The 57,671-nt window shown below is 57.0% G+C and carries 46 protein-coding genes and 1 tRNA gene (2 of these 47 only partly in view); 18 read left to right on the top strand and 29 right to left on the bottom strand.

The features are described 5' to 3' along the window. Both VI26_RS00465 and phhA read right to left on the bottom strand, forming a co-directional pair. On the bottom strand, window positions 1–805 hold the 5' portion of the coding sequence (locus VI26_RS00465; RefSeq protein WP_048407775.1) for an extracellular solute-binding protein. 188 nt of this gene lie to the left of the window's left edge; only the first 805 of its 993 coding nucleotides appear in the window; its start codon is at window positions 803–805; the stop codon falls past the left edge of the window. Between the two features lie 161 nt (window positions 806–966). Continuing rightward, a complete protein-coding gene (gene phhA, locus VI26_RS00460) occupies window positions 967–1,860 on the bottom strand; it encodes a phenylalanine 4-monooxygenase (RefSeq protein ID WP_082150803.1) in 894 nt (297 codons plus the stop codon). A gap of 130 nt (window positions 1,861–1,990) precedes the next feature. Between phhA and VI26_RS00455 the strand changes: the two genes are divergently transcribed. Beyond that, window positions 1,991–2,473 (top strand): Lrp/AsnC family transcriptional regulator, encoded by a 483-nt coding sequence (locus VI26_RS00455; protein ID WP_231461042.1) that lies wholly within the window; start codon window positions 1,991–1,993, stop codon window positions 2,471–2,473. 41 nt (window positions 2,474–2,514) lie between these two features. Here the strand turns inward: VI26_RS00455 and VI26_RS00450 are convergent, their stop codons facing one another. The 7 genes from VI26_RS00450 to VI26_RS00420 form a co-directional block, all read right to left on the bottom strand. Further along, a complete protein-coding gene (locus VI26_RS00450) occupies window positions 2,515–4,827 on the bottom strand; it encodes a Tex family protein (RefSeq protein ID WP_048407773.1) in 2,313 nt (770 codons plus the stop codon). A gap of 97 nt (window positions 4,828–4,924) precedes the next feature. Further along, window positions 4,925–5,287, bottom strand: coding sequence for an STAS/SEC14 domain-containing protein (locus tag VI26_RS00445; RefSeq protein WP_048407772.1), 363 nt, complete (start codon window positions 5,285–5,287; stop codon window positions 4,925–4,927). A 66-nt stretch (window positions 5,288–5,353) separates the two neighbouring features. Further along, the gene (locus VI26_RS00440; RefSeq protein ID WP_048407771.1) at window positions 5,354–5,872 is read right to left on the bottom strand and encodes a ClbS/DfsB family four-helix bundle protein; all 519 of its coding nucleotides are present in this window, start codon (window positions 5,870–5,872) and stop codon (window positions 5,354–5,356) included. A 49-nt stretch (window positions 5,873–5,921) separates the two neighbouring features. Further along, window positions 5,922–6,734 carry a DMT family transporter gene (locus tag VI26_RS00435; RefSeq protein WP_082150802.1) on the bottom strand — a complete coding sequence of 271 codons (813 nt, stop codon included), beginning with the start codon at window positions 6,732–6,734 and terminating at the stop codon, window positions 5,922–5,924. A gap of 81 nt (window positions 6,735–6,815) precedes the next feature. Beyond that, window positions 6,816–7,706 (bottom strand): DMT family transporter, encoded by an 891-nt coding sequence (locus VI26_RS00430; protein WP_048407769.1) that lies wholly within the window; start codon window positions 7,704–7,706, stop codon window positions 6,816–6,818. Continuing rightward, window positions 7,703–8,188, bottom strand: a complete 486-nt coding sequence (locus tag VI26_RS00425; protein WP_231460977.1) for a hypothetical protein — start codon at window positions 8,186–8,188, stop codon at window positions 7,703–7,705. Before VI26_RS00425 ends, VI26_RS00430 begins: the two co-directional genes overlap by 4 nt. Window positions 8,189–8,305: 117 nt before the next feature. Further along, window positions 8,306–9,415 carry an aromatic ring-hydroxylating dioxygenase subunit alpha gene (locus VI26_RS00420; protein WP_048407768.1) on the bottom strand — a complete coding sequence of 370 codons (1,110 nt, stop codon included), beginning with the start codon at window positions 9,413–9,415 and terminating at the stop codon, window positions 8,306–8,308. Between the two features lie 684 nt (window positions 9,416–10,099). On the opposite strand from VI26_RS00420, the gene pta reads away from it, so the two are divergent. After that, the gene (pta, locus tag VI26_RS00415; RefSeq protein WP_048407767.1) at window positions 10,100–12,193 is read left to right on the top strand and encodes a phosphate acetyltransferase; all 2,094 of its coding nucleotides are present in this window, start codon (window positions 10,100–10,102) and stop codon (window positions 12,191–12,193) included. Between the two features lie 201 nt (window positions 12,194–12,394). Then, entirely contained in the window at window positions 12,395–13,879 is a 1,485-nt protein-coding gene (locus VI26_RS00410) for a methyl-accepting chemotaxis protein (RefSeq protein WP_048407766.1), read from the top strand. Window positions 13,880–13,927: 48 nt separating this feature from the next. On the opposite strand, the gene VI26_RS00405 is transcribed toward VI26_RS00410, so the two are convergent. The 3 genes from VI26_RS00405 to VI26_RS00395 all read right to left on the bottom strand — a co-directional run bounded on the left by VI26_RS00405 (window position 13,928) and on the right by VI26_RS00395 (window position 17,481). After that, the gene (locus VI26_RS00405; RefSeq protein ID WP_048407765.1) at window positions 13,928–14,398 is read right to left on the bottom strand and encodes a hypothetical protein; all 471 of its coding nucleotides are present in this window, start codon (window positions 14,396–14,398) and stop codon (window positions 13,928–13,930) included. 2 nt (window positions 14,399–14,400) lie between these two features. Then, window positions 14,401–16,191: a S8 family serine peptidase gene (locus VI26_RS00400; RefSeq protein WP_048407764.1), complete on the bottom strand. Its 1,791-nt coding sequence runs from the start codon at window positions 16,189–16,191 to the stop codon at window positions 14,401–14,403. A 600-nt stretch (window positions 16,192–16,791) separates the two neighbouring features. Further along, the gene (locus VI26_RS00395) at window positions 16,792–17,481 is read right to left on the bottom strand and encodes a Bax inhibitor-1/YccA family protein (RefSeq protein ID WP_048407763.1); all 690 of its coding nucleotides are present in this window, start codon (window positions 17,479–17,481) and stop codon (window positions 16,792–16,794) included. Between the two features lie 166 nt (window positions 17,482–17,647). Between VI26_RS00395 and VI26_RS00390 the strand changes: the two genes are divergently transcribed. Beyond that, a tRNA-Leu gene (locus tag VI26_RS00390) sits at window positions 17,648–17,732 on the top strand. A gap of 93 nt (window positions 17,733–17,825) precedes the next feature. Continuing rightward, a complete protein-coding gene (locus VI26_RS22980) occupies window positions 17,826–19,418 on the top strand; it encodes a site-specific integrase (protein ID WP_197081328.1) in 1,593 nt (530 codons plus the stop codon). Between the two features lie 130 nt (window positions 19,419–19,548). On the opposite strand, the gene VI26_RS24175 is transcribed toward VI26_RS22980, so the two are convergent. The 5 genes from VI26_RS24175 to VI26_RS24165 form a co-directional block, all read right to left on the bottom strand. Then, window positions 19,549–20,121 (bottom strand): hypothetical protein, encoded by a 573-nt coding sequence (locus VI26_RS24175; RefSeq protein ID WP_156183686.1) that lies wholly within the window; start codon window positions 20,119–20,121, stop codon window positions 19,549–19,551. A 14-nt stretch (window positions 20,122–20,135) separates the two neighbouring features. Continuing rightward, the gene (locus tag VI26_RS24170; protein ID WP_156183685.1) at window positions 20,136–21,062 is read right to left on the bottom strand and encodes a T6SS immunity protein Tli4 family protein; all 927 of its coding nucleotides are present in this window, start codon (window positions 21,060–21,062) and stop codon (window positions 20,136–20,138) included. An 83-nt stretch (window positions 21,063–21,145) separates the two neighbouring features. Continuing rightward, entirely contained in the window at window positions 21,146–22,867 is a 1,722-nt protein-coding gene (locus VI26_RS23505) for a hypothetical protein (RefSeq protein WP_082150800.1), read from the bottom strand. A gap of 1 nt (window position 22,868) precedes the next feature. Continuing rightward, window positions 22,869–25,559: a type VI secretion system Vgr family protein gene (locus VI26_RS00375; RefSeq protein ID WP_082150799.1), complete on the bottom strand. Its 2,691-nt coding sequence runs from the start codon at window positions 25,557–25,559 to the stop codon at window positions 22,869–22,871. Between the two features lie 488 nt (window positions 25,560–26,047). Then, window positions 26,048–26,419 carry a hypothetical protein gene (locus VI26_RS24165; protein WP_146176584.1) on the bottom strand — a complete coding sequence of 124 codons (372 nt, stop codon included), beginning with the start codon at window positions 26,417–26,419 and terminating at the stop codon, window positions 26,048–26,050. Window positions 26,420–26,563: 144 nt separating this feature from the next. On the opposite strand from VI26_RS24165, the gene VI26_RS23500 reads away from it, so the two are divergent. Next, entirely contained in the window at window positions 26,564–27,097 is a 534-nt protein-coding gene (locus VI26_RS23500; RefSeq protein ID WP_082150798.1) for a WbuC family cupin fold metalloprotein, read from the top strand. Then, a complete protein-coding gene (locus tag VI26_RS00370) occupies window positions 27,057–27,809 on the top strand; it encodes a PAS domain-containing protein (RefSeq protein WP_048407761.1) in 753 nt (250 codons plus the stop codon). The genes VI26_RS23500 and VI26_RS00370 overlap by 41 nt, the downstream gene beginning before the upstream one ends. 863 nt (window positions 27,810–28,672) lie before the next feature. Here the strand turns inward: VI26_RS00370 and VI26_RS23495 are convergent. After that, complete coding sequence (locus VI26_RS23495) at window positions 28,673–29,608, bottom strand: Cfr10I/Bse634I family restriction endonuclease (RefSeq protein WP_231460983.1); 936 nt, start codon at window positions 29,606–29,608, stop codon at window positions 28,673–28,675. A gap of 71 nt (window positions 29,609–29,679) precedes the next feature. Continuing rightward, on the bottom strand, window positions 29,680–29,916 hold the full coding sequence (locus VI26_RS23490; protein WP_082150796.1) for a helix-turn-helix domain-containing protein: 237 nt from the start codon (window positions 29,914–29,916) through the stop codon (window positions 29,680–29,682). Window positions 29,917–30,025: 109 nt separating this feature from the next. Between VI26_RS23490 and VI26_RS23485 the strand changes: the two genes are divergently transcribed. From VI26_RS23485 to VI26_RS23480, 8 genes are all read left to right on the top strand, one after another. Then, window positions 30,026–31,300 (top strand): DNA cytosine methyltransferase, encoded by a 1,275-nt coding sequence (locus tag VI26_RS23485; protein ID WP_082150795.1) that lies wholly within the window; start codon window positions 30,026–30,028, stop codon window positions 31,298–31,300. 706 nt (window positions 31,301–32,006) lie between these two features. Further along, window positions 32,007–32,936, top strand: a complete 930-nt coding sequence (locus VI26_RS00350) for a replication initiation protein (protein ID WP_048407757.1) — start codon at window positions 32,007–32,009, stop codon at window positions 32,934–32,936. A 30-nt stretch (window positions 32,937–32,966) separates the two neighbouring features. Continuing rightward, window positions 32,967–33,344, top strand: a complete 378-nt coding sequence (locus VI26_RS24160) for a hypothetical protein (RefSeq protein WP_156183684.1) — start codon at window positions 32,967–32,969, stop codon at window positions 33,342–33,344. A 504-nt stretch (window positions 33,345–33,848) separates the two neighbouring features. Continuing rightward, entirely contained in the window at window positions 33,849–34,769 is a 921-nt protein-coding gene (locus tag VI26_RS00345; RefSeq protein ID WP_048407756.1) for an antA/AntB antirepressor family protein, read from the top strand. Between the two features lie 225 nt (window positions 34,770–34,994). Next, window positions 34,995–35,411, top strand: a complete 417-nt coding sequence (locus VI26_RS24155) for a hypothetical protein (protein WP_156183683.1) — start codon at window positions 34,995–34,997, stop codon at window positions 35,409–35,411. A 326-nt stretch (window positions 35,412–35,737) separates the two neighbouring features. Beyond that, window positions 35,738–36,295, top strand: a complete 558-nt coding sequence (locus VI26_RS00340; protein WP_048407755.1) for a recombinase family protein — start codon at window positions 35,738–35,740, stop codon at window positions 36,293–36,295. A gap of 263 nt (window positions 36,296–36,558) precedes the next feature. Continuing rightward, a complete protein-coding gene (locus tag VI26_RS25275) occupies window positions 36,559–36,849 on the top strand; it encodes a DUF6538 domain-containing protein (protein WP_369799170.1) in 291 nt (96 codons plus the stop codon). After that, complete coding sequence (locus VI26_RS23480) at window positions 36,846–38,159, top strand: site-specific integrase (RefSeq protein ID WP_197081326.1); 1,314 nt, start codon at window positions 36,846–36,848, stop codon at window positions 38,157–38,159. Before VI26_RS25275 ends, VI26_RS23480 begins: the two co-directional genes overlap by 4 nt. A 130-nt stretch (window positions 38,160–38,289) precedes the next feature. Here VI26_RS23480 and VI26_RS24150 read toward each other — a convergent pair whose 3' ends face one another. The 8 genes from VI26_RS24150 to VI26_RS00295 form a co-directional block, all read right to left on the bottom strand. Further along, window positions 38,290–38,862 carry a hypothetical protein gene (locus VI26_RS24150; protein WP_156183682.1) on the bottom strand — a complete coding sequence of 191 codons (573 nt, stop codon included), beginning with the start codon at window positions 38,860–38,862 and terminating at the stop codon, window positions 38,290–38,292. A gap of 137 nt (window positions 38,863–38,999) precedes the next feature. After that, complete coding sequence (locus VI26_RS24145; RefSeq protein WP_156183681.1) at window positions 39,000–39,977, bottom strand: T6SS immunity protein Tli4 family protein; 978 nt, start codon at window positions 39,975–39,977, stop codon at window positions 39,000–39,002. A 12-nt stretch (window positions 39,978–39,989) separates the two neighbouring features. Beyond that, window positions 39,990–41,714: a triacylglycerol lipase gene (locus tag VI26_RS23475; protein ID WP_082150792.1), complete on the bottom strand. Its 1,725-nt coding sequence runs from the start codon at window positions 41,712–41,714 to the stop codon at window positions 39,990–39,992. Then, window positions 41,714–44,389, bottom strand: a complete 2,676-nt coding sequence (locus VI26_RS00320; protein WP_082150791.1) for a type VI secretion system Vgr family protein — start codon at window positions 44,387–44,389, stop codon at window positions 41,714–41,716. Before VI26_RS00320 ends, VI26_RS23475 begins: the two co-directional genes overlap by 1 nt. A 355-nt stretch (window positions 44,390–44,744) precedes the next feature. After that, a complete protein-coding gene (locus VI26_RS00310) occupies window positions 44,745–46,061 on the bottom strand; it encodes a serine dehydratase subunit alpha family protein (protein WP_048407750.1) in 1,317 nt (438 codons plus the stop codon). 65 nt (window positions 46,062–46,126) lie between these two features. After that, the gene (locus VI26_RS00305; protein WP_197081325.1) at window positions 46,127–47,443 is read right to left on the bottom strand and encodes an amino acid permease; all 1,317 of its coding nucleotides are present in this window, start codon (window positions 47,441–47,443) and stop codon (window positions 46,127–46,129) included. 127 nt (window positions 47,444–47,570) lie between these two features. Next, window positions 47,571–48,203: a transcriptional regulator gene (locus tag VI26_RS00300; protein WP_048407749.1), complete on the bottom strand. Its 633-nt coding sequence runs from the start codon at window positions 48,201–48,203 to the stop codon at window positions 47,571–47,573. 190 nt (window positions 48,204–48,393) lie between these two features. Continuing rightward, window positions 48,394–48,924, bottom strand: a complete 531-nt coding sequence (locus VI26_RS00295; protein ID WP_053074149.1) for a GNAT family N-acetyltransferase — start codon at window positions 48,922–48,924, stop codon at window positions 48,394–48,396. A gap of 165 nt (window positions 48,925–49,089) precedes the next feature. Here VI26_RS00295 and VI26_RS00290 point away from each other — a divergent pair, with 165 nt between their 5' ends. Both VI26_RS00290 and serS read left to right on the top strand, forming a co-directional pair. After that, entirely contained in the window at window positions 49,090–50,406 is a 1,317-nt protein-coding gene (locus tag VI26_RS00290; protein WP_048407748.1) for a replication-associated recombination protein A, read from the top strand. Between the two features lie 26 nt (window positions 50,407–50,432). Continuing rightward, entirely contained in the window at window positions 50,433–51,719 is a 1,287-nt protein-coding gene (gene serS, locus VI26_RS00285) for a serine--tRNA ligase (RefSeq protein WP_048407747.1), read from the top strand. Window positions 51,720–51,778: 59 nt separating this feature from the next. On the opposite strand, the gene VI26_RS00280 is transcribed toward serS, so the two are convergent. Continuing rightward, the gene (locus tag VI26_RS00280) at window positions 51,779–54,274 is read right to left on the bottom strand and encodes an EAL domain-containing protein (RefSeq protein WP_048407746.1); all 2,496 of its coding nucleotides are present in this window, start codon (window positions 54,272–54,274) and stop codon (window positions 51,779–51,781) included. A gap of 381 nt (window positions 54,275–54,655) precedes the next feature. On the opposite strand from VI26_RS00280, the gene hypF reads away from it, so the two are divergent. Then, window positions 54,656–56,947, top strand: coding sequence for a carbamoyltransferase HypF (hypF, locus tag VI26_RS00275; protein ID WP_053074148.1), 2,292 nt, complete (start codon window positions 54,656–54,658; stop codon window positions 56,945–56,947). 59 nt (window positions 56,948–57,006) lie between these two features. On the opposite strand, the gene rimO is transcribed toward hypF, so the two are convergent. Further along, a protein-coding gene (rimO, locus tag VI26_RS00270; protein WP_048407902.1) for a 30S ribosomal protein S12 methylthiotransferase RimO crosses the window boundary here: on the bottom strand, window positions 57,007–57,671 show its 3' portion. Its footprint extends 661 nt past the window's final position; the window shows 665 of its 1,326 coding nt (coding positions 662–1,326); the start codon falls outside the window, past its right edge; its stop codon occupies window positions 57,007–57,009.

The following is a 57,671-nucleotide window of genomic DNA, read 5'->3' as shown; positions in this document are numbered from 1 at the left end:
GCCATTCCAGGAACTTCAGCGCGCCCTTCTCGTTCTTGGCGTGCTTGACCACGCCGGCGCCGGAGATGTTCACATGGGTGCCCTTGCCCGCCTGGTCGGCCCAGAAAATGCCCAGCGGCAGCTTGGGCGATTTTTCCATCAGGCGGCCGTAGTAATAGGTGTTGGCGATGCCCACCTCGCACTGGCCGGCGGCGATGGCTTCCAGCATCTTGGTGTCGTCCGGGAATTCGCGAGTGGCCAGATTATCCACCCAGCCCTTGACCACTTTCTCGGTCTTGGCCGGGCCCAGATCGGCCAGCATCATCGCCACCAGCGACTGGTTGTAGACCTTCTTGGACGTGCGCAGGCACAGCTTGCCCTTCCACTTGGGGTCGGCCAGGTCGGCGTAGCTGGACAGTTGGCCCGGCTTCACTTTCTGGGTGTTGTAGAAAATGGTGCGCGCGCGGATGGACAGGCCGTACCACTCATTGCCCGGGTCGCGCAGATAGGACGGGATGTTGGCGTCCAGCAGCGGCGACTTCACCGGCTTGAGCAGGCCCATCTTGGCGGCCTGCCACAGATTGCCCGCGTCCACGGTCAGCAGCAGATCGGCCGGGCTGTTGCCGCCCTCGGCGCGCAGGCGCTCCATCAGCGGACCTTCCTTGTCCGACACCAGCTTGATGTTGACGCCGGTTTCCTTCTTGTAAGCCTCGATGATGGGCTTGACCAACTGCTCGGCGCGAGCGCTGTAAACCACTACGTCTTCCGCCATGGCGTGGCCGGCGAAACCCGCCAGGATGGCGGCAAGCATCAGGTGCGTTTTCAAGGTGTGTCCCCTGTTGGGTTGAGCGATCAGAATCGGACTCTAACAAAAATGAGAATGCTTATCAATCTAGTAAACACTCACATTTTTGTTTTAATCGGAACAAATAAAAAGACCCGCCGTGGCGGGTCTATCGCAAGCTTGCCAGCCATCACGGCAAGGCTTCACACATCCTCGGAATCGCCCCAGCCGCTGCGGTCGCCAACGTTGAAAACCTTGTCCTCCGCGGCGATATCGCCGGCGCCCAGCGTCGCCGCCTCGGCCAGGCGCGCGTACAACGGCGCGAAATCCGGCGCGGTGGCGTCGAACAACTGCTGGAAGCTATCGATGACGAAATAGGTTTTCTGGAAGGTGTCGATGCGGTAGCGGGTGCGCATGATGCGCTCCAGATCGAAACCGACGCGGTTGGGACTGGCGCTATCCAGGCAGTACACCGATTCGCCCTTGCTGGACACGATGCCGGCGCCGTAAATGCGCATGCCCTTAGGGGTGTTGATCAGGCCGAACTCCACCGTGTACCAGTACAAGCGCGCCAGCAGCGGCAAGGCGCCCAGCGCCTTGGCCTTCATGCCGCCCTTGCCGTATGCCTCCAGGTAGTCGGCGAACACCGGATTGATCAACAGCGGCACATGGCCGAACAAATCATGGAACACGTCCGGCTCTTGCAGATAATCCAGCTGGTGCGGCTCGCGCAGCCACCAGGTGACCGGGAAGCGGCGGTTGGCCAGGTGTTCGAAGAATACATCGTCCGGAATCAGGCCCGGCACCGCCACGATCCGCCAGCCGGTGGCGGCCATCAATTGTTCATTCAGCTTGGCGAAATCCGGCACCCGATCCGCGTCCACGCCCAGGCGCTCCAGACCCTCCAGAAATTCATCGCAGGCGCGGCCCGGCAGCATCTCGCTCTGGCGGCGGTACAGCGTGGCCCAGGTGGCGTGATCGGCGGCGGTGTAGCGCTCCAGCGGTTGCGGCAGCGTGAAGTCCACGCGGTCGTGGCTGAGTCCGACATTCTTGCGCGTGGTGATGTCGGGCACGACGAAATCGGCTCGGTCGTTCATGATGGCGGGTCCGGAATTTAGGTGGATAACTCTAGTTTAGGCCCGGAGCGATGCGGGAAGACCGCAAAATTTGCCTGTGTGCGATTTTTTTTGCACACTTGCCGCATATAAACACCACAAAATGCTCATCATGCGCAAAATTGAATTAGACCGCTTCGACTACCAGATCCTGGACGCGCTGCAGCACGACGCCCGCAGCACCCATCAGAAGCTGGCGCAGCAAGTGGCGCTGTCGGCGTCGCAGATCGGCCGCCGCATCCAGCGCATGGAAGAGAACGGCGTGATCCAGGGCTACCAGGTGGCTTTGAAGCCGGAACAGGTGGGCTTGTCGGTGATGGCCTTCGCCCACGTCAGCCTGGAGCGCCACAGCGAAAGCGCCTTGCAGGAATTCGCCCAGGCCATCAATGAACTGCCTGAGGTGCTGGAATGCTACGCCGCCGCCGGCGAGGCGGACTACCTGCTGCGCATCGTGGTGCCGGACCTGCCCTCGCTGTCCACCTTCGTGATGAACCGGCTGATGCGGCTGTCGCTGGTGCGCAGCGTCAAATCCACCATCGCCTTGAACGCGATCAAGCAGACGATGAAGCTGCCGCTCTCGTCGGTGCCGGAATGAAGAACGGCGGGGAATGCCCGCCGTTCTTCACTTCAGCAGCCTCAGCGCTTGAGCTTGGCGAACGCCGCCGCCATCGCGGTATCGCCGGCCGGCTGCTGGCCGCGCTGACGGTCGCCGCCGCGTCTATCCTGAGCGCGCGGGCCGTCATTGCGCGGGCCGCGGCTATTGCCGGCGCCCGGCGCGTCGTCCAGCCGCATGGTCAGCGCGATGCGCTTGCGCGCCGCGTCCACTTCCAGCACCTTGACCTTGACCACGTCGCCGGCCTTGACCACTTTGCGCGGATCGTCGACGAATTTGTTCGACAAGGCCGAGATGTGGACCAGCCCGTCCTGATGCACGCCGATGTCGACGAAGGCGCCGAAGTTGGCGACATTGGTGACCACGCCCTCCAAGATCATGCCCGGCTGCAAGTCCTTGATGTCCTCGACGCCGTCCTGGAAGGTGGCGGTCTTGAATTCCGGACGCGGGTCGCGGCCCGGCTTGTCCAGTTCGCGCAGGATGTCCATCACCGTCGGCAGGCCGAAGCGTTCATCGGTGTAATCCACCGCCTTCACCGTTTTCAGGAAGCCGGAATCGCCGAGCAGCGATTTCATCTCGCGGCCGGTCTTGAGCACGATCTGCTCCACCACCGGATAGGCTTCCGGATGCACGGCGGAGCCGTCCAGCGGGTTGTCGCCGTCGCGGATGCGCAGGAAGCCGGCCGCCTGCTCGAAGGTCTTGTCGCCCAGCCGCGGCACTTTCAACAATTGCCGGCGGTTGCGGAAGGCGCCGTTCTGATCGCGGTAGGACACGATATTGGCCGCCAGCGTGGCGTTGAGGCCGGAGATGCGGGTCAGCAGCGGCGCCGAGGCGGTGTTGACGTCGACGCCGACGGCGTTGACGCAATCTTCCACCACCGCGTCCAGCGCGCGCGCCAGCTGGCTCTGGTTGACGTCGTGCTGGTACTGGCCGACGCCGATGGACTTGGGATCGATCTTCACCAGCTCGGCCAGCGGGTCCTGCAAGCGGCGGGCGATGGAGACCGCGCCGCGCAGCGACACATCCAGGTCCGGGAATTCCCGCGCCGCCAGTTCCGAGGCCGAGTACACCGAGGCGCCGGCCTCGGACACCACGATCTTGGTCATGCCCAGCTGCGGATAGGCGCGGATCAGTTCCTGCGCCAGCTTGTCGGTTTCACGGCTGGCGGTGCCGTTGCCGATGGCGATCAGATCCACGCGGTGGCGCGCGCACAAGGCGCCCAGCACCGCCAGCGAGCGGTCCCAATCGCGGCGCGGCTCATGCGGGTAGATGGTGGCGGTGTCCAAGAGCTTGCCGGTGCCGTCCACCACCGCCACCTTGCAGCCGGTGCGCAGGCCCGGATCCAGGCCCAGCGTGGCGCGCTGGCCGGCCGGGGCCGCCAGCAAGAGGTCGTGCAGATTGTCGGCGAACACCTTGATCGCCTCGGCGTCGGCGGCGTCCTTGAGCCGCGACACCAGTTCCAGTTCCAGCGACAGGAAGATCTTGGCGCGCCAGCACAGGCGCACGCCGTCCAGCAGCCATTTGTCGGCCGGGCGGCCGGCGTCGCGCACGCCGAAGCGCGCGGCGATCAACTGCTCGTAGGCGGAGCGCTCGGTGATCGGAGTCTCATCCGGCTGGTACTTCAGCGTCAGGCTGAGCACGCCCTCGTTGCGGCCGCGCAACAGCGCCAAGGCACGGTGCGATGGGGTGGAGCGAATCGCTTCGCGGTGCTCGAAATAATCGGAGAACTTGGCGCCCTCGTGCTCCTTGCCGGCCACCACCTGGCCGGCCAGCTCGCCCTCGCTCCACAGCTTTTCGCGCAATTGGCCCAGGAGTTCGGCATCCTCGGCGAAGCGCTCGATCAGGATGGCGCGCGCGCCGTCCAGCGCCGCCTTGGCATCGGCCACGCCGGCCTCGGCGTTGACATAGGCGGCCGCCGCGGCGTTGGGGTCCTGGCTCGGGTCGGTCAGCAAGCCGTCGGCCAGCGGCTCCAGCCCGGCTTCGCGCGCGATCTGCGCCTTGGTGCGGCGCTTGGGTTTATAGGGGAGGTACAGGTCTTCCAGCGTGGTCTTGTTGTCGGCGGCGTAGAGCGCGGCCTCCAGTTCGGGACTCAGCTTGCCTTGCTCGGAAATGCTGCCGAGGATGCTGACGCGGCGCTCGTCCAGTTCGCGCAGATACACCAGGCGCTCGGCCAGGGTGCGAAGCTGGGTGTCGTCCAGGCCGCCGGTGACTTCCTTGCGGTAGCGGGCGATGAAGGGAACGGTGGCGCCGCCGTCTATCAGTTCGATGGTGGCGGATACTTGCGCCTCGCGGACGGAGAGTTCCGCCGCCAGACGGTTGGAAATGCTTTTCAACATCGGTTTTTATTCTTTCGAGTTGAACAAAAACCGCTACTCTACCGCCATCGCCGACAAAATCAACCGGGACGCCGCATCGGACGTCCCGGAACCGGCATTAGGTACCGGCGGCCACCGGCCGCTCCAGCCAGGCCTGGGCTTCCTCGGCGGTGTCGAAATACTGGGTGTGGGTATTGGACAGCAGGCCGGCGATGTGGGCGGCCAGCTTGATCCACACATCGCTGACCACCAGCGCCACGCGGCCGACATGGTTTTCATGCGCGCGCATGAATTTGACCTCTTCCAGCGCCATGTCCAGCGTGAAGTCCTTCAGCTCGCTCAGGTCCAATAGCAGATCCGGCTTGTCGCACTCGGACTGGCGCTTGAGTAGCGCTTCTTCCAGCAACTTGAAATCCGCCAGCGTGAATTCGTTGTACAGCGCCACGTCCAGGCCATAGTGTTGTTCGCGTATCGAGATCATGTGCTTCTCCTTTATGCGGTGTCGCTTTCATTTTAAGGCCGGGCAGCACTGGCGCGGCAAGCTTTTTCAGGCGGTCGGCGGCAGCGTCTTGAGCCAGGCGGCGAAGCGCCCGCGGGCGTTGCGGCAGGGCGAGGCGGTGTTGAACTGAATCATCCGCCCGCGCGTCCACTTGTCGTACCAGGGGCGGCCGTACAGCGCCTCGTCGGAGTAGCTCTCCACCAGCGCCTCCACTTGGCGTTGACTGTCGTCCAGCAGCGCGCATAGCCGCGCCCAGTCTCCGATTCCTTGGTAATCGCGGTAGAACTTCTGCGCCAGCAGGCCCAGTTGGTTCCAGCGGTAGCCGGTGTCGGGAAAGTCTATCGGCAAGCCTTCCCGCTCCAGCCGGTGCCACTTCAGCACCAATGCCTGCCAGCCCAGCAGGTAGGCCAGCAGGTCCGCCGCGCTCATCTGGCTGTTCTTGGCGTGTCCGTCCAGTTCCTGAATGAAGGTACGCTCCGGCGGCACCCGCGCCAGCACCGCGCGCAAGCGCCGGTATTCGTCCCGCATCGCCGCCAGCAAGGCCGCCTTGTCCGCCGGTACCGCCATCGTCGCTCTCCCAGACTGGCCCGGTGCAGCGCCGGGTTTCGCTCCCAGCTTAACGCCGGCTGGCCAGCATGCCGCTGACGATGATCAAACCCATCGCCGCCAGGCTGGCGGCGCTGAGCGGGTCGCCCCACAGGCCGACGCCCAACAGGGTGGAAAACACCACGGTCAGATAGGACAGATTGGCGGCCAAGAGCTTGCGTCCCACTTTATAAGCGCGGGTCATCGCCAATTGGGCGATGGTGGCGGTGGCGCCCAGGCCCAGCAGCAGCCAGGCGTTCTGCAGCGTCACCGGATGCCAGCTTTCGAACAGCATCAGCAGCAGGCCGCCCAGCGTGGAGATCAGCGCGAAATAGAACACCACCTTCCACTCCGGCTCGCCCTGGCGGCCCAGTTCGCGCACGTGCAGATAAGACCAGCCGGCCAGCAGGCCGGAACCGACGCCGAGCAGGCCGGCCACCCAGGCCTCGCTGGACAGCGTGGGACGCAGCAACAGCACCACGCCGACAAAACCCAGCGCCAGGCCGGCCAACGCCTGCTTGGGCAGGCGCTCGCGCAGCAGCACCACCGACAGCAGCGCCAGGAACATCGGCGAGGTGTAGTTGAGCGTCACCGCGGTGGACAAGGGCAGATGGGCGATGGCGTAGAAATACAATAGCATCGAGACATAGCCGATCAGGCCGCGCTGCACGTGGTAGCGCAGCAAGGGCGTGGCGAAGCGATCGCGCCGCCACAGCGCCGCCGCCCCCAGGGTGACCACGCCCATCAGCGTGCGCCAGAACACCAGCTCGGTGGAGGAGAAATATTCGGCGCCCAGCTTGACGAACACCCCCATCAGGCCGAAAAACACCGCAGCCACCACCATCCAGCCCGAACCCAGGCGCCACTTTGCACTAGTCAAACCACATTATCCTTATTCATTCTTGTTGAACCCTCAAGCCCTGCTTCAACGCAGGGCCGCCATCAGGCCGGACCCCACAATCAGGGCCATCGCCGCCAGCGACCAGGCGCTCAGCGGATCGCCCCACAGCACCACGCCCAGCAGCACGGAAAACAGCACCGTCAGATAGCCAAAGCTGGCCACCAGGTATTTGCGCCCGTCCTTGTAAGCGCGAGTCATCGCCAACTGGCCCAGCATGCCGCAAACGCCGACGCCGAGCAGCGGCAAGACATTATCCGCCGTCACCGCGCTGAAGCCCGGCCCCAGGATGAGCCAAATGCCGCCGAACAGGCTGGAAATAGCGAAAAACCAGAACACCACTTTCCAGGATGGCTCCCCCATCTGGCCCAGCTCGCGCACCTGAAACACCGCGTAGCCGGCGCTGATGCCGGACGTCAGGCCGATCAGACCGGCCAGCCACTGTGCCGAGCTGAAAGTGGGCCGCAGCAGCACGACGATGCCGACAAAGCCCAGCAGCAAGGCCAGCCCGGTGCGCGGCGTCAGCCTGTCCTTCAGCTTGACCACGCACAGCAAGGCGAAGAACAGCGAGGAGGTGTAATTCAGCGTCACCGCGGTGGACAAGGGCAGCCGGGTCAGCGCGTAGAACAGCGCCACCATGGACGCATAGCCAACAAAGCTGCGCTTGATGTGGCCGCGCCAATGCGGCGTCAGCGGCGATTGCCGCCGCCAGGCCATCGCCGCGCCCAAGGTCAGCGCGCCGATGGCGGTGCGCCAGAACAGCAGCTCGGTGGAGCCAAAAGTGGCGGCGCCCAGCTTGACGAACATGCTCATCAGCGCGAAGCACAAGGCCGCCACCACCATCCAGCCGGCGCCCAAGCGGCCCTGGCGCAAACGCCGTCCCAGCGTCAGCGCGCCGTCGCGCCAGGCCGGCGTCATCGCTTCAGCCATTCCAGCGACAGGCAGATGGACTCCATCTGACGGCGGTAAGTCTTGAATTCGGACGCGTTGGCGGTGCAGCGCGCCTCGGCCACCCGCTTCTTGTCGCCCAACTGGAACACGTGCAGATTATGGCGGACGATCCACAAGCGGTTGGACACCAGGCGGCCGTCGCGGTATTCGGTGACCAGCCGGCCGTTGCGGCTGTTGCTGCGCACGAAGTTGGCGGCTTCGCGGTCGCCATCCTCGCGGCGGTATTTCTGCGCCAGCCGCGCCAGCGTGTCGCCGCGCCCGGACTTGCGCGCGATGATCTGCACATCGATGGCGGCCCGCTCGCGCTGGTCCGCCTTGGGCGGCACCACCCGCAGCACGCGCTGGCCATCCACCACGCTGGGCCGCACCTTCCAGCCCGGCGGGACGTTGAAACGCACCCGGCTGGCGGCATCGGCATAGACGGCGGCCTGCGCCAGAGGGACCTGCAAGACCAATAACAAGGGCAAACAGCGAAAAAGCGTTTTAAGCATGGAATCGGGCAAACCAGAATAAGAAAGGCGCGGACCCCGTCCGCGCCTTCGCATTATGACACCGCAAGCCGCAGCTTAACCAGCCAGCGCCGCGCCCATCTTGCCGCGGTAGAACTCGTGGAAGTGCTGCATGCCTTCCTCGGTGGGCGATTGGTAAGGCCCCACCTCGCTTTCGCCGCGCAACCACAGCGCGCGGCGTCCTTCGTGCATGCGGTAGCAGATCTCGTCGTCTTCCTTGGCGGTTTCGAAATAAGCCGCCTGCTCCGCCTCGATGAACTCCGGCTCGAACCACACCACGTCCTCCGGGTAGTAGAACTCGGTCAGCACCGTGCACTGCTCCGGGCCGCGCGGCATCACCACGCTGACCACCAGCACGTGCGGATACCACTCCACCATGATGTTGGGGTAGTAGGTCAGCCAGATGGCGCCGAACTCCGGCTGCTGGTCGGCGTAGCGGCGGCGGACTTCCTCGTGCCACTTGCCGTAGACACGGGAGCCGGAGGTGGCCAGCTTGTTCTTCACGCCCACGGTCTGCACATGGTATTGCGCGCCCCACTCCCATTTCAGGTCGCCGCAATCGACGAAATTGCCCAGGCCGGGGTGGAAGGGATCGACGTGGTAATCCTCGGAATACACTTCGATGAAGGTCTTCCAGTTGAAGTCGTACTCGCTCAGATGGCTGGAGTGGTAGGCGTAGCCGTCAAAGCGCATATGCTTGGCCACGCCCAGGTTTTCCAGATCGCGCGCCACATCGCGGCGCGCGTCGAACAAGAGGCCGTTCCAGCGCGTCAGCTCGGTCTGGTTCAGCTTCAGGCACGGCGTTTCCGGGAAATGCGGCGCGCCCAGCAAGGCGCCCTCGGCGTCATAGGTCCAGCCGTGCAGATTGCAAACGATATGGTTGCCGTTGCCGCGGCCTTTATAAATGATGGCCTGGCGGTGACGGCAGACATTGGAGATCAGCTTGATCCGGCCATCCACATTCTTGAGCATCTTGCCGTGGCCCATCCAGTCCAGGGTCTGATAATCGCCGGCGTTCGGCGTCATCAGCTCATGGCCATAGTAGATGGGCGCGTCTCCAAACAGCAGCCGCTGTTCCTGAGCGTAATAGGCAGGATCGAAATAGGTATAGACGGGTAGCTGAGCAGCAGAAGCTTGAAGCAACTGCGCGGAAGCCAGATCAGACATTATTCCCACACCTCCGTGGTAGAAGATATAAGACCAGCCGAATCTCGCTTGAAACGAGTTTGCGGGACTATCAAAAACAATCAACAAAAACAAGGCCGAACCTTGCGACAGAGGGGCGGATTATGCCCCCGCCCCCCCACCGGGGCAAGCCTTTCCTCTCTCGCGTCAGCGGGTTTTTGGCGCAAAAACATCAGCTTGCGCGATCCAAATAATATTTGGAATGATATTTTTGATAGAAATCAACGCTTTATCAATAACATTGCATTGCAACATTAGAGTCGGTTAATTCGCGGTGCTATAATCGCCGCCATGGTCGTCGCCCTTGCGCGCCAGGCTTGGCGCCAACGCCCCATCTGGACTGTAGCCGATGTGCGGCCAGTTGCAATGAGCGCCGCGCAAAACCAGCCGCAGCCATGTTTCGCGCCAGTCGCGCCCCTGCGCTGACGCGGCAGTCCGGCAATGCTATACCGATTGGAATGCCTAGGCGGCGCCGGCGGGAAAACCCTTCCCGCCGCCACGGCCGCCTGCGCGGCCGCCATGGCGGAAAAATGCGGATTTTTGCTCAAATGCCCAATTTAATGATCTCGCGCGTGTTGCGCCTACAGCCAGCCTTGCCGCCTTGTCGGTTCGCGGCAGTCTATCGCGCCCGCTCCCGCCGCGCGCCACAGGAAAGCCTCTGAAAACATGCAAACCTTCTTCCTCGCTCCCATCGGCTTCAATGCCGGCCTGACCTCGGTGGCGCTGGGCGCCATTCACAGCCTGGAACAGGCCGGCCTGCGCGTCGGCTTCGTCAAGCCCATCGCCCAGGGCGCCGACCCCAAGGAGCCGGAGCGCTCCACTCATTTCGCGCGCGCCATCTGCCGGCTCAACCCGCCGGAACCGATTCCGATGGAGCGGGTCGAGCACCTGCTGTCCAAGGGTCAGGTGGATCAATTGATGGAAGAAGTGGTCAGCCTGTACCAACAGGCGGCCAATCAGGTGGACGTGGTGCTGGTGGAAGGCCTGGTGCCGGACCAGAAGCAGGTGTTCTCCACCTTCCTCAACACCAAGATCGCGCGCAATCTGCAGGCGCAGACCATCCTGGTCAGCGCCGCCGACAATCTGGCCAGCCATGAAATCGCCGAGCAACTGGAAATGAGCATCCAGGCCTTTGGCGGCGGCCAGGGCGGCCAGATCGCCGGCTACATCCTCAACCGGGTGCCCAAGGACCAGGACGCCCAGGGCATCGCCACCGAGGTGCTGGAGAGCAGCAGCCTGATGAAAAAGGCGCGGCTGCCGATGCTGGGCGCCATTCCACACGAGCCGGAACTGCTGGCGCCACGCACGCTGGACGTGGCCAATCACTTGAAGGCGCGGCTGCTGCACGCCGGCCAATTGACCAGCCGCCGCGTGCGCACCATGGTGGTGACCGCCCGCACCGTGCCCAATATCGTGCACCTGCTCAAGCCCGGCGCGCTGATCATCACCCCGGGCGACCGCGAGGACATCGTGCTGGCCACCGCGATGGCGGCGATGAACGGGGTGCCGCTGGCCGGCCTGTTGCTGACCTGCGATTCGATGCCGGACCCGCGCATCATGCTGCTGTGCCAGCAGGCCTTCACCAGCGGCATGCCGGTGATGGCCAGCGAATCCAACACCTTCGATACCAGCAGCGCGCTCAATAATATGAGCTTGCAAGTGCCGTCCGACGACCGCGAGCGCATGGAACGCGTGATCGAATTCGTCGCCGAGCACCTGAACGTGGCGCCGCTGAAGCAATACATCGGCACGCCTCAGGAACTGCGCCTGCCGCCGCCTGCCTTCCGCTACCAGTTGATGGAAAAGGCGCGCAAGGCGAATAAACGCATCGTGCTGCCGGAAGGCAACGAGCCGCGCACCATCCAGGCCGCCGCCATCTGCCACGAGAAGGGCATCGCCCGCTGCGTGCTGATCGGCCAGCGCGCCGAAATCCTGCAAGTGGCGGAAGCCCAGGGCGTGACGCTGCCGGAGTCGGTGGAAATCATTGATCCCAACGAGGTGCGCGGCCGTTATGTGCCGCCCATGGTGGAGCTGCGCAAGAGCAAGGGTCTGAACGCGCCCATGGCCGAACAGCAATTGGAAGACAATGTGGTGATGGGCACCATGATGCTGGCGCTGGACGAAGTGGACGGCCTGGTGTCCGGCGCGGTGCACACCACCGCCAACACCATCCGCCCCGCCCTGCAGCTGATCAAGACCGCGCCGGGAGCCCGCATCGTGTCCAGCGTGTTCTTCATGCTGATGCCGGAACAGGTGCTGGTTTACGGCGACTGCGCGGTGAACCCGGACCCGGACGCCGAACAGTTGGCCGACATCGCCATTCAGTCGGCGGATTCCGCCGCCGCCTTCGGCATTCCGCCGCGAGTGGCGATGATCTCCTACTCCACCGGCTCCTCCGGCAGCGGCTCGGACGTGGAGAAAGTGCGCGAAGCCACCCGCATCGCCAAGGAAAAGCGGCCGGACCTGATGATTGACGGCCCGATGCAGTACGACGCCGCCAGCGTGGAATCCGTCGGCCGCCAGAAAGCACCGGACAGCGCGGTGGCCGGACGCGCCACCGTGTTCGTGTTCCCGGACCTCAACACCGGCAACACCACCTACAAGGCGGTGCAGCGCTCGGCCAATGTGGTATCGGTGGGCCCGATGCTGCAAGGCCTGCGCAAGCCGGTCAACGACCTGTCGCGCGGCGCGCTGGTGGACGACATCGTCTACACCATCGCCCTGACTGCGCTGCAGGCGGAGCAAGGCGAGTCCATCTAAGCCCAGCCTCCCTATCCAACCGCCTGCCGCCCGGCAGGCGGTTTCGCCATTCCGCGCAACAGCGCCCCTCCCCTGTGCCGCCCTGCCCGTTCATGCCATTGCGTTAATTCAAACAATTGTTTTACATTGGAGCGCCATAAGAGCCGCACAACAACAAGCTGCGTCCGCAGCCGCGTCTACAACGCATCAGAGGGGCACTCCATGTCGATTCAAACCATCACCGAATGGTTCATCCCGGACCGCGTCCGCCTATCTCCGGAACAGGCGATCCGCGGCCGCACCGTCGTCGGCGTCGGCCTGCTGGCCGGCCTGGTGGCGCCGCTATTCGCCGTCGAATACCTGCAACTGGGCCACCGCGCGATGGCCGCCGGCATCGCGCTCGGCGGCCTGGGCCTGCTGCTGGGGCCGCTGCTGCTCAAGCTCAGTGGCGCGGTGCGCTTCAGCGCGGAATTCATCACCAGCTGCATGTACGCGATGGTGTGCTGGATGGTCTACGTCAACGGCGGCATCCAATCCACCAGCATCGTCTGGTTCGCCGCCATTCCCTTCACCGCCGTCTTCGTCGCCACCCGCGTCTCCGGCATGGTCTGGCTGGCGCTGACCGTGGCCGCCATCGGCCTGTTCCTATGGCTGAGCGCCCAGGGCCTGCTGCCGGCCAACCCGATTCCCCACGCGGAAATCCCCAAGCTGCAGGCCAAGTCTCTGGCCGGCCTGTCCCTGGTGGTGCTGGCGCTGGCGCTGGCTTTCGACAAGGCCAAGGTCAAAAGCTTCGAGAAACTGGAAAGCGCGCGGCGCGAGGCCGAACAGGCTCAGCAAGCGATGCGGCAACTGATGGCCCAACTGACCCAGTCCATCCAGGCCGCGTCCAGCGCCAGCCGCGACATCGCCGGCAGCACCGGCAATATGGCCGACACCATGGCCAGCCAGCGCGAACGCTCCGAGGACATGGTGGTGATCGCCCAGCAGATGGCGGTGGTCACCAGCCAGAACGCCGAGCAATCGGTGACCGCCACCCAATTGGCCCATACCGCCGGCCAGGCGGCCTTGGGCGGCGGCGCGGCGATGGACCAGGCGGTGCGCCAGCTGAGCAAGGCCGGCGAGGTGATCGCGCTGGCTTCCGGCCGGCTGGAACAATTAGGCGAACGCAGCGCCGAGGTCAGCGGCATCGTGCAACTGATCCGCGACATCGCCGACCAGACCAATCTGCTGGCGCTCAACGCCGCCATCGAGGCGGCGCGCGCCGGCGAATTGGGCCGCGGCTTCGCGGTGGTGGCCGACGAGGTGCGCAAGCTGGCCGAGCGCACCCAGAACGCCACCTTGGACATAGAGCAGAAAATCCGCCTGATCGTCGACGGCACCAATCAAGCGCTGCTGGCGATGCGCGACGGCAATCAGCAGATGCAGGCCGGCCGCGACAACTCGCTGGACGCCCAGCGCAAGCTGTCCGGCATCATAGGCGAAACCGGCGAACTGGCCAGCCTGCTCAGCCAGATGTCGCAGGCGGAAGCCAATCAGAATCGCGGCTTCGCCCAGTTCGCCAGCGACATCACCGCGGTGGGAGAATCCACGCGCAGCCTGTCCGGCGAAACCCAGGCCATCGCCGACGCCATCGCGCGGCTGGACCATTTGCTGGAAGATCTGGGCCAAAGCGCGCGCCATTTGCACACGCAAAACGCCGCGGCATGAAAAACGCCGGCCCTGGGCCGGCGTCGTCCTTTGGACTGGCGAACGCCCTTACTGCGGCAACTCGCTATTGCTGAACACCTCCAACTGCACCTGCTTGACGCGCTTGTCCGCGGCCAGGCGCTGCTGCAAGGACAGCAGCTCGGCCTGGGCCGGCGCGTCGAACACCACCACGCTCTGGGTGCGGTAACGCACGCTCAGGCTGTGGTCGCGCGCCACCGCGGCCTCGTCGCGCGGCGAAGCCAGCTTGACCATCACCACGCCGCTGGCCTTGGACGGCGCCACTTCGCCCTCCGAGCGCAGCACATCGCCGCGCTTCAGCGTCACGCCGCCCTCGCTCGCCGCCGAGCGGGCGCTGACGCCCAGCGGCAGCTTGCCGGCCGGAGCCGCCTGCTTGTAATAAGTCTTGCCGTTGATCACCAGCGGCTGGCCGTCCGGCTTCTGCTTGAAGGACGGAACGTCGGCGGCCTGGGCCGCGGCGGCCAGCGCCAGCAGGCCGGCCAGAATCAGGGAATGTTTCATCGTTATGCTCCTTTGTGGCCGATGAAGCGGATGGACCAAGACCGCAGCGTGCCGGTGGCGTTGGGCAGGCTCAGCGTGCGCTGGCCTTGACCGTCGCGGTAGTCATAGAAGTACTCGGCGCCATTGGTGTCGATCACGCGCAGCCGCCATTGGCCGCGCGCCGATTCGCCGTAGAAGTGGTTGGACAGCAGACGCTGCTGATTCAAGCCATAGTTTTCATTCACCAGGCTGGTGCGCGGCGACAGCAGCACCGAGCGGGTGCCGGCCGGCGAAATCAGCTCCACCGCCAGGTCGTTGGCGCGGCCGTGCTGCGCGTCCACCAGCACCTGCACCGCTTCCACCGTCAGGTCATCGGCATGATTGTACGCGCTCTCCACCCCGGCTTCATTGGCGTCGGGAATCGCCTTCATCACCGACACCGTCTGCCAGCGCGTCTTCTCCAACGCCGTCAGCGGCGTGTGGTTGCGGCCCAGTTCCACCGCCTTGTCCACGTCGATCAGGCCAAAGCCGTAGAACGGGTGGAAAGCGAGGCCGGCGGCGTTGTTACGCCATCCCGGCAAGGCCTGGTAGCTGTGCGCTCCGCCCTTGGCGTCCTTGAACGCTAGCGTTACGCCCGGATGGTTGGCATCCACCTTGCGCGCCGATTTGATCAGCAAGTGGCGCACATCGCGCGCGCTCAGATTGGGATACGCCGCCATCAGCAACGCGAACGAGCCGGAAGCCGCCGGCGCCGCGGCGGAGGTGCCGTTCATGGTGCCGCGATAATCGCAGTTCGGGTCCAGCGTAGTGCCGCCGTGCAACTGATTGGTGGACGGACGCAGCGTGGAGTTGGAACCGCGGTCGCAACCCACCAGATCGGTGGTCACCATCGCCGGGCTGGCGGTGCCGTACTCGCCGCCGGGCGAGGTCAACAGCACGTTGGCGCCCACCGAGGAGTAGGACGAGCGCACGCCGTCGGCGTTCAGCGCCGACACCACCACGTTCCAGTAGTTGCTGTTGTCGGTGGTCAGATTGGAATCCTGCATCGGCAGGCCGTCGTTGCCGGACTTGGCCAGGATGTAAGTGGGCTTGCCATCGCTGCCGGTGCCGGACTGGAAGCTGCTGAAAGCATTGCCCGCCGACTTGACGAATACCGCGCCCTTGCCGCCGTTGCTGCGCAGGCTGACGTCCTCGTGCGCTTCGTCGCGCACCCGCAGCGTCATATCGGTGTCCGGGTTGCCCGGAATCGAGCGGATCGCCGAACTGCCATAGCTCTGGTTGAACACCCGGGAGCTGGTGGACGACTGGCCGGCGCCATCGCTCGACGATTTTCCGTGCGACAGCATCCAGCCGGCGGTGGTTTGCGCCTTCAGCCAGTTGAAACCGTTCAGGCTGGCCGACGGCGCCACGCCGCGGCCGCCCAGATTGTTGAAACCCACCGCGGCGGCGATGCCGGCCACGGCCGTGCCGTGGCTGTCGGTGGCCAGGCTGGGGGTCGGGTCGTCGCTGTTGTTGGCCAGGTTCTTGGAACCGGGCACCACATTGCCCGCCAGGTCCGGGTGGCGGATTTCCAGGCCGTCGTCGATGACGGTCACCGTCACGCCGCGGCCCAGGATATTGCGCGAGTGGCTGAGCGCCAGGTTCAGATCAATGCCGGCCACGCCGCCGCGTTGCGAAAACGCGTTTTGCCCTGTGTTTTGCAAGAACCATTGTTGGGAAACCAGCGGGTCTCCCGGCTGCAAGGGCGTGGCGGCCTGGCCGGCCAGGGACGCCAGGGCCAACGAAACCGCGCCCACCGTGATATGGATACGCATTGCATCTCCTAAGTGTCGAAACTACGGTCGATTGAGAAAAACCGCCGTGAGTCCGGGGCTGCCACCCCATCGCTCCCGGCCATCCGCAGCCACCTGCCAGCGGCCGCGAAATCGCGTGGCCCCGCCGCCCGCGCCTGCCATCGACACCTGGACTCGATGTCAAACCCTGCCAAACGCAAGCCGGCGGCGCCAATGCCGGCCCGCCAAGCGACGGACGAAGCGGAGATTCCATCCGCCTTCCTTTCGCAACATTGCGTACCGGCCAATGCAGTGAACCATCAAAAGCATAAATGCCAAAGTCCTAGCAATTTTGATCGTATATAAAATTTTCATAATGCAAAATGCAATAATTCCCATTTGCAAATATGACATAAGCCCGTAACAAAACAGATAAAACCCGGTCTAAATCAACCGCTTACTCACCAAGCCGCCGACAGGGACAGGCACTTGGCCCACGCCGGGCAAGTGCGGCGCGGCCGGCTTTCGGCCATGGGCAAGGTCAGGATTTGTCAGACAAAAGCGCTGAAAAGGGAAAGAAAAGGAACAAAAAAAACGCCCCGGACGGGGCGTTTTGATTGGAAGGCGATGCCGGCGCGGGTTTTAGTCGCGCTCGCCGGCGAAGGCCAGCAGCAATTGCAGCAAGCTGGTGAACAGATTGTAGATGCTGATGTAGATCGACAGCGCGGCGGAAATATAGCTGTCCTCGCCGCCATCCACCACCACCTTGACCTGCCACAGAATCATCAGCGAGCTGAACAGCGCGAAAGCCGCGGAGATCATCAGTTGGAAAGCCGGCATGCGCAGGAAGATGTTGGCCACCACCGCCACCATCAGCACAATCGCGCCCACGGTCAGGAAGTTGCCCAGGCCGCTCAGATCACGCTTGGTGGTGGTGGCGATGCCCGCCATCACGAAAAACACCAGCGCGGTGGCCGCGCCCGCGGTCATGATCAGCTGGCCGCCGTTGGAAAACTTGAACGCCAGTTGCAGCAAGGGCCCCAACAGCAAGCCCATCAGGAAGGTGAAGCCCAGCATCAGGAACACGCCGGCCGAGCTGTAGCGGTTTTTCTCGATGGCGAACACCAGGCCGTAAAACACGGCCAGGATCGCCAGCATGCCGATGATGGGGCTGCCGGCCAGGAAGCCGAAATTCATATTGGTGCCGACGATGGCCCCCATCACCGTGGGGATCATCGACAAGCCCAGCAAACCATAAGTATTGCGAAGAACCTTATGGCGTACCTCGGCCATACCGGTCGTCTGATAAGCCGTCTCAAGGTTCGGGTGCATAATTAAGCCTTTCTCCAAAGGGATTTTTATCAAATTGTACCGACAGTGACAGCCGCCGTGGCAATAAGTTTCCCGACGGCCCGGCTTGCGCCTCGCAAACGCTTCGGGTATTCTTGCACTCCCTTGCAAATGAGGGCTTTCGGTCTAATTTGCAAGCGGCATCAAAGCGAAAGTGGCGGAATTGGTAGACGCACTGGATTTAGGTTCCAGCGCCGCAAGGCGTGAGAGTTCGAGTCTCTCCTTTCGCACCATTAAATCTGTTAAGCCTCAATAACTTACTGATTTCAAAGGCCATTCCAGGCCAACTGCTACAGTTGTGTGCTACACTTGGCCCCATGCCAGACATGCCTAAGCATACCAATGTACTCCGCCGCACAGGCTCTTCAGTCTACTACTTCCGCATCACGATCCCTACTGATTTACGCCCCCATTTCAACGGCAAAAAAGACGTGTGGCGCTCACTGCAAACACGAGACCTCCGAGAGGCGAACCGCCTTGCCGCAAGAATACGCGTGGAGTGGGACGATCAGTTTGCCGAACTTCGCGCCAAGGACAAGGCCACTGTAGTCGTAGCCCTCTCAGACGATGACATAAGCCGCATCATTCATATGCACCAATCTCGTATGATGACGTTCGATAGCGAGTTACGATCACAGGGCCTGGACAACGCGAGATATGAACAACTAGGAGACGATCTCTCCCGGCTGGATCAAGATGCACGTGCGGCCATCGCTCGAGGAGACACTTGGTCAGTTGTAAATGCCCTTGAAGACAGCCTCCGCTTTGAAGGCATCGAGTTGGATACAAGCTCTGTCGACTACAAGAGGCTCGTCTCAGCCGCATCCAAGGCATACAAACGCACCGTAGATGCCTTGAAAGCCCGCCACGAGGGCGAAGTAGTCGACGATGTGCCTATGCCCTCTTTGGCCCCTTTACAGGCTAGGGCGGCCATAGCCAGCAAGGGAGCGCCGACTCTAGTAGATATTCTCAACAAATACCAAACCGAACGGAAGCTGAAAAGCAAATCATTTGACGATATGCTTCAAGTGGTTAACCGTTTTCATGATTGCATCGGCACCCTACCAGTCAAGCAGATACTTAAAGCACATGGCCTCAAGTACAAGGAAGCCCTCTTGCAGAAAGGCCTCTCCGCCAAAACGATCAATTCCAAGCACCTGGCGTTCTTGAAAACGCTACTGAATTGGGCTGCACAAAACGATTACATCGAACAAAACCCCATCGCCTCCGTCCGCGTCGTAGTCGGAAAAGTTCAAAAAGAGTCGCGGACCTCCTATGACCTGAAGGCACTCCAAGCTATCTTCAACAGCCCGATCTACGCCACCGAAAATGCACGGCCTGTAGCTGGCAAGGGAGAAACAGCTTTCTGGCTGCCGCTGTTGGGCCTATTTACGGGAGCAAGGCTAGAAGAGCTGGCTCAACTCAAAGTATCGGACATTGTTAAGGATAGCCTAGGGCGGCATATTCATATCACGGACAGAGACGATGAAGGTTCAGTGAAAACCAACGAGTCAAGGCGTCGAGTTCCTCTTCATTCGGAACTGGAACGAATGGGATTTGGCAATTACCTAGAGACACTGCCTCCCACTGGATACCTATTCCCAGAATTAACGCCCGACAAATATGGAAAGCGTTCATCTCTATGGTCACAGTGGTGGGGAAAGTGGTGTAGAAAGCAATTAGGAATTACAGACAAGCGCATGGTGTTTCACTCATTCCGGCATAGCTTCAAGGACATATGCAGAGAAGCTGAGGTAGATGAAGAAACACACGATGCCCTCACCGGCCACACTAACTCATCAACATCTAGGAGCTATGGGTCTGGAACCTACCCATTGAGTCCACTATTTGTTGCAATCGGCCAATTAAATTTCAAAAACATAGGACTATCACATATCTCTTGGCAAAGATCATACTGAGCACGATTGTGTTTTTCTGTTCAATAGCACAAAAGCCAAAGACAGGCGCTGAAGTTACACCTCGTTAGGTAACATCAGTGCCTATCTTTTAAAAGAATTTACTTGAACCTAGAGCAAAGCTGCTCCGTGCTCACCTTGTAAGTTGCATTGAAAAGTCACAGCGATCTTGCGTTTGATAAACCACTGTTTCACCGTGATAGTCTGCACGGGATTTATATACTTCTTTCCCGCATGCCAACAACTTGTATCCAGCCCCGCTAGATGGCTTGCCGCTTCTTGAAACCAAGGTAAAGTTGCCCCGATAGTTCCCGCTGCCCACAACTTCTACAAAGCGCACTGCATTCACATCAATATCAAAAGGGGGTGATACAAATTGACTTCTTCCTTGGCCATCCGTCCGTCCCTGCAATGAAATCGCAGGAGCTTCGCCGCTGGACTTCGGATCATGGACCTGAAGTAGATAAGGAGTATTTTTGAGCACCCTCCCCATCTCCGGGCTATGCAGCACAAAATAGCAGCCTTTATTTACACCTTGCTCGCCTTGCCCCACTTTCTCAATTGGCGATGAATGACACTGATAAGTCGCTTTCATCGCGGCGCGGATCGCCTCAGGTTCAAGCGGCCCATTAAGGGCGCAACCTGTCACAATTAATACAGCTGACAAAATCCCAAAGCGGGAAACAATCCTTGAAATGCTCATCATAAAAATTGGCTCAATTAATTATAAGACCGAAAACGAATAGATTTCACTACAGCCTCGTATAAAGCTAGAGCTTCTTTTTGAGTTATAGTTGATGGAATTGACTGGCCTGCCCCCACTTCACCTGTGCTAACTTCAAGATGCACACTTGGCTTTAAAGCATTGCCAATCTCTCCCAAAGTCTCCCAATAAAAACCGTACACCTTTCCCATTCCATCATCTGAAGGAAATATTTTTAGAGACTCTTCACCTTTATTTCCATTCACATCTCTCACGCCTGAACGCAGCGTATTTATTTTGGCTAGCACTTCTTTGGGGAATGACTTATAACGTTCATCGCTTCTATCTAGCAATGTTTTTTCCTGCCTGAAGTAAACATCACTTGATAGGCGGACGAAAACATCCGGATGCTTCTTTAAAGTAAAACTCAAACTTACACTCTCAATCTGCTGAGTCTTTCCATCTCCGGCAACAAACCCATTCTCAAAACAAAACCCAGCCTCTTTTGGTATGTCATTGCTGGAACGATATCGCAAGCTTGACATTAGTTTTTTATATTGCTCAACCGTCTGGGAGATGCTTTTCCCATCAAACCCTTCTCCCCCAGTGTAAAAATATGTTCCCGCACCGGGTCTGGTGGATGGAACCAACAGATAAGCATCAATTCCGTAAGCTGTTGTGCTGTATAAATCAGCCTTGGAGACTATGATCCTCTTATTGTTATCCCCTTCAAACTCTGATCCGGCATATTTAAAGCCTCGCTTATAATTTTCACTCTTTCTCTTCTCGAGTGATTTTGCAACAAGTTCTTTAAATTTCTGTGGGCCACGCCCAGAGTCAATAGAGCCAGAGATATATTTATTTGTTCCGCCAATCAATTCCAGCTCGAGCGGAACATCAACCACATAGCGACCGAAGCAGTAAGTTTTGCTTTTCTCAAACATCTCCCCTCCCTCTGCAATTACGTTTGAACTACCCCCTGCTACTATTAATAATGAGAGTGCAAGCATCTTCATTAGATAACCCTTTAAGGTTTTGCTGGCTCGGCAAGCTGTATTAGTCTGGCAATGCCATAAATAGTAGCTCTAATTGTAAATTTATCTCCATAGCTTTTTTGATGATCAAACCCTCTCATCTCAAAGACAGCTTGTGGAGTTGGTTGTAATTTCGCTAACACAGCACCAGAATCAAGTGGAACAGTACCATCGCCCGCTTGGTTTCGCTCATTTCTCAACTTCAATTTCACCTTCGGGCTACCCTCCTGCTGATACAGTGAAACTGTGGACTTGCCAGTCAGACTACGGCCACTATCCTTATTCAACAACAAGGGTAGCGCATCGTCATCAGGCAAACTCTCTGTCTCCCAGCTTACTTGTCCAAAAGCACGGTATTTTTTCTCATCTGCCCCATAATATCCATAAGTCTGGGGATGAGCATACAGACCAACTGTATCATGGAACAGTTCAGCCTTAGAAAGAGACGTTTCATAAACTTGTCGAGGAGGTGCAACCGTTTTGATTGTATTGGCTGGATCAATCAGATCTGGATCAAGCATTCCCCACCAACATTCGTCAGTAGTTTTACTATATATTTCTTCATAAGGATCAGCCTTTGGTAGATGAATTAACACCTCTTCTCTGGCTCCAGAACCTTTGACAACTCTTAGCCAGCCAGAAGGATAGTGCTTTGTAGGCAGCAACTCCAACGGCCCAGGAGAACAAGCTAACGTCGGAGTAACATCTGCCGCATTCCAGCCAATAATTGACGCAGTTGCCGCGCCAACGATATCGAAAAAACCACCGACTTCAGTGCCGGCCCGAAAGCGTCGATAAACTACCGGAGCACCCGCTACAGGCTGTACCCCATGTACAATCCCTAATACCTTATCCTCCGCTAGTTGAGCTGCGCGGCGTGTAACTAACCCTCCCATAGAATGGGATATCAGAATCACTTTACCATCACAATGAAAGTAATCACTTTTTTGGTAATAAGCAATGATCTCGTCAATTTTTACAATCAGAGACTGAGCAGACTCTTCATTACTTTGAAGCCAATTGTAGCCATGCGCCCAGACCGGATAGTAATAATCATCAAGTTTAAGAACATCTTCCTGAGAAAGCGATTTAGGTACTTTATTCCAGGCAGTAACTGTTTCTTCAGCCAAAAAAGAATAATCAGGCTCTCCCTTGACTCGTTTCGCTTTGGAGTGTCCTCCTGCAAGATGACTCAGTAAACCAATTTCAGGAAGCAGGAAATTGCCACGCTCTTTAGGAAGTCCTGGCTTACTATACTGATCATTCAGACTAATCTCCAATTGACTCAGAATGCCATGATAGCTTTCTGCATGAAGTGCCCCCCAACCTCTTTTTTTTGCCTCTTCAGATGTTAGCCAGAAAACATCCGAAGGCGCTTCGCAGGGGCCATCCCAATTGACCTCAGTCTCTTTCGGATCAAACAAACCTTGGCGAGTTCCTGGCGATTGCATAGCGCCTTTCCCTGCGGCACCAATGCCAGAAAATACGCCATTAGGAGGAGACCAAGCATTGCCCCGGCCCCCTCTTAATTTTAGATTTGTCCCCATAATTCCCGGAACAAAAATTATAGGAATCACCGTATGCGGCGGCTTTACACACAGAGCACATTGCTTAAAGGATTCAGGGCTTTGAGTTGAATTAAATTTAGGATTACCATTTTTATCGAACTCTAGCTTAATCCGACGAGTAGCCTTTTCATTCACCCACGCGGTCATACTATTTCCGATTCAAAAACATTGTTAATTGTTCAGTGGCTTTTCCTACAACAGTCTCTGTTGTCCCTGTAGCGTCTGTACTCCCGCCTCCAACAACAGCCCCCTGTCCATTTTTTAGCTCATGCGCAATCTGAGTTTGGGCTATACCAGAGCGGCCTGAAACCGCAAAAGTTTCATTGGTTTTAAAACTACTCTTAGGCATATTTGGCAGCTGTAGCGAACTATTCCCGGGACCTTCCATCGAATGACTAGATGCTTTCTGAGTGTGAGAACCAGAGGCTTGAGTGATGATACTACCACCACCATAAGCTGCTGAAGCACCTTGAGCCGATATTGTTATTTTGGGCGCAGAAAGGACAATCTCCTCTAAGGAGTACAGCATTAATTTTTTAGCCGCACCAATTTCAACTTCATCGTTTTGGGCTTGCAACTGAATTTTGCCAGCCGCCGCAATCAATTTCATGCCTAATTGCTGCACAAATATTGACAAGGACTGCCCAACACGAAAGCGGAGTTTTTGCCCGACACTGACATTACTATCTTTAGCTGTAACTAGATCATAGTTTGAGCCTGCCGCCATATTAATACTAGAATCCGATGAAACAGCAATACCTTGAGGAGCAGTCAACGCCAGCATTCCTTTACCTCCATTCTTACCTTCTTTAGAAGTGTTGCTTCCCGCTTCCCATTGTTTTAAATCTTCAACTAGCTGCTGTTGTAACCTTGTATCCGTAGTTTCTGCCTCATGAATCTCTGAGGTTTTAGCTAGCTCTTGTGCAATCGACAAGGCCATTTCTAACTGACTTATCAATTCATCTCGATCCAACTGCCCGCCCTGAGCCTTGGGCTGGCCATGCGCACTAACAAGAACTCCTCTAGCAGCTCGAATTGCTCCGGCTAAGTCGGATCGCAATTCGAAACCTTCACCCCGAGGTTCTGCTTTCCCGTCTTTGCGGGGATGCGTCAAAAAGCCCTGGTTCAACTGGGTCTTGCCTGGCTCACTGGAAAGCTTGGCGCGAACTTCGCCGGGGGTATCATCAAACAGCAGCTCACTGTAGCCGCCTCCTTGATGCTCTTTGGACTTGATGCCGGAGAGGGTCTTGTTCGCTGGCAAAGCCCCTGCGCCGCTAAAGTCCGGTGTGGCGTGGCTGCCGTTATAGAGCACGCCAACAACCACCGGGCGGTCAATGTCTCCTTCCAGAAAATCCACCAAGACTTCCTGACCGATGCGGGGAATGAACTGATGCCCCCAAGCCGCCCCAGCACTGGGCATCACCACTCGAATCCAACAAGAGGACTTGTCATCCATCGCCGCGCCGATGCCGGGATGTTCTTCAGCACGCTGCCAATGGAATTGCACCTTGATGCGTCCGAACTGATCCGTATGCACCTCTTCGCCGGCTGGCCCCACCACGGTAGCGGTCTGGCTGCCCAAACTCGTTGGCTTGGCATGCCGGGTATAGGCGTATGCCGGCGTCAGCGGAATGCCGCGCCGTTGAGCGGTAAAGGTGGTTTGGTAGGGCGCAGGTTCAGTTTGTTCTTTGCTTTGGGATAGATCAGGGATGGCGGTTTGAAGCAGCCGCTTCAGTCCTTGGGGAAGGTTGTTGTGAGCGATGAAGTTCTGTTTGGTCACCACGAATTCACGTTGCTCGCTGCTGTCGCCGTCATGGTTGGGATGGTTGTCCAGACGGAACCATTCGCCAGGCAGCAGCCCCCTGACCGCGCCACCGCCGCTGAACTGCTTGGCTTGTAAATCATGCGCCTGCTGCCGCAGCTGCGCGTAATGCCCAAATTGCTCCGCATCGCTCGCATAGTAAAGTGTCTGCGGCGCGTAATCCTGCAAGGTGGACTGTAAGGCCTTGCCGCTCTGCCCCTGATTGATTTGGCTTTCATCGCCCGTCATATTGCTGGTGACAGGCTGGTAATCGAAGCTCGCCAGAGCGACATTGCCGGATACGATTTGCCGGGAAGATTCCCACGCGGTTAAGCCATCCTCTTCTTCCGTCGCATCGCTACGGTGAAAGCGCAGACGCTCCATGCTGGCGGCGGGTAGCCCAAACGGATCATCAAACAGGATCAGCTGTACTTGCGGCAGCTTGTCTTTCTCAGAATGGGCAAACCGCCAGCCGTAACCCTCTTCATGCATCAAGCGCACGATAAAGTCATAGTCGCTCTCGCGGTACTGTAGGCAGTAGCTGCGCGGCGAAGCCGGACCCACTTGAATGTCCAAGGTTTGAACCCGTGCGAACTGGGCATTATTCGCCTGATGCTCCGCCAGAATCTGCTTAATGATGTCTGGCACGGTCAAGTCCTGGAACACGCGTGAAGTCCGCCGATAGCGCAGCAGCGAAAAAGGAGCTTCCACCGTCAAACCGTACTGAGCGAAACCGCCATCCGCCCCCAGCTGCTTCACCTCCGACACCACCCCGCAGCGTACAAGCTCTTCCCCGGAGGCGGCGGCAATGCCTATCTTTGCGGCCACGCCCAGCAGAGACTTCAATTCGATGGAGCCGTTGGGAGACAGGCAGGTCAATTGATAGCGATAGCTCTCTGAAACGCCTTCCTCGCCTTCCAGAGTCTGAGGCAACAGGGTTTCAGCCGCGATGCTGCCATCCCCGAGGGACAGTGTGAGCAGGCGATTGTCTTGCGTGAAGGCACTGGAAAAACTGGCAAGCAGCTGGCTGATATCCATAGAAATAGAATGTCCGCAAAGAAAAACCACTTACATAAAGTGGCCTTTTGGTGTTGGTCCGCAATGGAGAGCGGTAACATTCTATTTGGATGGGCGGTGACAGAACAAGCGACCTAGGTCAAGGTTTGGCAAGACCCCATCCTAAAGGACAGGGACACACTCTCCCAAGAGCATCGTTTCATAGTAAAAGCCCGAAAGAATAGGGCTGAATGCCTCTAAGCTACAGCCTTTAAAAAGCAACGGCAAAGCGCATTAATATAGCTCTCGGCTGTATCCAAATAATATATCCGCAATCCAGTTGCCCTATTTAATAAAGATGGCTTTCATCCGGTAAATTGCTACGATGCTACGAGTGAAGATTTTTTCTTCAAACGCGCAGTTTTATAGACACGGCTTGGCTGGATAATTTGTTAGGTGAAAGACTATAGTCATCATGGCAAGCTCAAACAGCAAACATTCCCACCTCTAATAATCTCCACCGAAATTCATTAGTTTATTTCCCAGCCCAAAGGCAACTCTGGGTAGCTGATCCAGTAGCTCAGACATTCCTTATCAAGGGTATCGCTCCATTGATAGATACCTGCCCCTGCGTAGTAAAAGACAGGCTTCCTGTCAATGTAAGCAATAATATCGGCTCGATGACGATAAAATGGAGAGGCTAACATATCACTAACAGAAACCTCATCTATACAAACCATATCAGATATCTTGCCATGCTGCCTCACGCAATGTTCAAACTGCGATAGCTCGTTATCTGGCAAAGATAAAACATGTTGCGCTACCACTTCGGCAAATGAATTCTTAAATGACAGCAACCCCATACAGGAAGGATGTTTATACGCATATTCTTCTGGATTCATAGAAAAGCACTCCAATCAAGCAAAGCTGATGGGATTTTATAAGATTTGAGAAGATTTCATGACGCAAAAACAACTGTTCACGGCGGCAAAAAAATATGCTAGGGTTAACACATTTTACAAATAGTTCAAGAAAGAACAATTCAAATGCAGCCAATTACATCTAAGCTTATTAGCAACGACTGCATAGAAGCTGTAATTGAAGAGAGCAAAAGCGCACCTAGAAAACGTACGCCAATCCTGATCCATAGCAGCTACGATGAGATCCCTCAACGCTTCGTGAACTGCATGGCATCAGACTCTTACATCAAGCCTCATAAGCATGAAAGTGATAATCAATGGGAACTGTTAACTTGGATATCTGGAGAAATGCTTGTTATCATTTTTGATGATTCTGGCAAAATACTGAACAAGGTTGAGATAAGTCAGTACTGCCACCGCGTGATTGAGATACCGCAAAATTTGTATCACAGCTATGTCCCTTTATCCGACTGTGCATACCTTGAAATACGGAACTGTAGCTTTACTTACGGACGGCCAGAGGTAGATCGTACATTTGCCGACTGGGCACCTGACGAAGGTGATCACGAGGTAAAAAACTTTACCACTTGGCTCAAAGAAGCGGATATTGGAAAATGGTATGAACAAGAGCGACAATTATTATCAGATAATCAACTATAGTCCCGTCCCAACTTTCTGGAAGAATGCAGAACGATTCTTCATGGGCTGCAACCAGAAATTTCTTGACATGGTTGAAGTCGAAGACATTGGAATCCTTATCAAAAAACGGGATATAGACCTGCCTTGGGCACACAATTGGGAACTCTTTGAAAAAGATGATAGGCTTGTTTTAGAAACGGGACAAACTGTTACTAGACTCGAGCAAATACCCTCTGGCAATGGTGACTCCATTTGGTCTGAAACTATTAAGCATCCAATTATGCGAGATGGCAAGATAGTGGGATTGGTCGGCTTTTGCAAAGACGTCACAATTGAAAGAAGGCTGCAAGAGATAGAACGTGAGCGCAGCATTGACAAACTACATTTACAACTTGCCAACTTAGTTGATAAGTTCATGAATGATGCACAGCACACTAAACTATCCATCTTAAACCAGCGCCTAGGCATAAATCATGGCGGAAACAAAACAAGCAGAACACAAATAAGTCTAAGCAATAGAGAGCAGGAGATAATTTACTATCTATCCATCTACAAATCCCCAAAAGAGATCGCAAAAATATTATCAACGATTCATGGCAAAGACATTTCAATTCGTGCGGTGCAAACAGCTATTAGCGATAGGCTTTATGTAAAGTTCGACGTAAACACGACAAGTCAGCTATTAGAGCGAGCAGCCGCATATAGTCTCATCCCTCTACGCATGCCTAGCTAGAAGCGATCTGAAATAAGTCGTTTTCAATACCAAAATCTCTTTAAAAATCATAGACTTACATGTTTTTGCAAGAACAAATTGGGGGCTTACTCAGATGGTGCTTAGAAACTTGTCAACTAAAACAATGAGAACAACTATTGAGAGTGGAGCTTGAGGGAAAGTGAGTTGACGCCATCTTCCAGACACGAAGCGGATAAACCACTCCTAGCTGATTTGAATCGCTCCAGCCTCTCCAGGCAATCTTAATTTGATGGAAATACTGCGCCTCAAACCATTCCGGCGATAGCCCATTTGCTGAACCATGCCGACGCTTCGGGTTTTAGAACATCTCGGTGTATTCGAAGATTTCTTGACGGTCTTCTAGTCGTGATAGGTTTTTCGCTTGATGCACCCATGCCTCAGCACCAGAAAGAACTCTCCGCTACGGACTTGTCGTGGCCGCTCCCCATTCTGGGCACAAACATGCCACATGCGGGCCAAGACATAGGCATACCCCACCCAAGCCCTTTGGCAAATCATGCGACGGCCTTTTTTTGAATATCACGCTCCTCGCTTATCCGGTCAACTCTGCTTTAAAATCGTGGATTTCGGTTTGCTGGGCGGAAAACTCCATCGACAGGGTATATTTGGGATCGTAGCACTTCAGCCATTGATACAGCCTGTGAGTAGAGATATCAGGAGACTGTAACTTCGATAATGGGATAACCCATTCAATGTCCTGTTTATCGGCTTCGACTTTAGAACTATTTAGGGAACCTCTATCTGCTTATGGCACATCTTTATCGAGCTTAGAATACGGCTGACTAGGTCTCTAAAAAAGTGAGAGGCAATTCACTAGGAAAGAGGAGTAATTTAACCCAAAATCACACAGGAAAAAGTGGAAGATCATTCAGTATCGATTGTGCGGAATCTCGCGGGCGTAGTGCCAAATACAGGGAATCAACAGCCTTAGTCGGAGTCCCTCCTCGAATCAAAGAGATCAGAGATGCCGCGCGGTAATGCCCTTCAACATCAGCCCCATCGAATGAGTTCAAATGCGCATAAAAGCGAAAAGCGGCACCTTTCAAGACAAACTCAATCAGATACTTAAGGATATTGGCTTCAAACAAGGGCTGATAGAGCCGATCACTTCGAGTTGTTCTCTTCACGGCAATGGCAAAGAGAAAACCCGCACCATCAATCATGTCTTCGAGGAGCCGGTGTGCCCCTTCTAGAAAAACTAGGTTCTGCTCATTCAGGCTATCAACCCCATCAAGAAAACACTTCATCGCATTTGGTAACGGATACGGCAACCTAACACCCACAATGTCCGGCGAAGATAATCCCAACTCCATGCCGCGCAAGTGCAGCGCATGATCGAATGCCTGAATGCTGCCGCGAACTTCCGGCTTAAAAAGCCGAGTTGCATCGTATCCACGAGGAAGCTTAACGATTGCGACCTTCCGTGTTGGCGTGGCAACAGCACCCTCTGGACATACATATGCCGAAGATGACCATTGGCCAGAGTCCATAAAACGATTCCATGCAGCTGCTGCATTCCAAAAAGCTCCTGCTTCAAGCAACTCAAAAACATCGCCCTCGACCTTTGCGATTGCAGAACTTTGCACATTGAAAGCAGCACCAAATAAGAGTCTCCCTGCCTCTTCAGCATTGCTTCGGAAAGTATTCAGATATGTCTCATACGTACGGGTGGGGTCAGGATCAGAATCGGTGCCAGGCATGAAGGCATCAAACGTACAGTTCATGGCAGCTTGCTGACGAAAGCGGAAAAGTGTATTACGCCCTTTCACCCGATTCATCCTACGATCTTCAAAGCACTTGCCATGTGGGCAAGTTAAGCAAACTGCACTATGGTCAAAGTCGAATGGCATCAAGAATCCTGTCTGGTTGCGATTTCTCGAGCCGTAGCAAAAAGCACGTCGAGATCAACACCTAGTCCGCGGGCGATCCTCTGCATGACATCCAAGGAAGGGTTTCGAACACCTCGCTCAACGCCGCTGATGTATGTCCGATCGATACCAGCACGCTCAGCAAGCTCTTCTTGGCTTAACCGGAGGAGCTCCCTATGCCGTCGTACGGCAGGGCCAAAGTAGTCTGCTAAATTCATGCCAATAAGCTAAATTCGAGTCGACTATGAGTCCACGGACTATCAGTCACATTTCGTACTTCCCACAGTTATATTTGACTAGCCTCCTTGGCTTTCGTAGAATTTGAAGATGTCTAAAAGTCACGTCATTCCGCCGGTCAAAATGCTTATGAATCATCAACCTACTGCACTCTCTCTTTTCTCCGGATGCGGAGGGTTCTGCGAGGGAATAGAGTCATCCGGCTTCGAAGTACGCACAGCAGTTGAACTCGACAAGTTTGCCTGCCAGACATACAAGCACAACTTTCCAAAGACTCCACTTTTTGACCAAGATGTGCACGACTTCCTTACCGAAAAAAGTGGGCATCGCGAAAAATACCGATTGAATAATATTGACTTAGTTTTTGGCGGCCCTCCTTGCCAAGGATTCAGTCAGATTGGTACACGCCGCCTTGATGATGAGCGTAACGAACTTTACAAACAGTACACTCGAATTGTGAAGACGTTAAAACCTCGAGTTTTCCTAATGGAAAACGTCCCCAATTTGGCGATGATGAACAAGGGGCATTTCAAGAATCTAATTCTCAAAGAATTTGCATCCATTGGTTACAGCAATACCATAATGCTTCGCTTACTTGCTTCTGACTTTGGTGTGCCACAAACTCGTCAACGTGTAATTTTCATTGGCACTCGAGATGAAGATAACTTTCCGTACGACCTCACCACCTTCGCTGAAGGCGTACTTGAACAATTGAAAGTAAACCGCCCCGTTACAGTACACGAAGCTCTTTTCGACCTCCCCAGCGAGGTTGTGCACAGTGGCGAAGTTATGTCGTACCCCAAAGTATCAAGGCCAAATGACTTTCTTAAAGACATGCGACTCGATTCTGATGGGAACCGCTACACCAAGACAATGAAGAAACAGCGAGGAATAGGGCGATCTAAAGCATTGCTTCATAATCACCATACCAAAGAAATTCAAGAGAAGCGTGCTCATTTGATCTCTCTACTTGAGCCTGGCATGAAAGCTAATAGCCTTCCGAAGGAAATCTGGGATAACAAGCGTCCTGAGAAATGGCGGCGACTTCACCCCGACCTTCCATCTCATACAATCTTGGCTCAAATGCATCGTGATTTAAGTGAATGGATTCATCCCCATTTGAATCGCTGGATCACAGTACGTGAAGCCGCTCGCCTTCAATCGTTCCACGATGGTTTCGTTTTCGTTGGCAGCGAGTGGCAGCAACTCAAACAGATTGGTAATGCAGTCCCCCCGCTACTTGGCTTTGCTCTCGGGAAACTTGCTCAGCGCGTTTTAAACACCCTTGATCAATCTGAATCCGCAATTGAAGAAATTGCACCGATTGGAAGTCAATCGACATTGCTTAAAGCGGAAGTTGATTAAGAATAAGCCTTCAACATATAAGCAAGCGCGGGGCCATCAAGAAAATAGATGGCCCCATCTTCTTGACCTCTATCCACCTCGGCACTTCCCCGCTCGCCCCTTCCCCTACAGCTCGCCCACCGGACTTTCCACTATTGGCGCACTACCAATTTGATAGCAACCCAACTTAATTTTGCCAAATATTTCCCATGAAATTCGACAGGAGATTAGAGAACTCAATGAACCATGGGATACAGACATGATTATAGCCCTGCCACCACGTTTCAATCGTCTATTTGGCATCATGCAAATTTATGAAAGATAGAAACTCAGCATCCCTATATCAGGTGATTACGGGCAAGGCCGTGTACCTGAAAGCAGCCGAAGCCAGCCGTGTTCTTCACCCGCAGACTGTTCTTTCCCTAGCGGCAGGCCGCTGCAGGGCTGCGGATGACCATCCGTCAACACAACCTTTGCGGCACTAGCAGGCAAGCCGCACCGTTCTCCAGCCTCCCCGGCCCTGTATGCCATGAGCCCCATCCGACATCTTCTAAACAGGGTAAAACAGCCACTTTTTGAAAATCTAATTCCTATATTTTATCCTTTATTTTCGGTGATAAAACTGGGAAATCGTGCTATTACACTCCCACATAGAAGGAGGCTCAACTTTTTCTTTCCAACTCCCCGCACTCCGACCCACCACCACGCCAGAGGTAAGGACAGCTCCATGATGACAAACGACAGCAACCGCCCCAACCCCCACGACCACATTGCACAGATCACGCCAACGATGGCAGAGCTATACCGTGTGGCCAAGAAGTTGGGCATCCCTGGACGCAGGCTACTTGAACGCATATGCGCCAGACTGCACCAGCTTGACTATATGAAGCATGGAACGCCTGTTCACATCACGGTGAGCGACTACGCCGCCACCTATGACATCAGCCTTGATACCGCCATGGCCGAGATACGTGAAGGCATCGCCGCGCTACACCGGCCCGGCAAACTCAGAAAGACCCAAAAGCAAGATGGGGATGGTACGCCAGCACGCTATTGTGAACTTTGGTTTAGCTGGGTGGATTCGATCCAACTGGATTCTGCCCTACTCAATCAAGGCACCATCTTCAAGAAAGAAGCAAAGGAAAATCTGAGCAAGCCAAAAGGAGATGCAACGGTTTCCGTATGGATATCCAAAAACGTGCACGCAAACAAATCCGCTCTTCTGAAAAAGATAAAAAATGACTTTAAGATAAAAGAACCGGCCCCGCTCTCTTTTAAAGAGGGCGTAAAGAGTGTAGGCATGTACGCAGAGACATTACGAAAAATATGCGATGTCCAAGGATCGGATTTTTGGAGTAGGAACGAGATCAGAACAAAAGATATTTCGATAGTGGAGTTACACAAGAAAATGCAAAGCTGCCATTCTTACCAAACCAACTTTAAAGATTTCAGACGGAATGTACTAACACCGGCCATCCAACTATTAAATGACAAGCGGGAGCATTACAGGGCAACCCTTTCAATGGAGCCAATCAAGACAGGGAAGAAAGTCACTTCGATTCGCTTTACCGTGACAGATGTTGAGATCAAGCCGAGAACATCGAAAATGGGCTCAGCAAAAAATGACTGGAACTATAAAGAGCCAAACCTTGAATAATACTTTAAAAAGGAGACCACCAGAAATCATATGGCAAGACCAACCATTCAATTCAACAATGAGGACGTGCAAACCTATCTGACAGTGTATTTAACCCTGAATCACTTCATGAATGACTCCGGCTTACCGCGTGTTATCACCACTGCCGTTGATGATATATTGGAAGGAGTATCCAGATTGGACTATGGCGGCAACACCAGACCACTGAGCAAGTCCAAGCTCTACACGCTGTTATCGGCCCTTTCCATCGTCTCCACCGCCACCGTTCAAGCGGCCACAGGACAATCTAGCAGGCACTCACGCAACCTCTCACAGGCGCTTAGAGTGGCTTCAACGGCCATTCTGAATACGCTGGTGAAACATGGTGAACCGTGCTCTCTCTGGAATGCGAAAGCACCATTTAGTTAAGCACTTACGAGTTATGGCAACCTATATAAAGGAACTTGAATTTTGCTTCGCAAGTCACCATTCTTGTCAAGAGACAGATACCATATTAGTGCCCGATTCAAGGTTATTTTTCAGAACCTTTAAGGCTCTGGGACACAGACTTAAATAGGGGTACCAGCTTGGTTTGATGATTCATTTTGAACCTATCTTCAAACCATCCCTTAAAGAACCTTTCAAGAAACTGAAACAGAAGGATGAAGTGGTATCAAGATGATTCCTTCAGGTTCTTTAAGAACATTAACCCTTGGTACCCCCTTGTACCTCGAAGTATCCCGTCAGCGTAGCCATACGCGATAGCACGCCATTTACGGGCTTCCCAGCCCTTTAAAACACCCACACCACCACTCACGCCCATTCAAGCTTGTCGCTTCGAGTGCGCTTCATGCTGCCTACTGGTTTAAGGCGCGTGAGGGCATGAAAGCGATGGGACACTTGAGGCGACAAACTTAAAAGGAAATAAACCAAATGACTCAATCCAATAAGCGTACCGGCTCCAGTCTCATTCACACCGTTACCGACTGCCCCAAGGCCCTGATGCTGACTTTGGAGTTCTCCGAAGAGCAAGCAAGCCGCATGATGAACGTACGACGCATCCTGCCATTCGTGGAGAACCGCAAAGAACCGTGTATTGATGCCCGGAAGCTGTGGGAGCGCCTTGGTAAACCTCACAAGCGTTTCCGCGACTGGGCCGCTCACTACATCAAACCACTCGCAGCGGAAGGCTCTCGGAGAAAAGCGGAAATTTCCGCGATTCTCACACTCGGCAAAACAAAGCCTCAGCAAGACTACCTGCTCTCTCGTGACGTAGCCGCCCACCTAGCCATGCAAGCCAATACCGATGAAGGGGAAGCCATCCGAGAATACTTCCTAGACATGGAGGACTTGGTACTCAAGCTGGCTCGTCATGGCTATCTGCGCGCGGCCACCATCGTCAAGACCGATAACGAGCTAAGCAAGGCAACCATAGTAAAGGTGCATGAAAGCGCAAAGGCCATCGGACAGAAACTGTCTTCTTACCAAGTGAAGCAGCTAGCCCTCATAGATGAACGCGCCATCAAATCGTTGGTGGCCAAGGCATTGACGGGCATTCGAGCCAGTCGATGGAGAACCTACGCAGGAAAAGGTGTCCGGGATGTTCTGCGCGTTGAACACCTTGACGTCTACGCGAAGGCCTACAATGTCGCTTTGGCGCTCTGTAAGGCGGGTATGCCGATTAAGGAGATTGAACGCGTCTTGGAGGCCAGCTTCGGCATGACCATCTGCATGGCGGAATATCTTGATGAACAACAAATTGAATGGGCCATTGAGGATTGGTGTCAATCTGCCTATCCCTATTCTGATACTCCCCGTCCCCGGCACTCGTTGGCTTTGGACCTTGACTATTGATGAACGAGATTAGCCAAGCCCATTGACGCTAGCCCCGCTTTGATACGCTGGAGATAAGACACATCATCAAAGCTGGGTTAGCGCGGCACCGCTGGCAGGTGTTGTCACTGTCGTTGATGCGCAGGGAAACCACCTCAAGGGCTAGACGTTGTAAATCATCATTGACACATGACGTCATGTGAACTAGACCTAAGATTAGGTGACGTCACCTGACGGGAGAAACTTATGAAACGCATCATCGATGGTAGAGCCTACAACACTGCTACAGCCATAGAAGTATTCTCCGAAGAGGAGTGCTACGGCTCAGGGGCATGGTGGGGACTATATCAAACTCGCTTTGGAGAGTTCTTCAAGGTCAAGTTCGACCATGGAGGTGAAGAAGTGCTTGAGTTTGGCCCCATAGCTGACACCGAGGCTCAAGAGTTGCTTGAAGAACATGCAAACCATCTCGTTGAGCAATATTTTGGTGAAATGCCTGAAGGTGGCATGGCAGAGCGCCGACTAACGATTCGTCTCCCTGGTAATCTCGTTGAACGAATGGAAGTATCTGCCACATGTTTGGGCCTTTCCTTAAATAGCTATGCGATGCGCTGCTTCGAGCAGTGTGTTTCGAAGGATGGGTTTCCTCCCATGCGAGCCTGAAATTACCGCAAAAATTTAAATGGGTATCTGAGACAAGAAGGACGCGGAGTGTCCCCCGTGGGGTGCAGAGAAGAGCCGACAAACCGAAAAAACCCCTGTAAGCGCTCTTGAAAACTCGTGGGTAGCCCCTTTGTACCCAAAGGCATACCAAATGCTATTCCCGGCCTTCCATGGGGCGGCAAGGCGTCTTTGAGGATGGCTCTTTGAGTACACCCTATGAGCCACAGGTCATGGCTAAGCCTGATTATGGATCAAAACTGTTGATTTAATTCTGAGCCATCGTTATCATGTGAGCCATAGTTTATGAGCCACACGGAAACATCATCATGACCCAGACCATCGCCTACCTTCGCGTCAGTACAGACGAGCAGGACACGGCAGCCCAGCGCAAAGCCATTGAAGACCGCTACAAGGTTGAGCGCTTCTATTCGGATGATGGTGTCTCTGGCGCGGTAAAGGCCATGCAGCGGCTCGAGTTCAAGGCATGCTTCGACTATGTACGGGAGGGTGATACGCTTGTGGTAGCTGCCATAGACCGCTTAGGGCGCGATACGATTGATATCCTGTCCACTGTCGAGGCTTTACAAGGTAAAGGCGTGTCTGTGGTATCCATGCGGGAAGGCTTCGACCTGTCAACGCCAATTGGCAAGGCCATGTTGACCATGCTGGCAGCAGTCGCGGAACTTGAACGGGGAAACATCAAGGCTAGGCAGATGGCAGGCATAGAGCGCGCCAAGGCTGAAGGCAAAGCACTAGGCCGGGTAAAGACAATTGATGATGCAGCAGTAAAAGCATGGCGGGCCGAGCATCAAGCCAGCATCAAAGCAACCGCCGAACACTTCGATATCTCCCCTGCCAGCGTGAAACGAGCGTGCGCGGCATAAGCTCACCCCTAAATCAGACTAACTATCTGTAAAACCATCACGAGTACATGGTAGACTTCACAGGTGTTCAACTGCTCGCCAGTGAGCTACAACCGCAGCAGAACCGCAATCGATAAGCCATTGATTTAACTTACAATTAATGTCGAACAGGACGAGTTCGAGTCTCTCCTTTCGCACCATTAAATCTGTTAAGCCTCAATAACTTACTGATTTCAAAGGCCATTTCAGGCCAACTGCTACAGTTGTGTGCTACACTTGGCCACATGCCAGACATGCTTAAGCATACCAATGTACTCCGCCGCACAGGCTCTTCAGTCTACTACTTCCGCATCACGATCCCTACTGATTTACGCCCCCATTTCAATGGCAAAAAAGACGTGTGGCGCTCACTGCAAACACGAGACCTCAGAGAGGCGAACCGCCTTGCCGCAAGAATACGCGTGGAGTGGGACGATCAGTTTGCCGAACTCCGCGCCAAGGACAAGGCCGCTGTAGTCGTCTCCCTCTCGGACGATGACATAAGCCCATCGTTCATATGCACCAATCTCGCATGATGACGTTCGATAGCGAGTTACGATCACAGGGCCTGGACAACGCGAAATATGAACAACTAGGAGACGATCTCTCCCGGCTGGATCAAGATGCACGTGCGGCCATCGCTCGAGGAGACACTTGGTCAGTTGGAAATGCCCTTGAAGACAGCCTCCGCTTTGAAGGCATCGAGCTGGATACAAGCTCTGTCGACTACAAGAGGCTCGTCTCAGCCGCATCCAAGGCATACAAACGCACCGTAGATGCCTTGAAAGCCCGCCACGAGGGCGAAGTAGTCGACGATGTGCCCATGCCCTCTTTGGCCCCTTTACAGGCTAGGGCGGCCATAGCCAGCAAGGGAGCGCCGACTCTAGTAGATATTCTCAACAAATACCAAACCGAGCGGAAGCTGAAAAGCAAATCATTTGACGACATGCTTCAAGTAGTTAACCGCTTTCATGATTGCATCGGCCCCCTACCAGTCAAGCAGATACTTAAAGCACATGGCCTCAAGTACAAGGAAGCCCTCTTGCAGAAAGGCCTCTCCGCCAAAACGATCAATTCCAAGCACCTGGCGTTCTTGAAAACGCTGCTGAATTGGGCTGCACAAAACGATTACATCGAACAAAACCCCATCGCCTCCGTCCGCGTCGTAGTCGGAAAAGTTCAAAAAGAGTCACGGACCTCCTATGACCTTAAGGCACTCCAAGCTATCTTCAACAGCCCGATCTACGCCACCGAAAATGCACGGCCTGTAGCTGGTAAGGGAGAAACAGCTTTCTGGCTGCCGCTGTTGGGCCTATTTACGGGAGCAAGGCTAGAAGAACTGGCTCAACTCAAAGTATCAGACATTGTGAAGGATAGCCAAGGGCGGCATATTCATATCACGGACAGAGATGATGAAGGTTCAGTGAAAACCAACGAGTCAAGGCGTCGAGTTCCTCTTCATTCGGAACTGGAACGAATGGGATTTGGCAATTACCTAGAGACACTGTCTCCCACTGGATACCTATTCCCAGAATTAACGCCCGACAAATATGGAAAGCGTTCATCCCTATGGTCACAGTGGTGGGGAAAGTGGTGTAGAAAGCAATTAGGAATTACAGACAAGCGCATGGTGTTTCACTCATTCCGGCATAGCTTCAAGGACATATGCAGAGAAGCTGAGGTAGATGAAGAAACACACGATGCCCTCACCGGCCACACTAACTCATCAACATCTAGGAGCTATGGGTCTGGAACCTACCCATTGAGTCCACTATTTGTTGCAATCGGCCAATTAAATTTCAAAAACATAGGACTATCACATATCTCTTGGCAAAGATCATACTGAGCACGATTGTGTTTCTCTGTTCAATAGCACAAAAACCAAAGACAGGCGCTGAAGTTACACCTCGTTAGGTAACATCAGCGCCTATCTTTTAAAGGAATTTACTTGAACCTAGAGCAAAGCTGCTCCGTGCTCACCTTGTAAGTTGCATTGAAAAATCACAGCGATCTTGCGTTTGATAAACCACTGTTTCACCGTGATAGTCTGCACGGGATTTATATACTTCTTTCCCGCATGCCAACAACTTGTATCCAGCCCCGCTAGATGGCTTGCCGCTTCTTGAAACCAAGGTAAAGTTGCCCCGATAGTTCCCGCTACCCACAACTTCTACAAAGCGCACTGCATTCACATCAATATCAAAAGGGGGTGATACAAATTGACTTCTTCCTTGGCCATCCGTCCGTCCCTGTAATGAAATCGCAGGAGCTTCGCCGCTGGACTTCGGATCATGGACCTGAAGTAGATAAGGAGTATCTTTTAGCACCCTCCCCGTCTCCGGGCTATGTAGCACAAAATAGCAGCCTTTATTTACACCTTGCTCGCCTTGCCCCACTTTCTCAATTGGCGATGAATGACACTGATAAGTCGCTTTCATCGCGACGCGGATCGCCTCAGGTTCAAGCGGCCTATTAACAGCGCAGCCTACCACTATTAACACAGCAGGAAAGACTCCAAAGCAGACAGCAATCTTCGAAAGATTAATCATAAACAAACAAACCCTATCGATTACAATATCGAAAACGAACTTATTTAACTACCGCCTAGCATAAGGCTATAGTATATTTTGAGTTATGCATATTGACACAGATTGATCGATGCCATCACCTATTATGCCTCATAAACTTATTGAGCTATCGGGCGAACTCGGATGGACTTAATCACGCTTTCATAGAGGCGTTGCATTTGTGTTGCATTTAAGGATGACTCCCCCGTAACACCGGCTACGCCTTCACCAGAGGTAAGCTGTATCGAGACTTTTGGATTGAGAGGATCATCAAATCCGCCCTGAGCTTCCCACATAAAACTGTGCGCAACACCCATGCCGTTGTCCGAGGGGAACTCATTTAGAGATTCCTCGCCTTGCATTCCGTTTACCGTTCTGGCTCCCTTCCTGATCACCTTTATCTTGCCAGGAAATCTCTCATCCAATTTCGCGGCCTTTTGTCTTTCCAGCAAGGATGGCTCTGGCTTTGACAGTGTGAAGCTGTCTATACTGAACCAAACATCCGGATTATTCTTCAAGGCAAAAGTGATTGAAGCCATTTCAAACTGTGGCGATTTTCCAGCATTGGCTACAAAGCCATTTTCAATGCAAAATCCTGCCTCTTTCGGGGCCTCACGATCCGAGCGATAGCGCACATTTTTCAGATAGCCATCAAACCTCTCCAATATTGAGTTAATTTTTCCGGGGCTGTAAGGTGCCTTTGAGGTGGTAAAAATCCACCCCTTATCTAACTTAAATGAGTCAATGCTGTACATCGGGCTACCAAATGCCACCTTATACCCTAGCAACAAATTGCCAGATGCAATTGAGCCGATCTCTTTTTCAAATTTAAATAGCCCAGAGGCAGACTTTCCATCCTTTAATTCACCAATTCTTTTTTCAATCACTCCCTTGTATTGACCCTCCCCTCCACGCACCGACTTGATAGATGCCCCTTGGTAATTATTACCCTGGCCTTTCAGTTCAGCTTCATAAGGAATATCAACCAAGTAACGACCAAAGCAGTAAGTTCTCATTTTGTCAAACATCTTATTCTCCGCAGCATAAAGAACAGGACTGGCCATCAATAGGGTAAGTAATAAAGCAAGTCGATTCATCGTGGCAGTCCTTTAGTACGCCTTGGGCGGCGGGGCTTGTTGAACGATTTTGGCAATACCATAGACTGTAGCTTGAATCGCATATTTGTTTTTGTAGCTCATTTGATGGTCGAACCCCGACATGCTAAATACTGCTTTGGGTGTCGGTTGCAGCTGGGCTAGCACTTTCCCAGAATCTAGAGGAACCGTGCCATCCCCTCCCTGGTCACGCTCATTGCTTAGTTTGAATTTAACTTTTGGCGAATATTCACCTTGATAAAGTGGAACGGTACTTTTCCCCGTCATGGTTCGCTGACTATCCTTTTGATAGATTAATGGCATGACATCGTCCCCTGGAATACGTCCTGAAGCCTGCCAATGGATATGGCCAAAAGTTCGGAACTTCTTTTCGTCAATGCCATAATAGCCGTATGTTTGTGGATGGGCGTAAAGACCGAGAACATTGTGAAAGTCTCTCGATTTATCTAAAGCATTTCGATGCGCCTCAAGCGGTGTGTTATCGGCTGTAGTTAACTTATTGGCGGGATCAATCAACTCAGGATCAAGCATACCCCACCAGCACTCATCCGTGGTCTTGCTGTAAATTTCCTCATAGGGATCAGCCTGCGGCAAGCTAAAAATCACATCGCTACCGCCTTTCTTAACAACTTTCAGCCAGCCCGGTGAGTAGTGCTTGGTCGGCAACAACTCCAACGGTCCAGGCGAACATGCCAGAGTCGGCGTAATGTCCCCAGCATTCCAACCAATGATGGCAGCCACGGCGGCGCCTTCAATATCTAAAAAGCCGCCTACCTCAGTCCCGGCGCGGAAACGGCGATAGACCACTGGCGCGCCTGCTACCGGCTGCACACCATGCACTACCCCCAATATCTTGTCAGGAGCCATCTGAGCTGCCCTACGTCCCACCAAGCCACCCATGGAATGGGTGACCAAAATAACTTTGCCATCGCAATCGAAATAGTTGGTATTTTTGTAATGCTCAATGATTTTATCAATCTTCTCGATCAGGGATTGCGCGGATTCTTCATTGCTTTGCAGCCAGTTGTAACCATGTGCCCATACCGGATAGTAATAATCATCCAACCGCAGTACTTCGTCTTGACTCAGTCCCTGTGGGGTCAAATTCCAAGCTTTTACCGCCTCCGCTGCGGCCTTGGCATAGTCCGGTTCCTTCTCAGAGCGAGGAGCAGTCTGCTTACCGCCATTGAGATAGGCCAGTAGACCAATTTCCGGCAACAGAAAATTACCACGCTCCTCAGGATGACCCGGGCTGCTGTACTGGTCATTGAGTATGACTTCCAAGCGCTGCAAAATGAAGTGGTAACTGTCGGCATGCAATGCGCCCCAGCCACGTCGCTTCGCCTCTTCGGTGCTGACCCAATGCAAATCATCCGGAACTTGGCAAGGGCCATCCGGGTTGACTTCGGTACTATTAGGGTCAAATAAAATTTGACGCTCCGCAGGCGATTGATTAGCTCCGTTAAGAGCCGCTCCTATACCGCCTAGCTTCCCATTAGGCGGAGCCCATGCTTTTATTTGCTTCTTATCCCGTAATCGTAAATTCGTTCCCATTATCCCCGGCACAAAAATCACCGGAATAACGGTATGCGGCGGTTTTACGCATAAAGCACACTGCTTGAAACTGTCCGGGCTTTTGACGGATTCAAAATATGGGTTGCCTTTCTTGTCGAATTGCAAGGATACGCGGCGGGTTGCGGTGCTTAATACATCGGCCATTATCCGTTCCGTTTCAGATGCATTTTCAGTTGATCAATGACCTTGCCGGTCAGCGTAGAGGTTGCGCCGCTGCCATCCGTGCTGCCTGAGCTTTCCAGCTTGTTCTGACCATTGCGGACTTCATGCTGTATCTGGGATTGCGCCTTGCCGGAGCGGCCTGCTATGCCAAACTGTTCATTCGTCTGAATGGCGCTTTGCGGCAGGTTGAGCATTTGCGGGCTGACACTGGCCGGTCCCGTCATTGCGTGGCTGGCGGCGTGCTGGGTATGCGTGGCCGATGTCTTCGTGGTGATCCCGCCCCCATACTCCGCGCCGGCATTCTGCGCGGTGATATTGACCTGAGGCCCTTCAATGCTGACAGCCTTCAAGCCCACCAGACGTAAGCGCTTGGCGGCGATAATTTCAATGTCGTCATCCTGCGCTTGGATGCGAATCGTGCCAGAGGCGGAGATGAGCTTCATGCCCAACTGCATCACGAAGATGGACAGGGACTGTCCCACGCGCATGCGCAGATGCTGGCCTATGCTCTGGTTGCTGTCCTTGGCGGCAATCAAGTCGTGTGTGCTGCCCGTCGCCATCGAGATGTTCGATTCGCTGGCCAGGGCAATGCCTTCCGGTGCGCCGAGGGCCAGAATGGCTTTGTGCCCACTCTTGGCTTCCTTGGCGGTATTGCTGCCACCTTCCCATTGTTTAACGTCTTGCGCCAGTTGCTCTTGCGGTTTGGTGTCGGTCTCATCCGCATGATGCACTTCCGCCTGCTTGGCGAGAGACTTCGCAATGGACAGCGCCATCTCCAACTGGCCGATCAACTCTTGTCGGTCCAGTTGATTGCCGCCAGCGCCTTCACGGCCATAGGCGCTGACCAGAACCCCTTGAGCGGCCCGGATCGCGCCTGACAAATCCGTTCGCAACTCGAAGCCGTTGCCGCGTGGCTCCGCTTTTCCGTCTTTGCGGGGATGCGTCAAAAAGCCCTGGTTCAACTGGGTCTTGCCCGGCTCACTGGAAAGCTTGGCGCGGACTTCTCCAGGCGTATCATCAAACAGCAGTTCGCTGTAGCCGCCGCCTTGATGCTCTTTCGACTTGATGCCGGAGAGGGCCTTGTTCGCAGGCAAAGCGCCTGCACCGCTAAAGTCCGGTGTGGCATGGCTGCCGTTATAGAGCACGCCAACAACGACAGGGCGGTCAATGTCTCCCTCCAGAAAATCCACCAAGACTTCCTGACCGATGCGGGGAATGAACTGATGCCCCCAAGCCGCCCCGGCGCTAGGCATCACCACTCGAATCCAACATGAAGACTTATCATCCATCGCCGCGCCGATGCCGGGATGCTCTTCAGGGCGCTGCCAATGGAATTGCACCTTGATGCGTCCAAACTGATCCGTATGCACCTCTTCGCCGGCCGGTCCCACCACGGTAGCGGTCTGGCTGCCCAAACTCGTTGGCTTGGCGTGCCGGGTATAGGCGTATGCCGGCGTTAGCGGAATGCCGCGCCGTTGAGCAGTAAAGGTGGTTTGGTAGGGCGCAGGTTCAGTCTGTTCTTTGCCCGTGGCGGTTTGAAGCAGCCGCTTCAGTCCTTGGGGAAGGTTGTTGTGAGCGATGAAGTTCTGTTTGGTCACCACGAATTCACGTTGCTCGCTGCTGTCCCCGTCATGGTTGGGATGATTGTCCAGACGGAACCATTCGCCAGGCAGCAGCCCTCTGACCGCGCCACCGCCACTGAACTGTTTGGCCTGTAAATCATGCGCCTGCTGCCGCAGCTGCGCGTAATGCCCAAATTGCTCCGCATCGCTCGCATAGTAAAGCGTCTGCGGTGCGTAATCCTGCAAGGTGGACTGTAAGGCCTTGCCGCTCTGCCCCTGATTGATTTGGCTTTCATCGCCCGTCATATTGCTGGTGACAGGCTGGTAGTCGAAGCTCGCCAGAGCGACATTGCCGGATACGATTTGCCGGGAAGACTCCCACGCGGTTAAGCCATCTTCTTCTTCCGTCGCATCGCTACGGTGAAAGCGCAGGCGCTCCATGCTGGCGGCGGGTAATCCAAACGGATCATCAAACAGGATCAGCTGTACTTGCGGGAGCTTGTCTTTCTCAGAATGGGCAAACCGCCAGCCGTAACCCTCTTCATGCATCAAGCGCACGATAAAGTCATAGTCGCTCTCGCGGTACTGTAGGCAGTAGCTGCGCGGCGAAGCCGGACCCACTTGGATGTCCAAAGTCTGAACCCGTGCGAACTGAGCATTATTCGCCTGATGCTCCGCCAGAATCTGCTTAATGATGTCCGGCACGGTCAAGTCCTGGAACACGCGTGAAGTCCGCCGATAGCGCAGCAGCGAAAAAGGAGCTTCCACCGTCAAACAGTACTGAGCAAAACCGCCATCCGCCCCCAGCTGCTTCACCTCCGACACCACCCCGCAGCGCACCAGCTCTTCCCCGGAGGCTGCGGCAATGCCTATCTTCGCGGCCACGCCTAGCAGAGACTTCAGTTCGATGGAGCCATTGGGAGACAGGCAGGTCAATTGATAGCGATAGCTCTCGGAAACGCCTTCCTCGCCTTCCAGAGTCTGAGGTAACAGGGTTTCAGCCGCGATGCTGCCATCCCCGAGGGACAGCGTGAGCAGACGATTGTTTTGCGTGAAGGCGCTGGAAAAACTGGCAAGCAGCTGACTGATATCCATAGAAATAGAATGTCCGCAAAGAAAAACCACTTACGCAAAGTGGCCTTGTGGTGTTGGTTCGCAATGGAGAGCGATAACATTCTATTTGGGTGAGCAGTGACGGAACAAGCGACCTAGGTCAAGGTTTGGCAAGGACCCATCCTAAAGAACAGGAGTAGCGCATTCTCAGCCTTGAAGAGGATGCTCCATGACATAACGCATATCGTCGTCAGCAAAAGAACAAGAGGGCAGTGGCCTCGCCTTTCCAAAACACGGTAAACGCAAGCCATGGCGGCACCATGGAAAACGCCCCCGAAGCGGTTCCGCTTCGAGGGCGTCAAGCCGGACTCCGGCTTCGCGGGCATCAGCCGTCGGATCAGCTCGTGGCGGCCGCCTGCTTGTCCATCATGATTTTCAGAATCTGCACATCGGTCTGCACCATGCCCTGGCTGGCCAGCTTGCCAAGATTGGCGATGGATGCGTCCAACTCGCATTCGACGATGCCGTCGCTGCCGGCCACGCACACCCCGTCCAAGGCCATCAGCACCGCCTTGTAGGCCGAGCCGGCCGAGGTGGACACCTTCATCGCGCAGCTATTGGACGCGCCATCGCAGATCATGCCGGCCAGATCGCCTATCATGCTCGAGATGGCCATGCCGGCCACCGCATAGCCGCCGCCCAATAGATGGGCCATGCCCGCCGCCGCGCCCATGGATGCGGTGGTGACCGCGCACAACGCGGACAGCTTGGGCAAGCGGGCGTGGATGTAGATCGCCATCAGGTGCGACAGCATCAGCGCCCGCGTCAGCGTTTCCCGGTCCGCGCCGACATGCTCGGCGACCACCACCACCGGCATGGTGGCGGCAATGCCCTGGTTGCCGGAACCGGAATTGCTCATCGCCGGCAGGGTGGCGCCGCCCATGCGGGCGTCGGACGCCGCCGTGGTGCGAGTGAGAATCCGGGTCAGCAGGTTGTCCGACAGCAAGCCCGCCCGCACCTGCTTCTGCAGCGTCGCGCCGATGTGCAGACCGTACTGGCCATCCATGCCTACCCGCGACAAGGCCTCGTTCAAGGTGGCCGCCTCGTGGATGAAGTCCATCATATCCAGCGGCGCCTGGGTGGCGAAGTCATAAATGTCCCGCGCTTTTGCGTCGGAAAAATCGTAGCCGATGCCGGCCTGGCCCGTGCTTTCCGGCTGAGCGCGGAACAGTGCCTCGCCATTGTGCTCGATCAGCACCACATGGGTGTGCGAGTCGGCGATGCAGACGCGGGCCTCCTCGCCGCCGGCGAACACCCGGGCTTCCGAGTACAGGATATTGGGCACCTCGGCGATGCTCAGCTGTACCCGGTGTTCGGCAAGCATGCGCTTGGCGGCGTCCACCACCTCCGCGCGCAAACCCTTGAGCACTTCCAGCTTGCCGTCCGGATCGCCGCCCAGCGCGCCCACCGCGGCGGCGATCTGCAGGCCGACGGTGCCGGTGCCTGGCACGGTCACGCCCATGCCGTTCTTCATCAAATTGGGTGATACCCGCGCCTCGATGCGCTCAGGTGCGCGGCCCAGCGTCTTGGCGGCGATGGCACAGGCCAGCGCCAGTGAAATCGGCTCGGTGCAGCCCAGCGCCGGCGCGACTTCAGCGCGTGCCGCCGTGACGAAACGCGGCCATAAATCGGTGTTGAGAGTCGATGCAGTCATGGTTGTTACACTTTCAAATCAAGTCAATGCCTTGCCGCTGCCCGCCAGGCGCGCAGCGGCTGAAATCAGGAGAAGGCCAGGAAAGGCGACACGCACAGCAGCAGGCCGGTGGCGATGATGATCTTGAGCGCGCCGCCCTTGTATTTGTGCAGGAAAGGCACCTGGTAAACCAGGTAGGCCGGAATCAAGCAACCCACCAGGCCGAAGACCGGGCTGCAGATCGAGGTGAAGCTCAGCACCGGCGCGTTCAACACGATGGCGCCCCAGGACAGCAGCACGGTGAACACCATGATGCCCTTGGCCACCCATTCGGGACGGATGCGCTCCTCCGGCATCACCCGGCGCAGCAGATTCATCGCCAGGCCCTGGCAGGCCTCGCGAAAGCCCAGATAGACGCCGAAATAGGCGGTCATCACCGCAAAAATGTTCAGGATCAGGCTGAACAGCTTGACCATGTCGCCCGGCATGCTGCTGGCCACCATGGCCAGGGCCGAGATGTTTTCATGCGAGGCCTTGACCGCCTGCTCATGCCCCATCGCCAAGGTAAAGGACACCGCATAGAAAAACACCGTGACGAAGAGGATGCCGAAGGCGATGTTCATCGCGCGCATCGCCTTGTACTGCGCCACCTTGCGCGACTTTTCCCGCGCGCGATAGGAAATCACCATCGGGCTCAGGCTCTGGATGAACAGAATGGAGGTCAGCGTGAACGGCAACATGATGATGGCGTCCTTGATCAGGCTGCCCACGGACGGGAAGGCGCCGACATTTACCAGCTTCCATTCGGACACCATGGCCAGGCCCAGCACCGCCACCACGCCCAGCTTGGTCAGCACCATGCCGGTGGAAATCTTGAACAACAGCTGCTCGCCGCGAGACGCCAGCGCCACCAGCAGGCAAATCAGCCCCAGGCCGTAAAAGGGATTGGCGGACAGCAAGGTATCGGTGACGCCGAAGCTGTGCAGGAAGGAGGCGCTGTCATTGGTGATGGCCGTCGAATACACGAATACCCAGATCACCAGCATGATGAAGTAGAGCGCGCCCAGCAAGATGCCCCAGTTCTTGCCCAAATAGCCGCTGATCACGCTGGGGTAGTCCTTGCACTCCGGCGACTCCGCCAAGGTATTGATGAACAGACGCTGGAACAGATACATCGCCGGGTAACCGATAATGGACGACAGCAGAAACACCCACAGCCCCATCAGCCCCACCTGCACCGGCAGGAAAACAATGCCGGCGCCTATCGCCATGCCTATGCTCATCACCACCCAACCGCGGTCGGTGCTATCGAAACGTATCGCCTCCCGCCATTCCGTCTCGCTCATTCCCGCGCGCTGGGCAGCGCTTGCCCTGGGCTTGACGCCCACCTGGCTGATGTCCATACTGAATGTTCCTTTAGTAGTTTCATGTACTGTTTCAAGCAATCCGGCGCCAACCGGGTGCTTGGTTTTCCCGGACGCGCTGCGCCAACAGCGCGGTACGGGAGCTACGGATGCACATCAAAAGCCGTCATTCACGGCACTGTTTCAGATAGCGGTAAAGCGTGGGCTCGGAAATCTCCAGCGCCTGCGCGGCCTTGCCGACGAATCCCCGGATAGAAAACAAGCCGCGTCGATTCAACTCCCTGATCACCTCCAGTTTCTCATCGCCGGACAAACGCGCCGGGTCCATCGGGTACTGTTCCAATACGTTTTGCATGATGCCCACGCCAACATCGTCTATTCCCAGCGACAGCGTTTCCTGGTGCGGATCGAGGGACAGCTCGGCCGGCAGCAGCGCCTGCACCGCCTCCAGCGCGCGCTGGTAGCGGCTATCGTCGGAATTGACGCAGAACATCGCCTGCACGCGGCCGGCATCGTCCTTGATCACCAGCGTGGACGAGCGCAGCGACACGCCGCCCCTGGTCTTGCTGTGGTAGTTCAAGCGGTAGTTCTCGCCGCCCTTGCCGGAACACTCCCGCGCCATGCTCAAGGCGAGATCCGTGGCCGGCGCGCCCACGCTGCGGCCGGACAAATGCCCGTTGCGGATGATTTTTAGCGAGGCGCTGGGATCGGAAAGATCATGCACCGCCACTTCGCTGTCCAGCCCCAACAGGGCCGACACAAAGTCGGCGAGCACTTCGGCGTCGAGATATAGTTTCATGGCGATGACAAAAAATTTATCACGGCGAGATTCTATCCATCACATTTCCGGCATGTCATGCGCAACCGCGCGCGCATTTGACGCGCGTCAAACTCGGCAAAACCGCTAGATCCCGCCCAGGCGGCGCCCAATGAAAAAACCCGCCGAAACGGCGGGTTCAAGATTGGGCCAGGCCTTGCTGGCTATTGTTTTACAAGGGCTCCTCGGCCAATAAGCGCCTGGCGAACACATCCACCGGCGTGTCCGGGATAAAATCCAGGCGCACCCGGCTTTCCACCGCGAAACCCAGCTTGCTCAATACCCGCGCCGATCCGGCATTGTCCGGATGCACCAGGCCCACCAGCCGGTCCAGGCCATGGACGTCGCGCGCCAAGCGCAGACAGGCGCGGCCGGACTCGGTGGCCAGGCCCAGGCCCCAATACTCCGGCAGAAAGCGATAGCCCAGCTCCACCGCGTCCACCGCCGCCATGTATTTCAGGCCGCTGAAGCCTATCACCTCGCCGCTGTCCTTCCACACGCAAGCCACTCGGCCGAAACCATGCCGCTCATAGTCCACCAACGGGCCGTCGCGCATCGCCTGCAAGGCTTGCTCGCGCGAGCCGAACGGCGTATTGCCCACATAGCGGATGGCCTCGGCCACGGTGCCGAGCCGGTAGAAGGCGTCCAGGTCATCCTCCTTGAAAGGCCGCAAAATCATGCGGCCGGTATCCACTGCTTGCATCGCTATCTCCCAGCTATTCGCAACATCATGACAATGGAAACAATCTGCCAGCAATAATCCATTTACGCCATATTTTTTGCATCGCAACAAAAACGCCAGTCAGCCGCGTCCGGCGGATCAACTGATATACTGTCGCTTTGATTTTCCCCGCCGCAGAACCCCGCCATGAACGATCTGTTTGCCAATGAACCGAAAAAACCGCTGGCTGAAGCGCTGCGTCCCGGCCGCCTCGACGAGGTGATCGGCCAGCGGCACCTGATCGGCCCCGGCAAGCCGCTGCGGCTGGCGGTGGAAGCGCGCACCCCGCACTCGATGATTCTGTGGGGCCCGCCCGGCGTAGGCAAAACCACGCTGGCGCGCATACTCGCCGCCAGTTTCGATGCCGAGTTCATCCCGCTGTCGGCGGTGTTCTCCGGCGTCAAGGACATCCGCGAAGCGGTGGAGCGCGCGCATGCCGCGCTGCAACGCTCCGGCCGCCACACCATTCTGTTCGTCGACGAGGTGCACCGCTTCAACAAGAGCCAGCAGGACGCCTTCCTGCCCTTCGTCGAATCCGGTCTGCTCACCTTCATCGGCGCCACCACGGAAAACCCCTCCTTCGAGGTCAACTCCGCGCTGTTGTCGCGCGCCCAGGTCTATGTGCTCAACAGCCTGGACGAGGAAGAACTGCGCCAGCTGTTCGAACGCGCCGCCGCCAACGGCGCGCTGGACGGGCTGAGCTTCGACGATGCCGCCATCGACACCCTGACCGGCTACGCCGATGGCGACGCCCGCCGTTTCCTCAACCTGTTGGAGCAGACCCGCACCGCCGCCTACGCGCGCAAGGCCGGCCAGATCGACCGCGACTTCCTGTCCGAGGTGCTGACCGTCAACGCGCGCCGCTTCGACAAGGGCGGCGACGATTTCTACGATCAGATCTCCGCGCTGCACAAATCGGTGCGCGGTTCCAATCCCGACGCGGCGCTGTATTGGCTGACGCGGATGCTGGACGGCGGCGCCGACGCGCGCTATCTGGCGCGCCGGCTGGTGCGCATGGCCTGGGAAGACATCGGCCTGGCCGATCCGCGCGCGATGCAGATCGCCAACGAGGCCGCCGCCACCTATGAGCGGCTGGGCAGCCCGGAGGGCGAACTTGCGCTGGCTCAAGCCGCGCTGTATTTGGCCGTGGCCGCCAAGAGCAATGCCGGTTACAAGGCGTATAATGAGGCCCGCGCCTTCATCAAGCAGGACAAATCCCGGCCGGTGCCGGTACACTTGCGCAATGCGCCCACTCGGCTGATGAAGGAATTGGGCTACGGCCACGAATACCGCTACGCCCATGACGAACCCCATGCCTACGCCGCCGGCGAGACCTATCTGCCGGAAGGAATCGAAGACATGCGCTGGTATCAGCCGACGCCGCGCGGACTGGAAAGCAAAATAAGGGACAAGCTGGATTTCCTGCGTCAACTCGACGACGACGCCCGGCAAGACTCCGAATAAGTGAAAGAAACAGGACCAACCTAACCATGCTCGACATCAATCTGCTTCGCAACGACATCGAAGCCGTCGCCGCCCGTCTGGCCGGCCGCGGCTATACCCTGGACACCGCCGCCTTCAATCAGCTGGAGTCCGACCGCAAATCCCTGCAAACCCGCATGCAGGAACTGCAAGCCAAGCGCAACGCCTCCTCCAAGCAGATCGGCGTGGCCAAGGGCAAGGGTGAAGACGTGTCAGCCATCCTGGCCGAAGTAGCGACGCTGGGCGATGAGCTGAAAGCCGCCGAGCAAGGTTTCGACGCGGTGCAAAAACAGCTGGACGCCTGGCTGATGTCCATCCCCAACCTGCCGCACGAATCGGTGCCGGTGGGCAAGGACGAAAACGACAATGTGGAAGTGCGCCGCGTCGGCGTGCCGCGCCAGTTCGACTTCGAAGTGAAGGATCACGTCGATGTCGGCGCGCCGCTGGGCCTGGATTTCGACACCGGCGCCAAGCTGTCCGGCGCGCGCTTCACCGTGCTCAAGGGCGATATCGCCCGCCTGCACCGCGCCATCGCCCAGTTCATGCTGAACACCCATACCGGCGATCACGGCTATGTCGAGCATTACACCCCCTACATCGTCAACGACAGCGCGCTGCTGGGCACCGGCCAACTGCCCAAGTTCGCCGAGGACATGTTCAAGGTGACCAAGGGCGGTGAAGAAGGCAATGTGGACCAGTACCTGATCTCCACCTCGGAAATCACCCTGACCAACACCGTCAGCAACAGCATCCTCAAGGCCGAGGAACTGCCGCTGAAACTGACCGCGCATTCGCCCTGCTTCCGCTCCGAAGCCGGCAGCTATGGTCGCGACACCCGCGGCATGATTCGCCAGCACCAGTTCGACAAGGTGGAAATGGTGCGCATCGAGAAGCCGGAAGACTCCTACGCCGCGCTGGAAGAAATGGTCGGCCACGCCGAGAACATCCTCAAGGCGCTGGAACTGCCCTACCGCGTGATCACGCTGTGCAGCGGCGACATGGGCTTCGGCGCCGCCAAGACTTACGATCTGGAAGTCTGGCTGCCGGCGCAGAACACCTATCGCGAAATCTCCAGCTGCTCCAACTGCGAGGCCTTCCAGTCGCGCCGCATGATGGCGCGCTACAAGGACGAGAGCGGCAAGAACCAGCTGGTGCACACATTGAACGGCTCCGGCCTGGCGGTGGGTCGCACCCTGGTGGCGGTGCTGGAAAACTACCAGAACGCCGACGGCAGCGTGACCATCCCGACCGTGCTGCGCCCCTACTTCGGCGGCCGCGACAAGATCGGCGGCTAAGGCCCCGGTTCAAGCTCCGCCGCTGGAAAGACAACGGCGCCCCTTATGGGCGCCGTTTTTCATGCCCGCGCCGCCAGCAGCGCTTCGAACTCGGCTCGCGGCAGCGGCTTGCTGAACAGATAACCCTGGCCCAGCCGGCAGCCCTGCCGCAGCAAGAACGCCCGCTGCGATTCCAACTCCACCCCCTCGGCCACCAGTTCCAGCCCCAGGCTGCGGCCTATGGAAATGATGGCGCTGGTGATGGCGGCGTCGTCCCCGTCCTGGTGCAGGTCCATGATGAAGGAGCGGTCTATCTTCAAGCCCTTGACCGGCAGCCGCTTCAGATAGGACAGCGAGGAATAGCCGGTGCCGAAATCGTCGATGGACAGATAAACGCCCAGCTCGCGCAAGCGCTGCAGCGCCTCCACCATGCCGCAGTCCTCGTCCATCGCGACGCTTTCGGTGATCTCCAGCTCCAGTTCGCCGCTATCCAGCCCATGCTGCAACAAGGTGCGCGCCACCGTGGCGGCGAAACCGCCGTACTTGAGCTGGCGGCCCGACACATTGACCGCGATGCGGCCGGGCTCCAGTCCCATGGCGCGCCATTGCGCCCAATCGCGGCAGGCGGTATCCAACACCCACTCGCCTATCGGCACCATCAACGAACTATCCTCGGCGATGGGAATGAATTTTCCCGGCACCATCAGCCCCAACTCCGGATGACGCCAGCGCAGCAAGGCCTCGGCGCCGACGATGCGCCGCGTGGCCAGCTCCACCTTGGGCTGATACCACACCTCCAGTTCCTCCTGGGCCAAGGCGCGGTGCAGGCTGTACTCCAGCTTCAGCCGCTCCATCGCCCGCGCGTTCATGTCAGCGGTGTAGAACTGGAAATTGTTCTTGCCGCGCTCCTTGGCCTGATACATCGCCGAATCCGAGTTGACCAGCAGCGCGTCCGCGCTGACGCCGTCTTCCGGGTACATGCTGATGCCTATGCTGGCCGAGATGAACAACTCGTGGCCGGTCAGGCCGGACTGCTCGGTCACGCCGTCCAATAATTGCTGCGCCAGCGCCGCCACCTGGGTGACGCGCTCCACCACCGGCAGCAGCAGGATGAATTCGTCGCCGGACAACCGCGCCACGGTGGAATGCTGCGGCGCGTATCTCAGCAGCACCGAGGCGATGCGCACCAGCAATTCGTCACCGGCATGATGCCCCAAGGTATCGTTGACCAGCTTGAAACGGTCCAGATCGACGAATAGCAGCGCGAATTGCGAACGCGCCGGCTGCGCGCGCTCTATCGCCTCCTGCAAGCGCTCCAGGAACAGCGTCCGGTTGGGCAAACCGGTCAAGGCGTCGTGATTGGCCAGGAAATGCAGCCTCTCCTCGGACTGCTTGCGCTGGGTGATGTCGGAAAACACCGCCACATAGTGCAGGCAAGCGCCGTCGGCATCGCGGATCGCGGTGATGCTCAAATGCTCGGTGTACAGCAAGCCGCCCTTGCGGCGGTTGACCACCTCGCCCTGCCACAGCCCGTTCTCCTTCAGGCTCTGCCACAGCTGGCGGTAAAAATCAGGCGACTGCTTGCCGGACTTGAGCAAGGCCGGCGTCTTGCCCAAGGCCTCCTCGCTGCCATAGCCGGTGATGCGGCTGAACGCCGGATTCACCATCTGGATCACACCGTTGCCATCGGTGATCAGAATGCCTTCCAGTGTCGATTCGAACACCTTGTCCGCCAGCAGCAGGCTGTGGCGCGAACGCAGCAGCGCGTCGTCGCGCTCGCGCAGCGCAGAATGCAGCTCATGCAGGAACTCCTGCTCCACCATCTGGATGATGTCGCAAAAACCCAGCAGCTGCAGCAGGCTGCCGTCGGCGTCGTAAACAGCCAGGTGGCGGATCTTGTGCTGCAGGATCAACTGCCGTGCTTGCAGCAGGCTGCTGCCGTCGCGCACGCCCAACAGCGGCCAGGAGCAGGCTTCGGCCAGCGTCGCCGGCGCCCGCCCTTCCGCCAACAGCCGCAGCAGGTCGCGCAGGGTCAGGATGCCGTAATCGCCGTTGTCGAAGCGCACCGCCAAGGCGGTGGCGCCCTGGCGCCGCATCATGGCCAGCGCCTGTTCCGGCGCCGCCTGCGCGCCCAGCAGACACAAGGGCGCCGCGCGGTCCGCCACCACCCGCCGCACGCCGAGAAACGCTTCACTGCCCTGGCTCAACACGATATCAGTCAGCGACACCACGCCGCAGATCTGGCCATCCTGCTCCACCAGCGCATGGCGGAGGTCGCGGTTACGGAACAAGGCCACCGCTTCGCTCACCGGCAAATCATGCGGCAGCACCACCAAGGGCGCATTCATCGCCTCGCCCACCGGCCGAGCGCCGGCCGCGCCGTCCAGCCGGTCCAGCGCCAGCGCATCGGCCTCGGTCCAAATGCCCAGCGGCCGTCCAGCCTCGTCCTGCACCACGATGGAGCCGCAGCCCGCCAATACCATGCGTCGCGCCGCCTCTGCCAGCGGCGTATCCGCCGCGCACGCCAGTATGTCCGGGGTAGATATCTCTTTTATGCACTGTTTCAAGTAATTCATTAACAATCCAACCCGGGCTCATCACGGAAAAATTCCAAATGGCATTATAACGATGCCAACCACTCTGATGTAATCGGATTGCAACAGCAGCGCGCCGGCGCGCCTCGCCGCCGATGGCTTGTCTTCTGCGCACCGGGCAAGCATCCTTTTTGCATACAGTAAATCGTCAAATACTCATATACATGATCTAGGACAAAGCCTTGGGGCGGTTTCTACTGCTAGGCTGTCAACAGGATCGGTGAGATCACCCTTGCCATAGCAATGACATAGGAATAGCGTGGCGCGTCATCCTCCTGGCGGTAGCGCCACGGCGAGGCGCGCAAGCTGTCCAACCACCCGCACGGCGGCATCGCGACGCCGGCACACAGCGACACAAACACCATGAACCCACAACGCATCCACCTATCGGTTCAGGGCCGGGTCCAGGGCGTCGGTTTCCGTCCCTTCATCTGGCGCACCGCCAGCGAGCATGGCCTGACCGGCTTCGTCCGCAATACCGGCGAAGGCGTCACGCTGGAACTACAGGGCCAGCCGCAAGCGCTGGACGCCTTCCGGCAAGCGCTGAAAACCCGGCTGCCGCCGCTGGCCCACATCGACGCGGTGCAAGAGTGCGAGTTGCCGGTGCTCGCGGATGAGCAACGCTTCCAGATCGAGGCAAGCAGCGGCGAAGTCACCCATGCCCGGCTGCCGGCGGATGTGGCCACCTGCCCGCAATGCGTGGAAGAGCTGTTCACTCCCGGCGACCGCCGCTACCGCTTCCCCTTCATCAACTGCACTGACTGCGGGCCGCGCTACACCGTCACCCACCGCCTGCCCTATGACCGCGCCAACACCAGCATGCTGGCCTTTCCCTTGTGTCCGCTGTGTCGTCAGGAATATCAGGACCCGAGCAGCCGCCGCTTTCACGCCGAGCCCACCGCCTGCCCGGTATGCGGGCCCAAACTGCAGCTGACCGACCGTTTCGGCCAAAGCCTGAACGGGGACCCGGTGATAGGCGCGGTGCAAATCCTCAATATGGGCCGCAGCATCGCGATGAAAGGCCTGGGCGGCTTCCACCTGGTCTGCGACGCCGCCAACCCCACCGCGGTGGCGCGGCTGCGCCATCTCAAGCATCGCCCCGGCAAACCGCTGGCCATCATGGCCTTGAACGTGGAATCCATCCGCGCGCTCTGCCATGTCAGCGACGAGGAGGCCGCCTGGCTGCAGCGACCGGAGCGTCCCATCGTATTGTTGAACAAAAAGCCGGAAGCCGACCAATTGCTGCCCGATGTCGCGCCCGGTCTGTCCGCGCTGGGCGTGATGCTGCCCTATACCCCGCTGCAATGGCTGCTGTTCCATGAAGCGCTGGGCCGCCCGGCCGGCACCGCCTGGCTGCGCCAGCCCTGCGCGCGGCTGTGGGTGATGAGCAGCGCCAACCTGTCCGGCGAGCCCATCGTCACCGGCAACCAGGAGGCGCGCGAGCGGCTGAACCAGGTGGCCGACGTCTTCCTGCTGCACAACCGCGCCATCGTCACCCGCTGCGACGACAGCGTGGTATCGCTGCAGCGCAGGCGGCCGCTGCTGTTCCGCCGCGCGCGCGGCTTCGTGCCGGACCCGGTGCCGCTGGCGCTGGACGGCCCGCCGGTGCTGGCGCTGGGCGCCTATATGAAGGCCACCGCCACCGTGCTGCGCGGCAAGGACGCCTTCGTGTCGCAATACATAGGCGCGCTCAACCACCCGCTGACCTGCGAAGCCTTGCAACAGGCGTCCGACCACCTGCTCGACCTCACCGGCGTCACCCCGCAGGCAGTGGCCTGCGACCTGGAAACCGGCACCTATTCCAGCCTGCTGGCCGAACATCTATCCAAGCAATGGAGCGTGCCGCTGATCCGGGTGCAACACCATCACGCCCACCTGGGCGCGGTGCTGGCTGAGCACGGCGTGGCCGAGCCAGCGCTGGGCCTGGCGCTGGACGGTTATGGCCTGGGTCACAACAACGGCGCCTGGGGCGGCGAAATGATGCTGGTGGACGGCGACGCCTGCCAGCGCATCGGCCACATCACCCCGCTGCCGCTGCCGGGCCAGGGCCGCAGCCGGCTGCAGCCATGGAAGCTGGCCATCGCGCTGTGGCAAACCCTGGGCCTGGGGCCGCTGCCGCCGCATCTGGCGGAGCAGGCGGGCGCGGCCATGCTGGAAAAACAGATCGCCATGCGCCGCGACTGCCAGGACAGCACCAGCCTGGGCCGCTGGTTCGGCGCCATCGCCGGCCTCACTCGCCAATGCGGGGTGGAAACCTTTGAAAGCGAAGCCGCGCAACGGCTGGAAGCGCTGGCGGAAGTCATGGAGCCGCTGGCCGACGGCTGGGCCACCCAGGCCAATCTGCTGGATTTGACGCCGCTGGCGCGCCACCTGTGCCTGCTGGACGACGACCACGTTATCGCCGGCCTGTGGCACGCCACGCTGGCGGCGGCGCTGGCGGATTGGGCGACCAAGGCCGCGCGCACCACCGGCACTCGTATCGTGGCGCTGGCCGGCGGCTGCTGCGGCAACCGCCAATTGATGGCGCAGCTGCTGCCGCGTCTGGAACAGGCCGGCTTGCGTCCGCTGACCGCGGAACAGCTGCCGCCCAATGACGGCGGCCTCAGCCTGGGACAGGCCTGGGTAGCGCGCCAGCGCCTGCTGCGCGACGCCTGAAATGAAAACGGCGCGCCGCCCGCAGGCGACGCGCCGTCTTCGGCACCGGAATCCCTAGATCAGGACGGCTGGCGCTCGCCCCACAGATCGTGCTCGCTGCAGTCGACGATCTTCACCGAATAGAATTCGCCGGCACGCATGTCGGCGGCGTCCTCGACGAACACCATGCCGTCGATCTCCGGCGCGTCCGCGTAGCTGCGGCAAATCGCCGTGCCTTCGTCGTCGATCTCGTCCACCAGCACTTGCATGGTCTGGCCGACGCGGCGCTCCAAACGGCGCGCGCTGATCTCTTCCTGCACCGCCATGAAACGCTCCTTGCGCGCTTCCTTCACCTCTTCCGGCACCGGATTCGGCAAGTCGTTGGCGGTGGCGCCCTCCACCGGCGAATAGGTGAAACAGCCGACGCGATCCAGCTCCGCCTCGCGGATGAAGCTCAGCAGTTCTTCGAAGTCTTCCTCGGTTTCGCCGGGGAAACCGACGATGAAGGTGGAACGGATCACCAACTCCGGGCAGATCTCGCGCCATTTCTTGATGCGCGCCAGCACATTGTCGCTATTGGCCGGACGCTTCATCAGCTTCAGCACCTTCTGGCTGGCGTGCTGGAACGGGATGTCCAGATAAGGCAGGATCTTACCGTCGCGCATCAGCGGAATCACTTCGTCCACATGCGGATACGGGTAGACGTAATGCAGGCGCACCCAGATGCCGTGACGTCCCAGTTCCT

The sequence above is a fragment of the Chromobacterium sp. LK1 genome (genome assembly GCF_001043555.1).
GTDB classification, from domain to species: Bacteria; Pseudomonadota; Gammaproteobacteria; order Burkholderiales; family Chromobacteriaceae; genus Chromobacterium; species Chromobacterium aquaticum.
This window is presented reverse-complemented; position numbering and strand designations above follow the sequence as displayed.

Excerpts from the sequence above, each read along its gene's own strand:
- VI26_RS00450 (WP_048407773.1), bottom strand. The coding sequence starts at position 4,827 with ATGTTGAAAAGCATTTCCAACCGTCTGGCGGCGGAACTCTCCGTCCGC.
- VI26_RS00310 (WP_048407750.1), bottom strand. The coding sequence starts at position 46,061 with ATGACTGCATCGACTCTCAACACCGATTTATGGCCGCGTTTCGTCACG.
- VI26_RS23505 (WP_082150800.1), bottom strand. The coding sequence starts at position 22,867 with ATGACCGCGTGGGTGAATGAAAAGGCTACTCGTCGGATTAAGCTAGAG.
- VI26_RS00345 (WP_048407756.1), top strand. The coding sequence starts at position 33,849 with ATGACTCAATCCAATAAGCGTACCGGCTCCAGTCTCATTCACACCGTT.
- pta (WP_048407767.1), top strand. The coding sequence starts at position 10,100 with ATGCAAACCTTCTTCCTCGCTCCCATCGGCTTCAATGCCGGCCTGACC.
- VI26_RS24170 (WP_156183685.1), bottom strand. The coding sequence starts at position 21,062 with ATGTTTGAGAAAAGCAAAACTTACTGCTTCGGTCGCTATGTGGTTGAT.
- VI26_RS00290 (WP_048407748.1), top strand. The coding sequence starts at position 49,090 with ATGAACGATCTGTTTGCCAATGAACCGAAAAAACCGCTGGCTGAAGCG.
- VI26_RS00300 (WP_048407749.1), bottom strand. The coding sequence starts at position 48,203 with ATGAAACTATATCTCGACGCCGAAGTGCTCGCCGACTTTGTGTCGGCC.
- VI26_RS00350 (WP_048407757.1), top strand. The coding sequence starts at position 32,007 with ATGATGACAAACGACAGCAACCGCCCCAACCCCCACGACCACATTGCA.
- VI26_RS00375 (WP_082150799.1), bottom strand. The coding sequence starts at position 25,559 with ATGGATATCAGCCAGCTGCTTGCCAGTTTTTCCAGTGCCTTCACGCAA.
- VI26_RS00445 (WP_048407772.1), bottom strand. The coding sequence starts at position 5,287 with ATGATCTCGATACGCGAACAACACTATGGCCTGGACGTGGCGCTGTAC.
- VI26_RS00405 (WP_048407765.1), bottom strand. The coding sequence starts at position 14,398 with ATGAAACATTCCCTGATTCTGGCCGGCCTGCTGGCGCTGGCCGCCGCG.
- VI26_RS23495 (WP_231460983.1), bottom strand. The coding sequence starts at position 29,608 with ATGAATCGGGTGAAAGGGCGTAATACACTTTTCCGCTTTCGTCAGCAA.
- VI26_RS23500 (WP_082150798.1), top strand. The coding sequence starts at position 26,564 with ATGCAGCCAATTACATCTAAGCTTATTAGCAACGACTGCATAGAAGCT.
- VI26_RS00410 (WP_048407766.1), top strand. The coding sequence starts at position 12,395 with ATGTCGATTCAAACCATCACCGAATGGTTCATCCCGGACCGCGTCCGC.
- VI26_RS00430 (WP_048407769.1), bottom strand. The coding sequence starts at position 7,706 with ATGACGCCGGCCTGGCGCGACGGCGCGCTGACGCTGGGACGGCGTTTG.
- VI26_RS23475 (WP_082150792.1), bottom strand. The coding sequence starts at position 41,714 with ATGGCCGATGTATTAAGCACCGCAACCCGCCGCGTATCCTTGCAATTC.
- serS (WP_048407747.1), top strand. The coding sequence starts at position 50,433 with ATGCTCGACATCAATCTGCTTCGCAACGACATCGAAGCCGTCGCCGCC.
- VI26_RS23490 (WP_082150796.1), bottom strand. The coding sequence starts at position 29,916 with ATGAATTTAGCAGACTACTTTGGCCCTGCCGTACGACGGCATAGGGAG.
- VI26_RS23485 (WP_082150795.1), top strand. The coding sequence starts at position 30,026 with ATGTCTAAAAGTCACGTCATTCCGCCGGTCAAAATGCTTATGAATCAT.
- phhA (WP_082150803.1), bottom strand. The coding sequence starts at position 1,860 with ATGAACGACCGAGCCGATTTCGTCGTGCCCGACATCACCACGCGCAAG.
- VI26_RS22980 (WP_197081328.1), top strand. The coding sequence starts at position 17,826 with ATGCCTAAGCATACCAATGTACTCCGCCGCACAGGCTCTTCAGTCTAC.
- VI26_RS00455 (WP_231461042.1), top strand. The coding sequence starts at position 1,991 with ATGCGCAAAATTGAATTAGACCGCTTCGACTACCAGATCCTGGACGCG.
- VI26_RS00420 (WP_048407768.1), bottom strand. The coding sequence starts at position 9,415 with ATGTCTGATCTGGCTTCCGCGCAGTTGCTTCAAGCTTCTGCTGCTCAG.
- VI26_RS00370 (WP_048407761.1), top strand. The coding sequence starts at position 27,057 with ATGAACAAGAGCGACAATTATTATCAGATAATCAACTATAGTCCCGTC.
- VI26_RS24145 (WP_156183681.1), bottom strand. The coding sequence starts at position 39,977 with ATGAATCGACTTGCTTTATTACTTACCCTATTGATGGCCAGTCCTGTT.
- VI26_RS00295 (WP_053074149.1), bottom strand. The coding sequence starts at position 48,924 with ATGCAAGCAGTGGATACCGGCCGCATGATTTTGCGGCCTTTCAAGGAG.
- VI26_RS00440 (WP_048407771.1), bottom strand. The coding sequence starts at position 5,872 with ATGGCGGTACCGGCGGACAAGGCGGCCTTGCTGGCGGCGATGCGGGAC.
- VI26_RS24155 (WP_156183683.1), top strand. The coding sequence starts at position 34,995 with ATGAAACGCATCATCGATGGTAGAGCCTACAACACTGCTACAGCCATA.
- VI26_RS25275 (WP_369799170.1), top strand. The coding sequence starts at position 36,559 with ATGCCAGACATGCTTAAGCATACCAATGTACTCCGCCGCACAGGCTCT.
- VI26_RS24150 (WP_156183682.1), bottom strand. The coding sequence starts at position 38,862 with ATGATTAATCTTTCGAAGATTGCTGTCTGCTTTGGAGTCTTTCCTGCT.
- VI26_RS00280 (WP_048407746.1), bottom strand. The coding sequence starts at position 54,274 with ATGAATTACTTGAAACAGTGCATAAAAGAGATATCTACCCCGGACATA.
- VI26_RS24175 (WP_156183686.1), bottom strand. The coding sequence starts at position 20,121 with ATGATGAGCATTTCAAGGATTGTTTCCCGCTTTGGGATTTTGTCAGCT.
- hypF (WP_053074148.1), top strand. The coding sequence starts at position 54,656 with ATGAACCCACAACGCATCCACCTATCGGTTCAGGGCCGGGTCCAGGGC.
- VI26_RS00340 (WP_048407755.1), top strand. The coding sequence starts at position 35,738 with ATGACCCAGACCATCGCCTACCTTCGCGTCAGTACAGACGAGCAGGAC.
- VI26_RS00395 (WP_048407763.1), bottom strand. The coding sequence starts at position 17,481 with ATGCACCCGAACCTTGAGACGGCTTATCAGACGACCGGTATGGCCGAG.
- VI26_RS24165 (WP_146176584.1), bottom strand. The coding sequence starts at position 26,419 with ATGAATCCAGAAGAATATGCGTATAAACATCCTTCCTGTATGGGGTTG.
- VI26_RS00320 (WP_082150791.1), bottom strand. The coding sequence starts at position 44,389 with ATGGATATCAGTCAGCTGCTTGCCAGTTTTTCCAGCGCCTTCACGCAA.
- VI26_RS00400 (WP_048407764.1), bottom strand. The coding sequence starts at position 16,191 with ATGCGTATCCATATCACGGTGGGCGCGGTTTCGTTGGCCCTGGCGTCC.
- VI26_RS00305 (WP_197081325.1), bottom strand. The coding sequence starts at position 47,443 with ATGGACATCAGCCAGGTGGGCGTCAAGCCCAGGGCAAGCGCTGCCCAG.
- VI26_RS00435 (WP_082150802.1), bottom strand. The coding sequence starts at position 6,734 with ATGGTGGTGGCTGCGGTGTTTTTCGGCCTGATGGGGGTGTTCGTCAAG.
- VI26_RS23480 (WP_197081326.1), top strand. The coding sequence starts at position 36,846 with ATGATGACGTTCGATAGCGAGTTACGATCACAGGGCCTGGACAACGCG.
- VI26_RS24160 (WP_156183684.1), top strand. The coding sequence starts at position 32,967 with ATGGCAAGACCAACCATTCAATTCAACAATGAGGACGTGCAAACCTAT.